General features: G+C 47.9%; 57 protein-coding genes (2 of these 57 cut by a window edge). 43 read left to right on the top strand and 14 right to left on the bottom strand.

Going from position 1 to position 57,671, the window contains the following annotated elements; all coding sequences use genetic code 11:
• Nucleotides 1-572, top strand: the 3' portion of a protein-coding gene (locus tag DW739_RS13420; RefSeq protein WP_118638464.1) for a helix-turn-helix domain-containing protein. It extends 151 nt beyond the left edge of the window; only the last 572 of its 723 coding nucleotides appear in the window; its start codon lies off the left edge, out of view; the stop codon is at nt 570-572.
• Nucleotides 573-656: 84 nt separating this feature from the next.
• On the opposite strand, the gene DW739_RS13415 is transcribed toward DW739_RS13420, so the two are convergent.
• Together DW739_RS13415 and DW739_RS13410 are read right to left on the bottom strand one after the other, a co-directional pair.
• Nucleotides 657-827, bottom strand: a complete 171-nt coding sequence (locus DW739_RS13415) for a 4Fe-4S binding protein (protein WP_107001811.1) — start codon at nt 825-827, stop codon at nt 657-659.
• A gap of 139 nt (nt 828-966) precedes the next feature.
• Nucleotides 967-1,716, bottom strand: a complete 750-nt coding sequence (locus tag DW739_RS13410) for an adaptor protein MecA (RefSeq protein ID WP_107001812.1) — start codon at nt 1,714-1,716, stop codon at nt 967-969.
• 323 nt (nt 1,717-2,039) lie between these two features.
• Here DW739_RS13410 and DW739_RS13405 point away from each other — a divergent pair, with 323 nt between their 5' ends.
• From DW739_RS13405 to DW739_RS13390, 4 genes are all read left to right on the top strand, one after another.
• The gene (locus DW739_RS13405; protein WP_118472514.1) at nt 2,040-3,461 is read left to right on the top strand and encodes a serine/threonine-protein kinase; all 1,422 of its coding nucleotides are present in this window, start codon (nt 2,040-2,042) and stop codon (nt 3,459-3,461) included.
• Nucleotides 3,462-3,533: 72 nt separating this feature from the next.
• The gene (locus DW739_RS13400; RefSeq protein ID WP_146143932.1) at nt 3,534-4,151 is read left to right on the top strand and encodes a hypothetical protein; all 618 of its coding nucleotides are present in this window, start codon (nt 3,534-3,536) and stop codon (nt 4,149-4,151) included.
• Nucleotides 4,152-4,242: 91 nt separating this feature from the next.
• On the top strand, nt 4,243-4,497 hold the full coding sequence (locus DW739_RS13395; protein ID WP_022358865.1) for a hypothetical protein: 255 nt from the start codon (nt 4,243-4,245) through the stop codon (nt 4,495-4,497).
• A gap of 261 nt (nt 4,498-4,758) precedes the next feature.
• Nucleotides 4,759-6,444, top strand: a complete 1,686-nt coding sequence (locus DW739_RS13390) for a glycosyl hydrolase family 18 protein (protein ID WP_107001815.1) — start codon at nt 4,759-4,761, stop codon at nt 6,442-6,444.
• A 321-nt stretch (nt 6,445-6,765) separates the two neighbouring features.
• On the opposite strand, the gene DW739_RS13385 is transcribed toward DW739_RS13390, so the two are convergent.
• Nucleotides 6,766-7,650, bottom strand: a complete 885-nt coding sequence (locus DW739_RS13385; RefSeq protein ID WP_181357266.1) for a gamma-glutamyl-gamma-aminobutyrate hydrolase family protein — start codon at nt 7,648-7,650, stop codon at nt 6,766-6,768.
• Nucleotides 7,651-8,059: 409 nt separating this feature from the next.
• Here DW739_RS13385 and DW739_RS13380 point away from each other — a divergent pair, with 409 nt between their 5' ends.
• Complete coding sequence (locus tag DW739_RS13380) at nt 8,060-10,021, top strand: aconitate hydratase (protein ID WP_118743205.1); 1,962 nt, start codon at nt 8,060-8,062, stop codon at nt 10,019-10,021.
• Between the two features lie 229 nt (nt 10,022-10,250).
• Here the strand turns inward: DW739_RS13380 and DW739_RS13375 are convergent, their stop codons facing one another.
• Complete coding sequence (locus DW739_RS13375; RefSeq protein WP_107001818.1) at nt 10,251-11,396, bottom strand: Fic family protein; 1,146 nt, start codon at nt 11,394-11,396, stop codon at nt 10,251-10,253.
• Nucleotides 11,397-11,753: 357 nt separating this feature from the next.
• Here DW739_RS13375 and tnpA point away from each other — a divergent pair, with 357 nt between their 5' ends.
• The gene (gene tnpA, locus DW739_RS13370) at nt 11,754-12,164 is read left to right on the top strand and encodes an IS200/IS605 family transposase (protein ID WP_118743204.1); all 411 of its coding nucleotides are present in this window, start codon (nt 11,754-11,756) and stop codon (nt 12,162-12,164) included.
• A gap of 54 nt (nt 12,165-12,218) precedes the next feature.
• Entirely contained in the window at nt 12,219-13,475 is a 1,257-nt protein-coding gene (locus tag DW739_RS13365) for a transposase (protein ID WP_243023783.1), read from the top strand.
• A gap of 420 nt (nt 13,476-13,895) precedes the next feature.
• Here DW739_RS13365 and DW739_RS13360 read toward each other — a convergent pair whose 3' ends face one another.
• On the bottom strand, nt 13,896-15,449 hold the full coding sequence (locus tag DW739_RS13360) for a helix-turn-helix domain-containing protein (protein ID WP_118743203.1): 1,554 nt from the start codon (nt 15,447-15,449) through the stop codon (nt 13,896-13,898).
• 204 nt (nt 15,450-15,653) lie between these two features.
• Here DW739_RS13360 and DW739_RS13355 point away from each other — a divergent pair, with 204 nt between their 5' ends.
• The 7 genes from DW739_RS13355 (at nt 15,654) to DW739_RS13325 (ending at nt 24,625) form a co-directional block, all read left to right on the top strand.
• On the top strand, nt 15,654-16,841 hold the full coding sequence (locus tag DW739_RS13355) for an amidohydrolase family protein (RefSeq protein WP_107001821.1): 1,188 nt from the start codon (nt 15,654-15,656) through the stop codon (nt 16,839-16,841).
• Between the two features lie 39 nt (nt 16,842-16,880).
• Entirely contained in the window at nt 16,881-18,290 is a 1,410-nt protein-coding gene (locus tag DW739_RS13350) for a sodium:solute symporter family protein (RefSeq protein WP_182427998.1), read from the top strand.
• A 427-nt stretch (nt 18,291-18,717) separates the two neighbouring features.
• Nucleotides 18,718-18,936: a hypothetical protein gene (locus tag DW739_RS13345; RefSeq protein ID WP_118472521.1), complete on the top strand. Its 219-nt coding sequence runs from the start codon at nt 18,718-18,720 to the stop codon at nt 18,934-18,936.
• A gap of 412 nt (nt 18,937-19,348) precedes the next feature.
• A complete protein-coding gene (locus tag DW739_RS13340) occupies nt 19,349-20,518 on the top strand; it encodes an alanine dehydrogenase (RefSeq protein WP_107001824.1) in 1,170 nt (389 codons plus the stop codon).
• A 152-nt stretch (nt 20,519-20,670) separates the two neighbouring features.
• The gene (locus DW739_RS13335; protein ID WP_022358860.1) at nt 20,671-22,038 is read left to right on the top strand and encodes a sodium/glutamate symporter; all 1,368 of its coding nucleotides are present in this window, start codon (nt 20,671-20,673) and stop codon (nt 22,036-22,038) included.
• A 149-nt stretch (nt 22,039-22,187) separates the two neighbouring features.
• Nucleotides 22,188-23,642 (top strand): sigma 54-interacting transcriptional regulator, encoded by a 1,455-nt coding sequence (locus tag DW739_RS13330; RefSeq protein WP_107001825.1) that lies wholly within the window; start codon nt 22,188-22,190, stop codon nt 23,640-23,642.
• 110 nt (nt 23,643-23,752) lie between these two features.
• The gene (locus DW739_RS13325; protein WP_107001826.1) at nt 23,753-24,625 is read left to right on the top strand and encodes a YitT family protein; all 873 of its coding nucleotides are present in this window, start codon (nt 23,753-23,755) and stop codon (nt 24,623-24,625) included.
• 43 nt (nt 24,626-24,668) lie between these two features.
• Here DW739_RS13325 and DW739_RS13320 read toward each other — a convergent pair whose 3' ends face one another.
• The gene (locus tag DW739_RS13320) at nt 24,669-25,025 is read right to left on the bottom strand and encodes a helix-turn-helix transcriptional regulator (RefSeq protein WP_118696170.1); all 357 of its coding nucleotides are present in this window, start codon (nt 25,023-25,025) and stop codon (nt 24,669-24,671) included.
• Between the two features lie 182 nt (nt 25,026-25,207).
• Here DW739_RS13320 and DW739_RS14985 point away from each other — a divergent pair, with 182 nt between their 5' ends.
• The 13 genes from DW739_RS14985 (at nt 25,208) to trmL (ending at nt 36,514) form a co-directional block, all read left to right on the top strand.
• A complete protein-coding gene (locus tag DW739_RS14985; RefSeq protein ID WP_182427997.1) occupies nt 25,208-25,369 on the top strand; it encodes a hypothetical protein in 162 nt (53 codons plus the stop codon).
• Between the two features lie 12 nt (nt 25,370-25,381).
• Nucleotides 25,382-26,161 carry a hypothetical protein gene (locus DW739_RS13315; protein ID WP_118743202.1) on the top strand — a complete coding sequence of 260 codons (780 nt, stop codon included), beginning with the start codon at nt 25,382-25,384 and terminating at the stop codon, nt 26,159-26,161.
• Nucleotides 26,162-26,178: 17 nt separating this feature from the next.
• Nucleotides 26,179-26,805, top strand: coding sequence for a hypothetical protein (locus tag DW739_RS13310; RefSeq protein ID WP_118696172.1), 627 nt, complete (start codon nt 26,179-26,181; stop codon nt 26,803-26,805).
• Nucleotides 26,806-26,834: 29 nt separating this feature from the next.
• Nucleotides 26,835-27,194 carry a hypothetical protein gene (locus DW739_RS13305; RefSeq protein ID WP_118696173.1) on the top strand — a complete coding sequence of 120 codons (360 nt, stop codon included), beginning with the start codon at nt 26,835-26,837 and terminating at the stop codon, nt 27,192-27,194.
• Between the two features lie 99 nt (nt 27,195-27,293).
• Nucleotides 27,294-28,031, top strand: a complete 738-nt coding sequence (locus tag DW739_RS13300; RefSeq protein WP_347560722.1) for an N-acetylmuramoyl-L-alanine amidase — start codon at nt 27,294-27,296, stop codon at nt 28,029-28,031.
• A gap of 150 nt (nt 28,032-28,181) precedes the next feature.
• Complete coding sequence (locus DW739_RS13295) at nt 28,182-29,234, top strand: L-threonylcarbamoyladenylate synthase (protein WP_182428001.1); 1,053 nt, start codon at nt 28,182-28,184, stop codon at nt 29,232-29,234.
• A gap of 4 nt (nt 29,235-29,238) precedes the next feature.
• Nucleotides 29,239-31,062 (top strand): B12-binding domain-containing radical SAM protein, encoded by a 1,824-nt coding sequence (locus DW739_RS13290; protein ID WP_118743201.1) that lies wholly within the window; start codon nt 29,239-29,241, stop codon nt 31,060-31,062.
• A gap of 191 nt (nt 31,063-31,253) precedes the next feature.
• Nucleotides 31,254-31,979: a 3'-5' exonuclease gene (locus DW739_RS13285; RefSeq protein ID WP_022358853.1), complete on the top strand. Its 726-nt coding sequence runs from the start codon at nt 31,254-31,256 to the stop codon at nt 31,977-31,979.
• A gap of 127 nt (nt 31,980-32,106) precedes the next feature.
• A complete protein-coding gene (locus DW739_RS13280; protein ID WP_243021951.1) occupies nt 32,107-33,624 on the top strand; it encodes a VanW family protein in 1,518 nt (505 codons plus the stop codon).
• Between the two features lie 115 nt (nt 33,625-33,739).
• On the top strand, nt 33,740-34,357 hold the full coding sequence (locus tag DW739_RS13275) for an AIR synthase-related protein (RefSeq protein WP_243023782.1): 618 nt from the start codon (nt 33,740-33,742) through the stop codon (nt 34,355-34,357).
• A 14-nt stretch (nt 34,358-34,371) separates the two neighbouring features.
• Entirely contained in the window at nt 34,372-34,854 is a 483-nt protein-coding gene (locus DW739_RS13270) for an Lrp/AsnC family transcriptional regulator (protein ID WP_022358850.1), read from the top strand.
• On the top strand, nt 34,851-36,026 hold the full coding sequence (locus tag DW739_RS13265) for an aminotransferase class I/II-fold pyridoxal phosphate-dependent enzyme (RefSeq protein WP_118492791.1): 1,176 nt from the start codon (nt 34,851-34,853) through the stop codon (nt 36,024-36,026). Before DW739_RS13270 ends, DW739_RS13265 begins: the two co-directional genes overlap by 4 nt.
• Nucleotides 36,020-36,514, top strand: a complete 495-nt coding sequence (gene trmL, locus DW739_RS13260) for a tRNA (uridine(34)/cytosine(34)/5-carboxymethylaminomethyluridine(34)-2'-O)-methyltransferase TrmL (protein ID WP_022358848.1) — start codon at nt 36,020-36,022, stop codon at nt 36,512-36,514. The genes DW739_RS13265 and trmL overlap by 7 nt, the downstream gene beginning before the upstream one ends.
• Nucleotides 36,515-36,565: 51 nt before the next feature.
• Here trmL and DW739_RS13255 read toward each other — a convergent pair whose 3' ends face one another.
• On the bottom strand, nt 36,566-36,997 hold the full coding sequence (locus DW739_RS13255; protein ID WP_117796726.1) for a NifB/NifX family molybdenum-iron cluster-binding protein: 432 nt from the start codon (nt 36,995-36,997) through the stop codon (nt 36,566-36,568).
• 111 nt (nt 36,998-37,108) lie between these two features.
• Here DW739_RS13255 and DW739_RS14980 point away from each other — a divergent pair, with 111 nt between their 5' ends.
• On the top strand, nt 37,109-37,249 hold the full coding sequence (locus DW739_RS14980; RefSeq protein ID WP_181986255.1) for a hypothetical protein: 141 nt from the start codon (nt 37,109-37,111) through the stop codon (nt 37,247-37,249).
• Nucleotides 37,250-37,331: 82 nt separating this feature from the next.
• Here DW739_RS14980 and DW739_RS13245 read toward each other — a convergent pair whose 3' ends face one another.
• Genes DW739_RS13245 through DW739_RS13230 form a run of 4 tightly spaced genes read right to left on the bottom strand, consistent with a single transcriptional unit; the run spans nt 37,332 to nt 41,746 of the window.
• Complete coding sequence (locus DW739_RS13245) at nt 37,332-39,260, bottom strand: extracellular solute-binding protein (RefSeq protein WP_118743200.1); 1,929 nt, start codon at nt 39,258-39,260, stop codon at nt 37,332-37,334.
• Complete coding sequence (locus DW739_RS13240; protein ID WP_118743199.1) at nt 39,260-40,081, bottom strand: ABC transporter permease; 822 nt, start codon at nt 40,079-40,081, stop codon at nt 39,260-39,262. Before DW739_RS13240 ends, DW739_RS13245 begins: the two co-directional genes overlap by 1 nt.
• Before the next feature lie 18 nt (nt 40,082-40,099).
• On the bottom strand, nt 40,100-41,176 hold the full coding sequence (gene potA, locus DW739_RS13235) for a spermidine/putrescine ABC transporter ATP-binding protein (protein ID WP_107001835.1): 1,077 nt from the start codon (nt 41,174-41,176) through the stop codon (nt 40,100-40,102).
• A gap of 36 nt (nt 41,177-41,212) precedes the next feature.
• On the bottom strand, nt 41,213-41,746 hold the full coding sequence (locus DW739_RS13230) for a helix-turn-helix domain-containing protein (protein ID WP_107001836.1): 534 nt from the start codon (nt 41,744-41,746) through the stop codon (nt 41,213-41,215).
• Between the two features lie 397 nt (nt 41,747-42,143).
• Here DW739_RS13230 and DW739_RS13225 point away from each other — a divergent pair, with 397 nt between their 5' ends.
• The 14 genes from DW739_RS13225 to DW739_RS13165 all read left to right on the top strand — a co-directional run bounded on the left by DW739_RS13225 (nt 42,144) and on the right by DW739_RS13165 (nt 54,589).
• Complete coding sequence (locus DW739_RS13225) at nt 42,144-43,220, top strand: lactonase family protein (RefSeq protein ID WP_107001837.1); 1,077 nt, start codon at nt 42,144-42,146, stop codon at nt 43,218-43,220.
• Between the two features lie 25 nt (nt 43,221-43,245).
• Nucleotides 43,246-44,349, top strand: a complete 1,104-nt coding sequence (gene aroC / locus DW739_RS13220) for a chorismate synthase (protein WP_118523642.1) — start codon at nt 43,246-43,248, stop codon at nt 44,347-44,349.
• Between the two features lie 91 nt (nt 44,350-44,440).
• Complete coding sequence (locus DW739_RS13215) at nt 44,441-45,031, top strand: TIGR01440 family protein (RefSeq protein ID WP_022358840.1); 591 nt, start codon at nt 44,441-44,443, stop codon at nt 45,029-45,031.
• Nucleotides 45,032-45,055: 24 nt separating this feature from the next.
• Nucleotides 45,056-46,462: a 23S rRNA (uracil(1939)-C(5))-methyltransferase RlmD gene (gene rlmD, locus DW739_RS13210; RefSeq protein ID WP_347474771.1), complete on the top strand. Its 1,407-nt coding sequence runs from the start codon at nt 45,056-45,058 to the stop codon at nt 46,460-46,462.
• A 45-nt stretch (nt 46,463-46,507) separates the two neighbouring features.
• Nucleotides 46,508-46,819, top strand: coding sequence for a hypothetical protein (locus DW739_RS15190; RefSeq protein ID WP_227589665.1), 312 nt, complete (start codon nt 46,508-46,510; stop codon nt 46,817-46,819).
• A gap of 207 nt (nt 46,820-47,026) precedes the next feature.
• Nucleotides 47,027-47,161 (top strand): hypothetical protein, encoded by a 135-nt coding sequence (locus DW739_RS15310; RefSeq protein ID WP_255646893.1) that lies wholly within the window; start codon nt 47,027-47,029, stop codon nt 47,159-47,161.
• 156 nt (nt 47,162-47,317) lie between these two features.
• Entirely contained in the window at nt 47,318-47,911 is a 594-nt protein-coding gene (locus DW739_RS13200; RefSeq protein WP_118469317.1) for a type IV toxin-antitoxin system AbiEi family antitoxin domain-containing protein, read from the top strand.
• A 492-nt stretch (nt 47,912-48,403) separates the two neighbouring features.
• The gene (locus tag DW739_RS13195) at nt 48,404-49,273 is read left to right on the top strand and encodes an NYN domain-containing protein (RefSeq protein ID WP_118492804.1); all 870 of its coding nucleotides are present in this window, start codon (nt 48,404-48,406) and stop codon (nt 49,271-49,273) included.
• A gap of 156 nt (nt 49,274-49,429) precedes the next feature.
• Nucleotides 49,430-50,068: an endonuclease III gene (gene nth, locus DW739_RS13190; RefSeq protein ID WP_118492805.1), complete on the top strand. Its 639-nt coding sequence runs from the start codon at nt 49,430-49,432 to the stop codon at nt 50,066-50,068.
• A gap of 61 nt (nt 50,069-50,129) precedes the next feature.
• The gene (locus tag DW739_RS13185; RefSeq protein ID WP_182427996.1) at nt 50,130-50,975 is read left to right on the top strand and encodes a CPBP family intramembrane glutamic endopeptidase; all 846 of its coding nucleotides are present in this window, start codon (nt 50,130-50,132) and stop codon (nt 50,973-50,975) included.
• A 75-nt stretch (nt 50,976-51,050) separates the two neighbouring features.
• A complete protein-coding gene (locus tag DW739_RS13180) occupies nt 51,051-52,106 on the top strand; it encodes an aminotransferase class I/II-fold pyridoxal phosphate-dependent enzyme (protein ID WP_118492809.1) in 1,056 nt (351 codons plus the stop codon).
• 2 nt (nt 52,107-52,108) lie between these two features.
• Complete coding sequence (locus DW739_RS13175; protein WP_118570138.1) at nt 52,109-52,852, top strand: YkgJ family cysteine cluster protein; 744 nt, start codon at nt 52,109-52,111, stop codon at nt 52,850-52,852.
• 95 nt (nt 52,853-52,947) lie between these two features.
• Nucleotides 52,948-53,763, top strand: a complete 816-nt coding sequence (locus DW739_RS13170) for a histidinol-phosphatase (RefSeq protein ID WP_118570137.1) — start codon at nt 52,948-52,950, stop codon at nt 53,761-53,763.
• A gap of 235 nt (nt 53,764-53,998) precedes the next feature.
• A complete protein-coding gene (locus DW739_RS13165; RefSeq protein ID WP_118492815.1) occupies nt 53,999-54,589 on the top strand; it encodes a 50S ribosomal protein L25 in 591 nt (196 codons plus the stop codon).
• A gap of 172 nt (nt 54,590-54,761) precedes the next feature.
• Here the strand turns inward: DW739_RS13165 and DW739_RS13160 are convergent, their stop codons facing one another.
• The 3 genes from DW739_RS13160 to DW739_RS13150 all read right to left on the bottom strand — a co-directional run.
• Nucleotides 54,762-55,808, bottom strand: a complete 1,047-nt coding sequence (locus tag DW739_RS13160; RefSeq protein WP_118696203.1) for a TRAP transporter substrate-binding protein — start codon at nt 55,806-55,808, stop codon at nt 54,762-54,764.
• A 132-nt stretch (nt 55,809-55,940) separates the two neighbouring features.
• Entirely contained in the window at nt 55,941-57,230 is a 1,290-nt protein-coding gene (locus tag DW739_RS13155) for a TRAP transporter large permease (RefSeq protein ID WP_118743197.1), read from the bottom strand.
• Nucleotides 57,230-57,671: the 3' portion of a TRAP transporter small permease gene (locus DW739_RS13150; protein ID WP_118492817.1), read on the bottom strand. The gene runs 179 nt beyond the window's last position; only the last 442 of its 621 coding nucleotides appear in the window; its start codon lies off the right edge, out of view; its stop codon occupies nt 57,230-57,232. Before DW739_RS13150 ends, DW739_RS13155 begins: the two co-directional genes overlap by 1 nt.

Raw genomic sequence — 57,671 nt, 5'->3', positions numbered from 1 at the left:
TGTTCCGTCAGATCAAGCAGTTGAAGGAACAGGGGTACCAGTTGAAAGCCATACGGGGAATCATCGGAAAAGTGGAAGAAAATCAGAAAACAGAACCGGAAGCGCTTTTGGAAGCGCAGGCACAGGCGGTTTTCCGGGAAACGGGAACAGGAGAGCGTAACATGAGCAGGCAGGAAAATATGGAAATGAAAAAAAATACAGAGGTAGAAAACAAGGAAACAGAACTGCCGCAGGCAGAGGTTTCCCAGCCTCTGGCGGGGGAGAAGATGCGCCAGTTTCAGGAGATCATGAACCAGGTCATCGGGCGTGCGATCGAGGAAAACAGCGAAAAACTGAGCCAGGACGTCAGCTATCTGGTGCATGATAAATTGATGAAGGAGCTGGAATACCTGATGCGGGTCTCTGATGAGCGGGAGGAAGAGCGCTTCAAGCGCCTCGACGAGGTCATCCGCGCGTATCAGCGGGAAAACCAGGGGCGAGCGGAAGCAGCGGCGGCTGCGCCAGGGCGGTTTCCATTTTTCCGGTCCCGTGTAAAGAAAAAGAAATTTGGACGGAATGGGAACAAGATGTGATAAGTTCTGCAAAAGGGCATAAAAAAAACCTGTCGGAAACGACAGGCTTTTTTATGTAGATATTTCGTTTTTGTTTGTGTTTAATTAGCCCTGCTCAATAGCGCCGGTCGGACATACGCCTGCACATGTACCGCAGTCGATGCAGCTGTTAGCGTCGATATCGTATTTGCCATCTCCCTGAGAGATTGCTCCAACTGGACATTCGCCAGCACAGGAACCACAACTTACACAAGAATCAGTAATTACAAATGCCATGATAAAATCCTCCTTTTATATTTATGCGTTTGGCTATATTCTATACTAAAAATGCGAAATATTCAAGGAGAAATTGATGGTTTTCATGTTCTAAAATAAAAGCAATGGAAAAAACCGATTTTTCTGGAAGTCAGTATTCCTACAGGGTCGAGAGCGTTGAGAGCGCGTGCTCCCGGACGATCGTCTCATAATGCTCCTCATAGTATGCCTCAAATGCATTCGGGGCAGCGGCAGTCTTTAATGGTTCGCTGTACTCGGACAGGAGATTGCACAGGCGGTTGAATGCGTCGGTGCTGTCGGCTGTCTGGCGGACAACAAGGTAGTAACGACCATCGGACGGGTGTTTATAAAGCGTGTTCGGTGTTTCGCAGACTGGAGCTGCGATGCGCGCTGCCCGGCAGACCTCGTCGAGGGAGCCGAAAGTAAAAATACGCGCTGCCGGCAGTTTGGAACCTGGCTCTGCATTTTCAGTGGAAGGCGCGTCCGAACCGGTCAGCGGGCTTGCGGCGGTATTTTTGCCATTGTCAGTAAATAGGCTTAAAAGCCCGTCCGCGCCCTCTAAAAGCTCGTTGGCAAGCGCTGTCAGAGGCTCGTCCTCGTTTCCCGGGGAAAAGCGTGAAAAGCGGGTGTCCAGCTCTTCCGGGTCCTCGATCTTGGTAATGATCAGCATGATGCTCTCACTGGAGAGCGGAATTGCTTCCACCATCAGAGGAATATCGTCCGCCTCGAAGCCGACTTCATTCGATGCCTTCTGGATCATTTCATGGAACAGTTTTTTCGCCTTTTCCGTGCCATAGGCGAGTTCGCCCAGATTTAAGTTGCGGGCGCTCAGATCGCTGCTTGTCAGGGTGCAGCGGATCTGGTTTTCGTTGATGCGTTCTATTTTCATGGATTTTCACTTCCTTGTCTTTTGGGTGGTTAAGATACCGAATGCTTCGTGCTTCGCACTTCCGCAATTTTGCAAGACATTCGTAAGCCGCTCATTTTTCTGCGGAAAAAGGCTGCTTACTCATGTTTTGGACTTTGGAACCTTGGTATTCATCATACTATATAATATAATCACTTGGCAATTTGAATATGAAAAAAAAGCATAAAATCTTTCTAAAAACGGTTGCGGGAACCGAGGGGATCGTATACAATGAATCTTGAGAGGTGGTATAGACCGAAAGGAGGCGCGGTACGGAAGCAGCCGTTCTATTTGGAAAATACCAGCTGGAACGTGTGATCGGACGCGGTCGGAGCGGAACTGTTTTTTTAGCCAGGCATCTGGGGCTTGATGAAGAGAGAGCGATTAAGCGTGTCAGGCGGACAGAGAGCGGTTTCATTCAGGAAGCAGCGCTTTTGAAGCGGCTGCGCCATCCGGGAATCCCGATCATCTACGATCTGGAAATTGACGAAAATTATTATTATCTCATCGAGGAATATCTGTGCGGTGAGTCGTTGTATGCCCGAATTGAGAGAACGGGCAGTCTGCAAACGGGAGAGCTTATCCGTCTGGGAATTGAGCTTTGCCGGATCATGAATTATCTGCATTCATTCAAACCAAATCCAATCTTATATTTAGATCTCCACCCCGGGAATCTTCTAATCTGCCGGGAACAATTAAAATTGATTGATTTTGATCAGGCGGCATTGGCGTCTTTGAGCCAGGAACGATCTGTTTGCTATGGAACAAAAGGCTTTGCAGCCCCCGAACAGTACGAGGGAGGGACTCTGGATGAGAGGACCGACATCTATGCCATTGGCGCCCTCCTGTACTATATGGGGACAGGGCATGCCCCAGAGGGGGAGATAAAAGCAGGACAGGGAAGCTGTCGGGGAGATCTGTACATTCTTATGGGGCGATGTCTCAGAATAGAGAAAAAAGAGCGCTGCCAGAGTGTCCGTGAAGTGTTAGAGGCATTGGAAAAACTGGAGGCGCGCATATTTGCAGAACGTCATATACCACTTCTCAGGATTGCCGCAGCAGGCAGCCGGAGCGGAATCGGGGTTACACATACCGCACTTGGCGCGGTCCGATATCTGCGGCAGAAAGGAGTTTCCTGCCTTTACAGGGAGCAGAATGACACGGGGGCAGTCCGCAGGCTGGCATCCTGGTATGGGCTGGCGCCGGATGAACATGGAATTTATTACATGGACGGTCTGGCGTTGAAACCCAGATACAGCGATGTGGTGCAGCTGGAACAGCCAGTGTTTGAAGTGATTTTAGATGACTGCGGAACCGAGCTCCAGACGGTTCTGGAGGGGGAGTATGATTTGATTCTTTTCGTCTGTGGATTGCAGCCGTGGGAGAAAGAAGATTCTCTGCGGGCGATCCGGTTTCTGGGAGCAGAAGAGGGACTCCAGATTTTATTAAATCACAGAAAATGCGGGCGGGATTATCTTCCGGAGGAGGTCCGGCATCTTAGGTATCTGCGGCTTCCGTTTTTAACCCCGCCGTTCGATGCAGGCGGAAGGCGGGGGCAGGAAAATGAGGCAGCGGAGGAGACAGAATTTTTTGAAAGGATTTTCCGGGAGGCAGCTCTCAAAAAAGGACGGGGGACCAGGCAGGCAGCAAAAGAAGGGGGACTCTGGCGGAACATCCGGCGAAGGTGGGAGCGCTTTATGGGTGGATTCCCGTGGCAGTGGAAATAGGAGGAAATACAGATTAAAATCGGAAAACGGGGCGAAAGCTCAAAAGTGGGGCGAAAATTCAGGCAAAAACCAGTGCCAGACACAAAGCAGGTCGGGACAGAACGCTTGGAATGTATCGGGATAGCCGGGAGCGGACCATCGGTTGGGGTGACACACTTTTCGCTTATGACGGCAGCATATCTGTCCGGGGTTCTGTGCCGGCGAACGGCGGTTCTGGAACAAAATGAGAGCGGCTCATTTGCACAGCTTGAAAAGATATTCCGGACGGGAAAAAGAAGGGAAAAACCGGTTATAGACGGGGCAGGACAGCCGTTTGAAATTAGGGGAATTTTTTTCTATCAAAAGGCTGAACGTGCAGAATGGTACGATTGTTCGGAAAGGGGGATGGAGGCGATGGTGATCGACTTCGGAGCCTTGACACAGAAGAATCAGGATGCCTTTTTTCGATGCAGCCGCTGTTTTCTGGTCGGTTCGGTCAGCGGATGGCAGCTGGCAGATTTTGCGGCATTGGCAGCAGAAAAGCAAAAATGGAAAAAATGGTGTGAGTATTTCGTCTCATTTGGAGAAGAGGAAGCTGTAAAAATGGCAGAGCAATATCTGGATATCCGGATCCGGCGAATCCCACTGCAGAAGAACGCATTGATGGTTACGGGAGAGTCCATGACTTTTTTTGGAAAATTCCTACGATAAGCGAGGCAGACCTGGGGTTATAAATTACCGATTATCTCCGAAAGGTCAAAAGTTAGAAGGGGCTGTTTTCGCGGAATGGAGAAGGTGTGGAATGGTAGTGAGAAAAAGTAAAAAAGAAGAGGCAGAGAGGAGGCGTAGGGAACAGCAGAGAATATTTGTCGAGGGATTACAGCGATATAAAAGCAAAGGAATCCAGATTTTAATTGATGGGAGGGAGTGCAGGCCAGAAGAATACAGGAAGCTGTGTGAGTTCCGGGAGGACGGCTCGTTTTATATGGCTGATTACGTCGGAGCGGAGACAGGAGTGCTGACAGAGATACATTTTGACCGGGTTTACAACCGGTGATAAGAGAGGTGCCGTTTTGTCCGTATCTGGACAGTCCGCCGGATTTTTCTTTCGGAGAAAATGGTGAGAACTGTTTAGATGGTGCTATTACAGTTACTGGGCACGTATGCGTAAACAGTAACCTATTACAGGGAAAATGAAAGAGGAGTTAAGAAAAAAGTCAACATTCCATGGAGCTGGTGTGATATAATAAGGGCACTTAGCGAGGTATTTTCGAGCTTAGTGCTTATGGTATTACCTTAACATACACCGGAGGAAAACATGGAAAGAGGAAGATCAAGGAAAGCACGTTCGGGCTGTCTGGGACGGATTTTCGGGTTTGTGCTGTTTTTAATCGTGGCAGCCGTTGGTGTGATTGCAGCGGTCAAATATATGCCAAGCCGGGAGAGGGCGGATCTGGATGCTCTGTACGCGGCGGGCGGCAGCGACCGGGTGGCGCTGTATCTGAACTATGAACGTCAGGAGGAGAGCGGGGTCTACGTGGACGGGCAGACGTATCTGCCGGCTACGTGGGTAGATGCGAACTTAAATGAACGTTTTTACTGGGATGCCAATGAGGAAATACTGGTGTACGCCCTGCCGGAGGAGATCGTGAAAAGCGACGAGACGACAGTGGATGAGGACGGAAAAAAGATCCTTTACCGGGATGGCGATGCAGTTTATCTTTCACTGGCTCTGATTCAGAAATACACCGATGTGCGTCTGCAGGCGTATGATGGTGAGGCACAGAAGCGGGTTTTCGTGGAAAATAACTGGGATCCGGTCACGGTGGCAGATGCGGCGTGGAGCGCCAAGATCCGCTTAAGAGGCGGCTTGAAAAGCCCGATTGTGACTGAGATAAAGCGCGGCGGGACAGTGACGGTGCTGGAACAGTATGACAACTGGGCGAGAGTCATGACACCGGACGGTCATATCGGATATATGCACAAGTGGAAGATGAAAAATCTGCATGAGGAGACGTTAAAGAGTGATTTTACTGCTCCGGTCTACCAGAATATTTCACTGGATCAGAAGATTGTGATGGTCTGGCATCAGGTAACGATCGCGGCGGCAAACCAGGCGATGGATTCTCTGATTGCAAAGACGAAAGGTGTCAATGTCATCGCGCCGACGTGGTTTACGCTTAGCAGCAACAGCGGCGCGTATGAATCTCTGGCAGATAAGTCCTATGTGGATCGGGCGCATGAAAAAGGTCTGCAGGTCTGGGCGGTACTCGACAATTTCAGCCGCGAATGCAGCAAGAACGTGCAGGCGGAGGTGCTTCTTTCCAGGACGTCTGTGCGCGAAAAACTGATTGAAAATATGATGACAGAGGCGGACCGTTATGGATTTGACGGTATCAATCTGGATTTTGAGAGTTTGAAGACGGCGGCGGGTGTCCATTACATTGAGTTTATCCGCGAGCTGTCGGTTTCCTGCCGTAAGAAAGGGCTGGTGCTGTCGGTCGATAACTATGTTCCGGCGGTATATAACCGTTTCTACAACCAGAAAGAGCAGGGCAACGTCGCAGATTATGTGATTATCATGGGTTATGATGAGCACTATGCAGGCGGCGAAGCCGGTTCTGTTTCTTCGATCGGATATGTCGAAAACGGCATCAAAGATATGCTTTCCCTGGTTCCGAAGGAAAAGGTAATCAACGCAGTCCCGTTCTACACAAGGCTCTGGACGGGAAGCGGCGACAATGCGTCCTCCCGTGCGATGGGAATCTCCGAGGCGACAAAATGGGTGTCGGAGAGCGGCATGGATCTGACCTGGGATGATTCGGCTGGTCAGTATTACGGCAGGCTGGACAGCCAGAACGGCGAACAGCAGCTCTGGATGGAGGAGACAAGGTCTCTGGGACTCAAGATGGATTTAATCAAGAAATACGACCTGGCAGGCGTAGCCGGATGGCGGCTGGGGCTGGAAACCAGCGACGTCTGGGATGTGATTGGCTGGGAGTAGAGACAATTTAATTAAGATTCAATGATTCAAAGTAGGGTGGAAGTCTCATGCGGGAGCGTGGGGCTTCTGCTTTTTTATGTAATAGGAAATTCCTTGGGATCCCCTATTACACAAAAAGGCACTAACGTGCCAATGATGCGCACTCGCGCGAAGATGTAGGTTGTCGCAAGCGACCGCGCTCGGCGCGAGAATGTGCCAAGGCACATTCTTCTTTATAAAAAAGAGCGTCTTGGACAAAAAACCTCCGGGCGGAAAGATTGATTCATCCGCCTGGAGGTTATTAAAACATCAAAAATATTGTTTTGTCTGGGAGAAATGTGATTATTCTGCCTCTTTTGCCTGATCGATCAGGTTGGTGTAGAAAGCAAGAAAACTGTCATCACCTTCAGCGATCATAGCTTCCGGATGGAACTGTAAGCCCATCACGTAGTCTTTATCTTCTCTGACGATTGCTTCGATGATTCCATCTGGAGCAGTAGCAACGACTTTCAGGTTGTCACCTAACTGATCGACTGCCTGATGATGCCAGGAGTTTACAGTGTAGGTGCCTTCTCCGCCAAATGCGGCAGCAACGATGTTATCTTTGTCTACGGTAATCTCATGTTTTGCGAATACCTTACGGTCCGGATCGCGATGTTCGATATCGGACGGATTCTGAGTCGGAAGATCCTGATATAAGGTACCGCCGCTTAATACGTTTAAGAACTGCATGCCACGGCAGGTGCAGAGCATCGGGATATCCTCATCGAGAGCTGCCTTGATTAAAAGAGAATCAGAAGTATCTCTGACTTCGTTTACAGTCTCTAATTTTTCGTTTGGCTCTTCGCCGTAGTAGCTCGGATCAATATCTTCGCCGCCGGTCATAACCAGAGCATCGATTTCTGCCAGAGCATTTTTCGCGTCATCCTCGGTTTTGATCTGAGGAAGATAAATTGCTTCGCCGCCAGCTTTGGTAACGGCATCTATATATAACTGTGCATCTTCGTCGATTTCGTCTGCATTCCATGAAACGCCGACTTTGACTTTCTCTTCTTCGTCATTCGCCGCTTCTTCGGCAGTCTCTGCTTCGCCTTCTGTCTCGGTTACTTCGGCTTCAGCCGCTGTTGTATCGGCTGCCGGTTCAGACTTTGTTCCACAAGCTGTTAAAGAAAAAGCCAGGGATAAAGAAAGAAGCACTGCACTGGTCATCATTTTAATTTTTCTCATTCGAATTTCCTCCCTAATACAAATTGTCCTCCCAAACATGGCTGGATCCTAACATAAAACAGTCAGAAAAATACAAAAAGATACATAAAATTACAAAATAAAATAAAATAACTTTTAATACTACCTAAAAGATATAATATAATTTTGTAGACATACGAAAAATGAGCGAAAATAAGAAGGGTAAATGGAAGCGAAGAATTGAGTAGGGAGGAGTAAGGGGAAAAGCCCTGATAACAGAAAGTTATACCTTCATTCCCTTTCTTAATTGGATTTTCCCCGCAGGCAGGCGTTACAATAAGGACGGAAAAAACAGACGGGCAGCCGGGTCAAGGCTGCGGGGCTGATAGAGATGGCGGAGTGCAGGAAAGACTCCGAGAGAACATGGCAAACAAATGGAGGAAATCAAAACATGGGGAAATCACTTACCAGAAAGATTATTGAGTCACACTTCGTATCGGGCGATATGACGCCGGGCGAAGAAATTTTTATCAAGGTGGATCAGACATTGACACACGATATCAATGCCGTTATGACTTATCTGGCATTCGAGGCGATTGGGCTGGACCGTGTCCGCACGGAGTGCAGCGTCAGCTATCTCGATCACAATTTATTATATGTAGATAATAAGACGCCGGACGACCACATTTATTTGCAGTCCGCAGCAAAGAAATTCGGCGTGTATGTGTCCAGACCGGGCAACGGCATCTGCCATACCGTTCATGTATCCCGTTTTGGTGTGCCAGGCAAGGTATCGATGGGCGGAGACAGTCACACACCGCATGGCGGCGCGATCGGTATGCTGTGTATCGGTGTCGGCGGCATGGATGTAGCAACGGCGATGACGGGTGTTCCGATGCGTCTGACGATGCCGAGAGTCGTCCGTGTCAACCTGACCGGTAAATTAAGACCGGGCTGCAACTCGAAGGAAGTTATCCTGGAAATGCTTCGCCGCGTGACCATCAAGGGCGGTCTGGGAAATGTATATGAGTACGTGGGACCGGCAGTTGCCGAGATGGAGATTCCGGCACGTGCGACTATCGCAAACATGGGTGCGGAAATGGGCGCGACCACTTCCATTTTCCCGGCAGATGCACAGGTAAAGAGATTTCTGGCTGCACAGGGACGTCCGGAAGCATACACAGAGCTTCTTCCGGATGAGGACGCCGAGTACGACGAGACGATCGATATCAATTTAAGCGAGTTAGAGCCGTTGATCGCATGTCCGCACCAGCCGGACAATGTTATGCCGCTGCATCAGGCGGAAAAGAAGAGAGTACAGCAGGTATTTATCGGAAGCTGTACCAATGCAAGCTATGCCGATATTGCAAAAGCAGCACTTGTATTTAAGGGACATCATGTGAATGAGGATGTAAGCTGTACCTGTGCGGTTTCTTCCAAGCAGGTGTACCGTCAGCTGATGCGCGATGGATATGTGGAGATGCTTCTGGATGCAGGTGTCCGTCTTCTGGAGATTGCCTGTGGTCCGTGCTGCGCAATCGGTCAGACTCCGGCGACCGACGGTGTGGCAGTCCGCACCTCCAACCGTAATTTCAAGGGACGTGCCGGGAATCCGACTGCCAAGATCTATCTGGTAAGCCCGGAGAGTGCTGCAGCGACAGCGATTATGGGGACCTTCGCAACGGCAGAAGATATTATGGGTGAAAATGTGAAGATCCTGGATTCAATTCACGAGCCGGATCAGTACGATATTGATGATTCGATGATTCTTCCGCCGCTGTCTCCGGAGGAAGCTGCGAAGGTGGAGATTGTCCGCGGACCGAACATCAAGTTTCTTCCGGTTCCGGAGCCGCCGCAGGAGACACTGGATGCTCCTATCAGCTTAAAAGCCCGTGATAATGTATCCACCGATGATATTACACCGGCAAGTGCTGAGTTCAGCAGTATGCGTTCCAATATTCCGCTGATGTCCCAGTATTGCTATCATCGATATGATCCGGAATTTGCAGCTCGCGCAAAAGAAATGGGACAGAGCGTTATCATCGGCGGTGAAAACTATGGACAGGGTTCCTCCCGTGAGCATGCGGCTATTAATCCCATGTATCTGGGTGTAAAAGCGGTCATTGCCAAGAGTATTGCCCGTATCCATAAGGGAAACCTGGTAAATCATGGCGTAATTCCAATGTTGTTTGAGGATGGAGCTGATTATGACCTCCTGGAGCAGACAGATGAGCTTCATATCGATAACCTGCGGGAGCAGATTGCAGCACGCCGTGTACAGATTACCGATAAGACAAAAGGATTCTCCTTCTGGGCTAAATTAGAATTGACGGATAAAGAAATCGAAGTTGTCTTAAATGGCGGACAGCTGAGGACACTGAAAAAACAGCTGGAAGCAGAGAAAGAAGCGTAGTCATTTATTAATTATGCCTCCATTATATTTTTATATACAATAACTACTTATTCACCAACTTATTTATTTTGGGAAAAGGCGCCTGTGCGGATGTGCAGGCGCTTTTTCGTGCGACTTGACGGAAGAAAGACATTTGTAGTAATCTTGTGGTAGAATAAGAGTGAAGATTGTGAAAGAAATTGAGAAAAAGACATTGTTTGGAGCGCTTTTTGCGGTGATAGTCAAGGCGTTAAGTGTCCTTACGGAGAATATCGAGGTATTCGGTATAAGAATATATCTTCGCCTTTCCAGATTTGTCTGTTTGCTTCAAGATTCCATCATTGACCAAAATGGAGACTACCTTTGACACAGTATTATAGGACATGTCAAGAGCTGTAGAGGTTTTCTGAATATCAATAATAGGATTTGATTCCAAATAGGCAAACACTTTAAGAACGCTGGTACGCTGTCTCTTTGTGAGAGCATCAAATAATTTTGTGCTTTTATCGTGTAATGCAGTAAGATAATCAATTGTATGAATCGCATCTTCTGCGGAATCTGCAAAAGCCTGAAGGAAAAAAGAAATCCATTGCTCATAATCACCAGTACGTCGCACCTGAGTCATACGGTCATAGTACTCAATACGGTTCATCTTGAGGTAATAAGAAATATAGAGTGCGGGAGTAGACAGAATGCCTTTTTCCATTAGGAAGAGCGTAATGAGAAGTCGTCCAACACGTCCATTACCATCAAGGAAAGGGTGAGTGGTTTCAAATTGATAGTGGATTAATGCGGCTTGAATCAAAGGGTCAAGAGTATCATCACTATTGATATATTTTTCAAGGTCGGACATGGCTGTTAGCATATCTTCAGGATTTGGCGGAATATATCGAGCGTTTTTGAGAGTACTTCCCTGACCGCCAATCCAGTTTTGTGAATACCGGAATTCGCCAGGATTCTTTTCCTGTCCTCGCGCGCTTTCCAGAAGAACTGCATGAGTTTCTTTAATTAGACGATTGCACAGAGGTAGTGTTTTCAGCCGCTCAAGCGCAAACTCAGTCGCACGGATATAGTTAACAACATCGGAAACATCTCGATTGGTGTTGTCTTCAATCAGAGGATTCAAGATATCCTCAAGGGTGCACTGTGTACCTTCAATCTGTGAGGAAAGAAGGGCTTCTTTACGGACATACATGGAAACAAAAAGTCCCATGTTTGGTATACGGGAGGAAAGCCCTTCAAGTGTTGCTATTTTCTTGTTTGCATCAATAAGTTTCGTGAGAAGCTCACCAGATACCTCAATAGGAGGATTTGGTGGAAGCGGAGCTGGCCGAAAGGATTCATACGCCATTTCGCCTGACAGATTACTCACGAGTGTTCCTGCTCGGTTTGTCATAATTGTTTTTTTCCTCCGAAAAATGGAAATTGAAATTTTTGAGGCTATTTTAGCATAGAAATTTCAAGAAATCAACTTATTGTGAAAATAAAGAACGGAAGAAATTTCAGAAAAACGGCTTTTTGTGAAATTACTCAAGCAAAATTACCTTGGAAATTTCAAGTTTAGGACAATAAGCGGGAATCCTCGGCAATTCAATTACTGAGATGAAAGCGCAGGAGTGTGCATATCTGCACAATGCAAATAGTATAATAATTCTCATCCTTTGATAGTAATGCCGTAACCGGCATACAATAAAATCGAAAATATGTTCGAATAATAATTGCGTATTACACTTCAATATGATATACTATATGTATGAAAGGAAATCTGATACATTATAGAACTTGCGTGTGTAATATTAACTACCATATGGTATGGTCGGTGAAATACAGACGGAAGATATTAACCCCAGAAGTTGAGAAATACTTACAGGAACTCGTGCAGCAGATAGCTGACGATAAAGGTTTTACCGTTCATTTATTTGAATGTAGTGAAGGTGATCATGTTCACTGTTTTGTATCAGCTCCACCAAAGCTGTCAATAACAGCCATTATCAAGTATCTGAAGGGGATCACAGGCAGGAAATTATTCGAACGTTTTCCGGAAATAAGAAACCAGTTGTGGAAGGGAGAACTGTGGAACCATTCCTATTATGTGGAAACGATCGGATCCGTATCTGAGGAAAATATTCGTCGTTATATTGAACATCAGAGCGAGTCGTATTAATTCAATGTGAATTGTAAATATTCATATGCGTGGCTGTTTGAAGGGGGAAGGGGAATGCTGTTGTCGCACAGAACATCGGTTAATATCCGGCCGGAATATTCTAATATGATAGGGCATATGTGTTACGCTGCTTCCAAGCTCTGGAATGTCTGCAACTATGAACGCCGTCGATATAAAGAATTGGGGATGGAGAAGTATCCTGACTGGTATTATCAGAAGAAAGCGCATAAAGGAGATCTGTGGTATAGACAGCTTCCATCCCAGACAGCGCAGGAGACCTGCAAGCAGCTGGATAAAGCCTGGAAATCATTTTATGCTCTTAAAAAGACCGGCGGGATCAAAGCGCCAAATCCTCCGCAATTTAAACAGGACAATATACCGATCACTTACATGCAGATGGGAATTCGGCATGAGAAGGGTTCCGGCCAATTACGGCTGTCTCTGTCAAAGGATCTGAAAAGCTACATGGAAGAAACTTACGGGATTCATGAAAAATTTCTATATCTTGAAAATAAGATTTTCAGGAACATGGCTCACATAAAGCAGCTGCGGATCTATCCACCGGAAGATGGAAAATGTGACCTTATCGTTATCTATGAGGTCAAAGAACCAGAACCGCTTTCCCTGAATGGCCATTATTTATCAATGGATCTTGGAATTCATAATCTGATGACCTGTTATGATTCCGGAAATGGAAGGAGTTTTATTCTAGGAAGAAAATATCTTTCGCTGGAAAGATACTTTCACAAAGAAATCAGCAGGGTTCAATCAATATGGTATGCACAGCAGGTGGAAAACGGCATAAAATATCCTCGATCATCGAAACATATCAAGAGGCTTTATCGGAAAAAACAGAACGCAGTAAAGGATTACCTTCATAAGGTGACCAGATGGCTTGCAGAATACTGTAAAAAAGAAAGGATAAGCTGTGTAATCATAGGAGATATCCGAAATATCCGTAAAGGAAAAGATATAGGGCACAAGACAAACCAGAAGTTTCACGGACTGCCGTATAATAAACTTTATATCATGTTGGAATATAAACTAAAACTGTATGGAATATCACTGACAAAACGGGAAGAAAGCTATACCAGCCAGTGCAGCCCGTTTTCACCAGAAATATCAAAAAGATATGCAGAAGCATCAAACAGAAAAGAGCGGGGCATGTATATAACGGATGGAGTAAGATATAATGCGGATGCAGTAGGAGCATTTAATATCCTGCGTAAATATCTTTCCGTATCCGGAAAACAGAAAGAACTGTCCGTAACCGGACTAAAGAATCCAGAAATAATAAAAGTAGCTGTATAGCCGAAAGGTAAGCAGTAGTGGTGTCATGGACGCACCCTGAAAAAAGGCGGTATCCCGCCAGATTTCAGATGCTCTGGTAACTTAGTTACCGAGTAGTTCACAATTTTATATTTTGATTTTGCCTTGACCCGGACGGATTGCCGCTGGAGCTGCACGAATAATTATGGGAGAGAAAAGAGCATATAAAGTCAGAAAGCCCGGTGGAGACCGGAAGAAGCTGAAGCAGGAGCAGGAAGGTCTGAAAGTTGGGATACGGCTTATGGTGGAAGTGTATAGTTTATGACGGAAATAAAATGAACTCCTGGAGTGCAAAAAAAGCCCTCGCTGTGTGTGATACACAGTGGGGGCGTTGGTCAGATTCTTTGCATGGTATTTCATTCTTTAAGAAACGCTGCATGGTAAAGAAAAAGTGATTCAAAGTTAATGGGGGCAGAACCCATTAACACCAAGAATGAGGCAGCTAAGCCATATTTTATACAAATCCTCGCCTTCGGTAAGCTTTAACCCCGTAATTTCAATGATTTTTTGGATTCTGTAATTCATAGTGTTCCTGTGAATGTGAAGATGATTTGCTGCAGTTATTACATTGCGGAAGAAGAGGTAGGTTTGTAATGTATCTAAATAATCGGTTCCGAATTCTTGATCATAGGCCTGTAATCTGAGTATTTCTGGAAGGCAGAAATAGTTCGGCTGACTATATTTTTTCAAAGTGGAAACCAGGTAAGGCATATTGTATTCCTGAAATCGATAGATATTCTGCCTTGGATTCTGTTTCATTCCAATTCGTAGAATCTCTAAGGATTGTTCTACAGATGCACTAAATTCAATGATATTTGAAAAATGGTGACTGCAACCAGCGGCCAGATGATAAGTTTGAAAGAAGTTATCCAAGTTATTGGCAACTGATTCCAGATCTTTGGTTTCAAGAAGCAGATATAAGATATTGCCGATACAGACTGCTTTATAGGTTGGATAAATCATACCAAGATGATTTTTGTAAGCAGTGATGGAACGTTCTTGATTGTCCGATTGGTACGCATCCCGGAAGCCAATAGCCATGGTATAGAAGTGTTCTCCCGGAATCCAGCCAAATCCTTTTGCCCGTAAATTAAATTCTTCCTGATTGCGGATGCGTCCGGAAATAAGTTCAAATAGAAGATTTTCACGATAACTGAGTGCAAAGCCTATTTTATTTCGCTCTAATTCTAACGATAGGACGTTTGCCAAAATATCTAGTATTTGACAATCGCCGTCTTCAAAGGGACGTTTCTGTGGAATCACTACGATCCAGCCAAAATATCGGTGTTCAATAACAATTTTTACAATCAGACGTTCTTTTTTCTTCTGGTAATTAGAATGTTCAATAAAGGCATGTTCGGTTTGTTCGATATTGGGGAGAAGTGTTTTATAGTCATATTTTTCGAATAGATCGGAGGTTACAAAATTGTGTTTGATGATGCATTGAATTAGTTCGTCATCAACTTTCTTTAGTTCGTTCAGATCAGACCAGTGAAGAACACGGGTGGATGTATCCGATAAAAATAAGGGGTTTTCGAGAAGTTCTGCACCTGTAGATAGGATGGTATTCACATCTTTACGGTTTATCAGGCATTGGCTGAGTTTGTAATGAGCTTCTTCGATTCGTCGCTCTACTTTTAGTATATGCTGCAGCTGGAATGTAAGCTCAGTTTGAATGGTAGGTTCAGCCAGCATAACATAGTTTTCGATCCAATCAGGGATTTCTGTGTCATCTGTGCCGTTCGGCAAAATGATCCAAAGTATATTTTGGTTGTCTTTGGGGATTTGAAGGCAATCATCAGAATGAATAATATATGCGGTAGCTTCTGTAAATGTTTCTCTTACAGGGAGGTTGTTTTGAACGTGAAAAATTGGGGAATCCGGGTAGCGGATGCTTTCTTTTTTTAAAGCGTGATAAGCAGAAAGCTTTTGCATGAATGATAGGAATGATAGCATAAGGGACTCCTTTCTACTTGTGCATTCTGCACAAGATGTTTTTTTGATATTGTATCAGATATACGAAGTAATCAGTTTATATTTTTTTTATAATCTGTTCATCAAAATAATTATTCTTAATCCTCATTTTATTACATTATTTTGATTTTGGCTACGGATATTTATATTCAACATTGATTGAAAAATCAGGAAGGAGTTGGAAGTATGGAAGAATTCTATTTGGTTAATGGTAAAATTCTGGATGTAAGAACAGGAAAATTTATCAAGGCAGATTTAAAAATTACTGGTAAGCAAATTGCATCAGTTCAGGAAAAGGCGCCGACTGAAGCAAAGAAGGTGGACTGCAGTGGAAAATATCTGATTCCAGGTATTATGGACGCTCATGTGCATCTTGTATGGGAAGGAACAGCCAAGGACCCCATGTATGAGACTGTACGGGATGGAAACTATTTAAATTTTGCCAAAGGTGTTTCTTCGGCGGAAAAATCCTTAAAGAACGGGGTAACGACTGTACGCGATTTGGGCTGTAATGATGATTGCTCGATTCCTCTGGCAAGAGCTGTGAATATTGGACTGATTAAAGGAAGTCATATTGTTCCGGCGGGAAGTGCAATTCAAGGTTCCTATGGACATTGTCCGATGATTGGCTATATTGCGAATACAAAGGAGCAGTTGATTGATAAAATTAAACGTTTGAAAGGTTATAATATCGAGATGAGCATTCCACCACTTCATTGGATTAAGATCATGGCGAGTGGAGGCGCAGCTGGATTGGAAGATGTAGGTCCATGTATGTATTCACCGGATGAGTTGAAGGCGATTACATATGAAGCACACCGTCTAAATATGAAGGTCGCAGCACATGCGCTTTCACGAGATGCTATTTCAAAATGTATTGATGCCGGAATTGATACAATTGAGCACGGAGGTGCATTAGATGAAGAACTTCTTCATAAGATGAAAGAAAATGGGCAGGTGTGGGTTCCGACTCTGCAGGTATATAAAGAACTGGCTCGAGGAAAAGGAATGATCGCAGATGTTATCGTAGAGAAGGCATCAGCTGTTGAGGAAAATCAAAAAAAGGCTTTTTCAGCAGCCATGAAAATCGGTACGAAGATTGTTGCGGGAAGTGATGCAGGTTCTCCGAATTTCGGCCCGCACCCATCCATATTTAAAGAATTAGTTGCAATGCAGGAAAATGGAATGTCAGCTGCTCAGGTGATTCGCTGTGCAACTTTGGCTGCAGCGGAGGAACTAGGGGTGAAAGACAGAGGTGTTTTAGAAGAAGGAAAAATTGCAGACATTGTAGTTCTGGATGCCAATCCATTGGTAGATTTACATGCGTTTACAGAACATTTATCGGCGGTATATAAAGAAGGTCTTTTAGTATAGAATATGGAAAATGATATTGACATTAAAGGAGGATACATTATGCATGAATTAATTGCTCAGCCTAAAATGCTTCTGGTTGTTATTGTTTATTTACTTGCTCTGGTTGGAACGGGAGCTTATTTCGCAAAGAAAGCAGCTGTAAAAAAAGAAGGAAAAGAAGATTTTTTCTTAGCAGGAAGAGGCCTTGGAAAGATTGTAGCAGTTGGTACGATTTTGGCTACATATACAGGTGGTGGTACAGTAACCGGTGGTGGAAATAGCCTAGCTTTTAATTATGGATTGTGGAGTGGTTTGTTTTTTACGATTTGTCCGGTTATCAGTATGAGTGTTTTATGTTATCTGACCCCTAAAATCCGGGAAAGCAACTGCTACACGGTATCACAGCTTCTTGAAACGAAATATGGTTCTAAAGCTAGAACAATATCAGCGGTTATCATAGCACTTGCGATGGTTTCTATCGTTTCTTATCAGTATCGAGGTCTTGGATTTATTTTAAACGCTACAACTGGTATTCCAACTACTTATTGTACAATAATCTGTTGTGCACTTGTTATTGTACTAGCCCTTTCTGGTGGATTGAAGACAGTTGCTACGACAGATGCAATGTCCGCATTTTTGATGGTAGGTGGCCTTGCAATTGGCTTGCCTGTTTTAATTAGTACAGTAGGTGGCTGGGATTGGGTTATTTCTTCTGCACAGGCCAACGATCCGGAAAGCCTTACGTTCTTCGGCGGTCAGACGCTTCTTAAATGGGTTGGCGGATATCTTCCGCTGATTCTTCTGACTTGTTCCGATCAGAACTATTATCAGAGAATTGTTGCAGCGAAGGATGTAAAAACAGCTCGTGTTGGTCTGATGGGCACTATGCTTGCTTGTTTTGTTATTATGCCGGTTGTTGCATGCTATGCATTCATTTCACGTCAGTATTTTGGAACCAGTATTGCAGCAGGACAGGCATTGATCGGTGCGGCAACACTTCTTCCTACGATTGTGGGCGGCATCGTACTTTCCGCAGCAGCAGCATTTACCATTACAACAGGTGATTCATATCTGTTATCTGCAGCAGCTAACTTCTGCATCGATTTATATAGTAAAATCAATCCGAATGCAACAGAGAAAGAAGAGCTTAAAGTCAGCCGTGCGTTCATTTTGATTGCAGGTGTTGTCGCTTATATTATTCTGACTTTCTTCCCATCGATTCTTGCAATTCAGTATTGGTCCTATACTATTTATGGAGCAGGAATTACACCGGCAGTTGTTGGAGCACTTGTATGGAAAAAAGCTACAAAAGCGGGAGGCATTTCATCTATGATTATTGGATGTGGATTAAGTATTATCTGGGAGGCAACCGGTTCTCCATTTGGATTACAGACAATTTTTGTTGCATTCCCGATTGCTTTGATTACATTAGTTGCGGTATCCTTAGCTACACAGCCAAAAAGTGAATGAAGTTAATGGGGTCAGACCCCATTAAGCGTTCAAGATTTCTTGGGAGAAATACTTCAAAGACAACATCAAGGTATAAGAAAAGCAGGTGAGGGGATCTTAAATGGTTTGCTCACCTGCTTCCTTTTTTGCGGATGCAATGACCGAATCCGGCAAATCCATCTTTTGAACGGATGGACAATTTAGGACCATATACCTTGCATCATGGGTTCGGATATGTTACATTTATCATATCAAGCATATATTTTTCTTTGTAAACATTTCAAGTATATCTTACATTCCAATCTAATTATGAATCTGAGAAAATCTTATGCATATCCAATTAAGTAACAATTGAAAAGCAGGAGATTTTCGATGGATTTTGCTCTGACTGTGAGGTGACGGGAGTGTTACAAAGCAGAAGAAATTCTCCTGACAGAAAGGAGAATTTATGAAAAAAGGAACTTACGCAAGAGCAAGGCGGGATCACAAGGACACGTTATTTCGGATGATATTCAGTACGAGGGAAAGTCTGCGGAGTTTGTACAATGCAGTGAACCATTCGAATTATGCAGATCCGGCGGAACTGGAGCGCGTGGCGGTTCATCTGCGCGAGGGAAAGACGCTGACGGAGTCGCGAAAGCTGGCAGCGGCGGAAGTCGGGCAGTAGGAATTAAACTGGGTGCGAAAAAATAAAAAGTTTATCAGCGAAAGCGTAGAAATGAAAATGAGCACCCTGGAAATGAAAGACTCAAAAATCGGCATGTGACTCAAACTTAAAATTTGAATGACTCATTTATGAGCGCATAAAAGCTCATAAATGAGTCATTTTTTGCACTCTGAAAAGAAATGAGACAAGAACGGGTCATTTCTGGAAGATCATCAAAAAAATAAATAAAAATTTTAAGTCGACAAAAACCTTGTATTTACAAGGAGAATCTCGATTTTTTTGGAAAATAAAAAATAAAAATATTAAATAAAATCGAAAAACGTAAAAGTTGGCACGGAACTTGCTGTATATATGAGTATCAAGCAAAAGTATCAAGCAAAAAGAAAAATATATTACATGGAGGGAACACATTATGAAAGTTGGCGTATTGAAAGACATCAAAGTAGGCGAGTACCGTGTCATCGCAACCCCGGCAGAGGTAAGCATGCTGGTAGGTGACGGCAATGAGGTTTACGTTCAGAAGGGCGCGGGCGAAGGTTCTGGATTCCCGGATGAGGCATATGTGAAAGAGGGCGCGAAGCTGGTTGATACAAAGGAAGAAATTTATGCAACCTGCGATTTCGTCGCAAAGGTAAAAGAGTTTGAACCGTGCGAGTACAAACTGCTCCGTGAAAACCAGATCGTATTTACCTGCATCCATCCAGCAGCACATCCGGAAGAGGTACAGGCACTTCTCGACAGCAAGTGTATTGCATTTACCGCAGAAGATTCCCACCGTTACGGTTCACCGAACTGTGAGGCAGCTGGTAAGGCGGGTGCACTCTTTGGCCTGGAATCCCTGCTTTCCATCAACGGCGGCAAGGGCAAATTCGTCAACGGTCTCGGCGGTGCTCCGGGCGTTAAGGCGCTGGTCATTGGAGGCGGCGTGGTAGGACGCGCAGCAATCTCTGTTCTTCATGCGCTGGGCGCGTGGGTAACGGTTATGGATATTAATATCGGAACCCTGCGTGATATCGGAAAACAGTTCAATGAGGAAGTCAACACCCAGATTTCCAACCGTTATAATCTGAAAAAGATTTTACCAGAGATAGATGTCGTATATAATTGTGTTAGATGGCCGAAGGATGCCAAAGAATACATGATCGACCGCGAGATGGTCCGCTCGATGGAGAAAGGTTCCGTTATCGTAGATATTAGCAACGATTATGGTGCAATCGAGACATTCCATGAGACCACCCATGAAAATCCGCGCTACATCGAAGAAGGTGTCGTACATTATTGCGTAAGCAACATTCCGGGCGCAATTTCCCAGTCTACCTCGATCGCATACGCAGCATCCGTACTGCCGCACTTCAGAAGCATCATCAACAATGGCGTGGCGCAGGCGTGTGCAAAGGATGGTTTCCTGCGCCGCAGCTTAACCACCTACAAGGGATACTTAACCCATGAGGAGACAAGTGCTATCCAGGGCAGACCGTGGGTTCGTCCGGAAGACATCTTAGAGATCGCAGATCAGAAACTGGATCTGGCTCCGTCGGCAACCAAGAGCCATTCGGATAACTTTATCAAATTAGAGAAGTGATTTTCAGATAAAGGATATCGGCAGAACGCTTTTCGTGAAACGTATGGGGATACGGATGAAAAGCGCTCTGCCATTTGAGGGGAGAATAGAAGCGCTTCCAGATGGGAAATAGCTGGAGGCGCATTTGATACAGAAGAATAGGAGGGGTATCTGTGAGTGTTACAGACATTTTAGTGGACTTTGCGATCGCATCGTTTTTTATCGCGGTTGGTCAGCTTTTACGTGCAAAAGTGCCGTTGGTACAGAAATTTTTCATTCCGCCAAGCATGATTGCCGGATTTATCGCGCTGGCACTCGGGGCGCAGGGACTGGGAATCCTGCCGTTTTCTGAAAATATTGGTTCTTATGCAAGTGTTCTGATTATCCTGATTTTCGCAGGTGTCGGAATTAATGGATTTTCTTTCAATAAGAAAGATTTTAAAGCGGAAATTGACCGGATTGGTTCTTATTTTTCCTATAAAGTGCTGGCACAGGCGATTCAGTTTTCACTGGCACCGTTGTTTAGTATTTTAGTAATTTCGAAATTATTCCCGAACATTAACTATGGCTTCGGTCTGCTGCTGGCAGCTGGTTTCTCCGGCGGACACGGAACGGCAGCGGCTGTTGGTACCGCGTTTGAGAGACTGGGTGATCTGGATGCAATGGATATCGCGATGACCTGTGCAACTGTTGGTATTTTATCGGGTATCTTTGGCGGTCTGTTCTTCATCAAGCTGGGAACGAAAAAGGGCTGGACCAAATATATGAAAGGCTTCAATCAGATCTCCGATGATCTGCGCTGTGGTCTGGTGCCCAAAAATGAGCGCAAGTCGATGGGCGAGGAAACTATTTCATCCAACGTCCTGGATCCGCTGGCATGGCATCTGGCAGTGATGCTGATCGCATCCGGTATCGGTGTGGGACTCAGCAAGGGAATCTATGCAGCGATCGGTCTGGATCTGCCGAATTACCTGATGGCATTTTTGACCGCGATCGTGATGTTCCTCGTTTTCCGAAAAGTCGGCGTCGGTGATTATATTGATGAAAATGTAGTGGGACGTATCTCCGGTACTGCGACGGATTATCTGGTGTTTTTCGGAATCGCTTCCATCAAACTGGCAGTTATCGTTAAATATGCAGCTCCGCTGGCACTTCTTCTGCTCTGCGGTATTGTAATCGTAGTGGCAACCCTGATGTTCTTTGGTCCGGCGATGAACCGCGGCAGCTGGTTTGAGCGCGCGATCTTCGTATTTGGCTATTCAACGGGCGTTTTTGCGATCGGCTTCATCCTTCTTCGAATCGTTGATCCGGAAAACCGCTCCAAGACGCTGAACGATACTGCATTTGCAGCGCCGTTTACAACTCCGGCAGAGATGTTTGCGTGGTCGATGGGACCGATGATGCTCTTAAATGGCAGCCATTGGAAGTTTATCGGCATCTATTTGGTAATCATGGCAGCATGCATCATCGCAAATATCGTATTTAAATGGTGGTGGCTGAAACTTCCGCTGGATCGCCCAGGTGTGGAGGAGATCGGATAAACTTGTCTTTGCCTGTTTCCTCTGATACACTTGGAACAGGTGTAAACATAACACCGTTGTCAGGCCGGATGAACGCAGATTCAAGTCGAACGTCCGTGAGACTTAGCGCGTGATTCCGGTCAGCGGTGTTTCAGACAGGGGAGAAATGCATGGAGTTTTTAAGACAGTTATTTCATGGAAAAGGATATATTGACGGAATCACGATCATCAACCTGGATGGCGAGATTCTGTTTTCAGCAAAGTTAAATAGTAAATTTTCAAACCGGAAAGAGAGAGAAGCTTACCAGGCGCTGGTGGGACAAAATTTTTTCGATGTATTTGAAAACCTGAACGCTAAGAACAGCAGCATGATCCGGGCGATGGAGGTCGGACTGCCGGTTTACGTGGAAAACCAGCTGCTTCAGACCAAGGGGCAGGAGGGCATCCATATCAGCTCTCTTTCGATTCCGATCAAGAGCGGGCGCGCCGTGGTGGGCGCGATCGATCTGTCGATGGAGGAGATGACAGACGGCGAGGAAGAGCCGGAGAGTGTGGAACTGACTTCGGAACAGATCCCGGTCGGCGGCGCTGGAAAGCTGAAAAAACACAGCGGCGCATCTTTTACGATGGAAGATATCATCGCAGTGGATGAAAAAATGAAAAATGCCAGAGACTATATACCGGTGGTGGCGGCGTGCGATCTGCCGGTTATGATCTATGGGGAAACGGGAACCGGAAAAGAGGTGTTTGCACAGTCGATCCACAATGCCAGTGAACGGAGGGATAAACCGTTTATCGCGCAGAACTGTGCGGCGCTGCCGGATACCTTGCTCGAAAGTATCTTATTTGGAACGTCCAAGGGCGCGTTTACCGGGGCAATGGAAAATAAGGGACTCTTTGAGCTGGCGGACGGCGGAACACTGTTTCTCGACGAGATCAATTCGATGCCTCTGTTTTTGCAGTCAAAGCTTCTGCGGGTTCTGCAGGACGGCAGTTTCCGCAGCCTGGGCGGCAGTGAGACGAAACGCACGAATGTGAAGATCATTGCGGCGACCAATGTGGAACCGCTTGAGGCGATCGAGAAAGGACAGCTTCGGCGCGATATTTATTATCGTCTGAGCATGATGTCGATCCGGATTCCGCCGCTGCGGGAACGGAAGGCGGATATTGGACATTTTGTCAAGTTTTATGTAAACAAACACAATGGCACGTTCCACAAGCAGGTTCAGTATGTGTCAAAGGATCTGCTAAAAAAACTGGAAGAATATGACTGGCCAGGCAATGTCCGGGAGCTGGAACACGTGATCGTTTACGGCATGAGCATGGTGGATGAGACGAGCGCCCTGCTCCAGTATAAAGACATCAAGGGAAAGCTTCTGCTGGAAAAGCAGGCGGACAGGAAAAAGGCGCCGGAAAGCCTGGAAGAAGTTCCAAAACTCTGCTCGTCGCTTCGTGAGGCGGTGGCTGCCTATGAGGAAAAACTGATTTGGCAGGCGTTGGAGGCGGCGCACGGAAATATATCTGAGGCAGCGCGGATTCTGGATGTGCCGAGGCAGACGCTGCAGAGAAAGGCGAGCCAGCTGCGGGGCGAAAAGGCGAAGGAAAAACAGGAAAAAGAAATCTGAGCGATGGAGGATAGATACGGAAAATTGAGGACGATGCGGGAAGCAGAACCAGCAGAATCAGCCCGGAAAGGATGGAACGCTCAGACAGAATAACAGGAGGAAATGCAGAAATGGAGAAATACATTGGAAAATATTCTGTAAAAGATTTTTTATATCTGATTCTGGGCGCATTTATCTACAGTATCGGCACGCACAGCTTTATTGAGACGGCGAATATTGCGCCGGGCGGTGCGGTCGGCGTGGCACTGATGTTAAACCATGTGACGAACCTGCCGGTCGGACGGCTGACACTGATGGTCAATGTGCCGCTTTTAATATTGGCGTGGTTTCATTTGAGCCGTGCCTTTGCGCTGCGGACGGCGTTTGCGTGCGGAATCTGTTCGGTGGTGCTTGACTACGTGATCGCCCCGGTCTTTCCGGTTTATATGGGCGACCAGCTTATGGGAAGTCTCTACGGCGGCATTCTGGTCGGCGTCGGCATGGCGTTCATCTTTCTGTCCGGTTCGACGACGGGCGGCAGCGATGTGGTCGGCTACCTGCTCCAGAAGAAATATCCGCATGTCTCGATCGGGCGCGCCCTGATGATGATCGATGGAATCATCCTCTCCACCTCGATCTTCGTCTTTGGAAATGTCGATGCGGCACTGTTCGGACTGATTTCCCTGTACGCGCAGACGAAGGTCATCGACATGATCATCTACGGAAATGATGCCGGAAGCGAGGCGTCGATCGTGACGAAATACCCGCAGAAAATCGCAGAACGTGTCATTAAGGAAATTGACCGTACGGTAACGCTGCTTCCGGGCAAGGGCGGCTACAGCGGCGAGGACACAACGGTGGTTTTATGTACCGTCCGCAAAACGGAGTTCAATCGTTTAAAACGCATTATTGCGGAGACGGATGAGAATGCGTTTGTGATTGTGAAGGAAACCTCGGGCATTTTTGGACTTGGGTTTAAGGATGTAGCGGAGGCACAGCAGTAAATAAATATACAAATGAAAGAAAAGGTATGAGCAGGAAAATGGCTCATACCTTTTTTTCGGATGTAGAAGATGTAGTTTGCATTTTTAAGAGTTCGTTGATTTGATTTTCCACAAATTTCTTATAGTCATCATCTAATTGATTGTATTTATCCGTAATGAGGGAAAGAACATTTGCATTTCCGTTTAAGCGGCTTAGATCATCGTCGGTATCATCCAGAAGCCAGTTTTTATCGACATGGTACATCAGGGAAACACAGTTGATGAAGATCTGGGTCGGCTTTACAATTCCGCGTTCAATATTAGCGAGATTTCCTCTTGAAATACCAATCGATTCGGCAAATTCAGCTTGTGTCATTTTGTTTGTTTTACGAATCAGTTTTAGTTTGTCTGTGAATTTCACGATGTTATACCTCCGCAAGATTATAGTATCAAATAAGAATGTTTGTGTCAATGCAAAAAGTAATCATACAAACATTAATCAAGTTATAAAGCATTGACATAAGCTATTTTCAATGCTAATATGTAATTAAACAAGCAAAAACACAAAAGAAAATGTAACCAGATAAGCAAGGGGGAGCACGGTTGTATCAAAGCAATGAAGGCAGAGTAAAGACTGCAGATGAGATAGAAATGCTGGTAAAGCAGTTAACCCCGGCCAACCGGCTGAGAATCTTAAGTTCCATGGATGCGCTGTTATACAGCCAGCAGGTGCAGCGGGAAAAAACTCTGAAAAAGAATGCATAAGGAGGGCAATTTATGAGACGGAAAAAATATATTTGGGCGGTAGCGGGAGCATTATCACTGATGCAGTGTATTTCTGCGTATGCGGGAACCTGGACACAGGAGACCTTGGGAGAGACCAAAAGATGGATCTATACGAATGATGATGGAAGTACGGCAGATTACGAGTGGGTGAAAGATAATGGAGATTGGTATTACTGCGGGCGCTGGGGTGTCATGGAGACAAATACATCCGTAGACGGATATTATATAGGTGCAGATGGCAAGATGATTTCAGAGGGCGACACGCTGAACCCATTATACGGAGAACGGGTTTGCGGAACCTGCTATATGAAGGTCAACAGCGCGGAGGACTGTGGCTCGTATTATAAAGCGAATGTGACGCTGTCTGACAGTTCCTATTATACGAATGATGAATTAAATCAGGTGGGAGATGTAGGAAGTAAAATATGGATTGAAGCCAGAGGAGATTATGGAAAGATTTCATGTGTAGATATAAGTACCTCTGGAGATATGGGAATCGAAGTGAAATATGGAAATGATACATATTATTTCACAAAGGAAGATGCTGTATACACACCTTATAAAGGGGAAGAGGAGACGCTGATGCGGAAAATAAAAGATACGGAAGTTCTGATCCCGAAAAATGTTGAGATTATTCCTGCAAATGGATTTGAAGTATATAAAGCGACGCTTGATACCTTTGTAAATGAAAAAATGGCACGTCTTGTACCAGTATTTGACGGAAATACGGTTTGTGCCCTTTATGACGATATTATCAACCATGCAGACTAAATGAGGAGTATAGAAATATGAATCAGGAAATGGCTGGAAATTTGCAGGATCTGAGAGATATTCGGCGGCAGATGGACTCTTACTATGGAATTGGACAGGAATATTTCCGGCAAAAGCAGTTATATCAGAGATATGAAAAATCGAAAGAGAAATGGGCACCGAAAAATAAGTTAAAATATATTCTTATAAGTATTATTGCGGGATGCTTTTTTGGAGCGATTGGACGACCAATTGGTATCGCAGTTGCGATTGGGCTCTTTTTCTTCTATGGTCCAATCTCTAATTCAAAGAAGAAATTATGCGACCAGAAACAGGAGGAATTAAATGCAATCCTGGAACGGTATCGGGAGGCGTATGGACCGGTGGCAGAAAAATGTGAACGCCTGCTTCTGAACAAAGACGAATATAACACGCCTATGTCGGTGGACTATCTGATTCATATGATAGAAACCGGGCGGGTTGATTCGATGAAAGAACTCTATGACAAGCTGGATGAACAGCTTCATCGCTGGACGATGGAGAAGTTGCAAAAAGATCAGCTGGATGTACAGATAGAGCAGAGCAGACAGCTCAGAGAAATTTCAAAGTGGCAGAAAGTTCATGTGGCAGTGGATGCCGCTCACTTTATAAGTAGTTTTAGATAACAGATTAGGTAGAAAAGGGAAAATCAGAAATGGATATAATTGGTTATATAAAAGAATACTTTTCCAGAGCATCCGATTTTGTTGGGGAAGAGTATGGTGAGAGTTATCGCAGGTATTGCCTTATTGAAGTGATTGGTTTCGTTGCATTCATGTTTGCTATGAAGGTGATGTCGGTGGTGCTTCAACCAATAGTACAAATTGGTATTTTTAATATTCCTCTTGCAATTTTACTTTTTGCATTTCCTATTATATGGGTAGAACCACTTGTTGCGGCTACGGTAAGGAGAACATGGACATTAGGGCGTTCAAGATTATGGGTCATTGTTGTAATGATGCCAATTTGGCCTTTGGCAGCATGGCTTTTCCTTGGAGCAGATCCGGAAAAGTAGGTGTAATAAATGAGAGCAAAAAATTTATAAGAACCTGCCGGGATATACAGGCAACAAGGCGAATATAGATAACATAAGAATGCATCAGGAGCGGTGCACTTGAACGAATGGTTTGAAACACACCCGTTTTTAAAACAAATGCGAAGGCGGCTGTCAGTGGAATTGGCAGTCTGCCTTCTTTTATTTTGCGGCGTCTTTCTGGCGGCACGGTATGCGGGGCTGGCATCAGCGGGGGCGGACGCTGTGCTTGGAAAGGAAAAGCCGATTGTTTTTCTGGACGCCGGGCACGGGGATTTTGATCCGGGAAAGGTGAGTGTGGACGGAAGCCTGGAAAAGGACATCAATCTGGCAATCGCGAAGCGCCTTAGATGGTATCTGGAGCAGTCGGATGTGGAGGTTGTGATGAGCCGGGAGGATGACCGGGGACTTTACGATACGTCAGCCGGAAGCCGGAAAATGTCCGACATGAAAAACCGCTGCGCCCGCGTCGAGGAATCTGGCGCGGATCTAGTCGTCAGCATCCACCAGAACAGCTACCATCAGGAGGACGTATCCGGTGCGCAGGTATTTTATTACCGGAAGTCAGAGAAGGGGAAACGGCTGGCGGAAATACTGCAAAAGCGCTTCGACTATGCGCTGGGAGACCAGAACCGCAGAAAAGCCAAACCGAATGACAGCTATTACCTCCTGCTCCACGTCAAATGTCCGATTGTCATCGTCGAGTGCGGATTTTTGTCTAACTGGAAAGAGGCGGCACTGCTGAAAACAGAAGAATACCAGGACCGCGTGGCGTATACGCTGCATATGGGGATTATGGAGTATCTGAATGGGCGCTGAAACCTTGAACTGGCGAGGAATCTTGTGTATACTAGGAGTACTTAGCGAGGTGTTTTCGAGCTTAGTACGGAAGATAGATTTATTCATTGTGAGATAGTAGAAAGAAGAGTCAATATGCAAAACGAAACGAAAAAAGAACTTCACACCCAGATGTGGAAGATAGAAAATCCAAAGGACTTTACGGCGCATGACCGGGAGGTGCTTGAGAAGGCGGCAGCGATCATCCGCGCGGGCGGTCTGGTGGCATTTCCGACGGAAACGGTGTACGGATTGGGGGCGAATGCGCTGGATGAGGCGGCAGCGAAGAAGATTTATGCGGCGAAGGGACGCCCTTCTGACAACCCGCTGATCGCGCATGTGTCCTGTCTGGAGGAGATCGCGCCGCTGGTATCGAATATGCCGGAAAATGGCAAAAAGCTTGCAAAGGCATACTGGCCGGGACCGATGACGATGGTATTTCCTAAGAGCGCGATCGTGCCGTATGGAACGACCGGCGGGCTTGATACGGTGGCGATCCGGATGCCGTCCGATCCGATCGCGGCAGAGTTAATCCGTCTGTCCGGCGTGCCGATCGCGGCTCCGAGTGCAAATACATCGGGACGCCCAAGCCCGACGCGCGCCGATCATGTGCTTCAGGATATGGACGGAAAGATCGATGCGATCATCGACGGCGGTCCGGTTGGAATCGGTCTGGAATCGACGATTGTGGATGTCACGGAGGAAATGCCGATGGTTTTAAGACCGGGTGCGATCACCGTGGAGATGCTGCGTGAAACGGTCGGGGAAGTCGGCATTGATCCGGCGATTTTAGGACCGGTCAGCGCGGATGTGCGCCCGAAAGCACCGGGAATGAAATACCGCCATTATGCACCGAAAGCCGATCTGACACTGGTCGAGGGCGAGACGGAGGCAGTTGTGGAGACGATCAACCGCCTGGCAGGCGAAAAGCTGGCAGAAGGGCGCAAGGTTGGAATTATCTGCACGGACGAGACGAAAGACCGTTACCCGGCGGGGATGCTGGAAAGCATCGGTGCGCGGGCGCATCAGGAGACTGTTGCACACAACCTGTATGCAGTTCTGCGCGATTTCGACGATCGCGGCGCGGAATATATCTTTTCGGAAGGATTTTCGGAAGACAATTTAGGACGGGCGATTATGAACCGGCTCAATAAGGCGGCTGGCTATCATATTTTGAAGGTGTGAGACGATGCGGTACTTATTGGCGGCGATTAATGCCAAATATATACATTCAAATCTGGGAATTTACAGCCTGAGACGGTATGCGATGGAGCGGCTGGGGCTGGGACAGAAGGATGAGCAGGGGGCGGCTGTTGGAATGGAAATGGTTTCGGAGGCAGCAGAAGGCGCGAATCGAACGAAAACCGTGTCGGAAATCCAGATCGATCTCGGCGAGTACACCATCAACCACCAGATGGATCAGATTCTGCAGGATATTTACCGGAGAAAACCGGATGTGGTGGGATTTTCCTGTTATATCTGGAATATCGTTTACGTGAAGGAACTGATCCACGATTTGAAAAAGGTTCTTCCGCAGGTCCGCATCTGGATGGGAGGTCCGGAGGCTTCCTATGACGCGGTTCACCTGATGGATGAGCTGCCGGAGGTCGAGCTGATCATGCAGGGCGAAGGCGAGGAGACCTTTACGCGGTTGGTGGAGGCGTGTGAGTGCGGGACGGAGGTTTGTTTTTCAGAGCTCCCAGGCATTGTCCTACGCCGTTCGGATGGCACCATCGAGGTCCATCGTCCGGCGCCGCTCATGAATCTGGACGACATTCCATTTTCCTACGGAGATTTAAGCGGGCTGGAACACCGCATTATCTACTATGAGAGCAGCCGTGGATGTCCATTTTCCTGTAGTTACTGTCTGTCCTCGATTGATAAAAAAGTGCGGTTCCGCAGCCTTTCGCTGGTGACGAAGGAACTGCAGTTTTTTCTTGACCGGAGGGTGCCGCAGGTAAAGTTCGTAGACCGGACGTTTAACTGCAAAAAGAGCCATTCGATGGCGATCTGGCAGTATTTGCTGGAACACGATAATGGAATTACTAACTTCCATTTTGAAATTTCATCGGATCTTCTGGATGATGACGAGCTGGCGCTGATGAAACAGATGCGTCCGGGGCTGATTCAGCTGGAAATCGGTGTGCAGACGACGAACCTGGTGGTTGTGAAGGAGATCCGGAGGACGATGGATCTAGACAAGGTGGCGCGCCGTGTGGCGCAGGTCAACACCTTTGGCAACATCCATCAGCATCTCGACCTGATTGCGGGGCTTCCGTATGAGGATATCGAGAGCTTTCATCGTTCCTTCAACGATGTATACAAAATGGAGCCGGAACAGCTTCAGCTTGGCTTTCTGAAGGTGCTGAAAGGTTCCTATATGGAAGAAAGGAAGCAGAAATACGGTCTGCTCAGTCAGAGCAAGCCGCCGTATGAGGTGCTTAGAACCAACTGGCTTTCCTATGAAGAGGTGATCCGTCTCAAGGGTGTGGAAGAGATGGTCGAGGTCTATTACAACAGCGGGCAGTTCCGCTGCACGATGAAATGCCTGTCGCAGGAATGGGGCGATGCGTTTGATTTGTATGACCGCCTGGCGGCATTTTATGAGGAAGAGGGACTGAATGGAGTGAGCCATAACCGGCTGGCGCGGTATGAGATTTTATACAGGTTCATTCAGAAATGGAGGAAGCAGGCAGAAATTTTTTCTATCGATGAGACATCCTATCAGGATCTTTTAATGTATGACCTCTACCTCCGCGAAAACGTCAAGAGCCGCCCATCCTTTGCCCCGGATCCGTCGGAGTGGAAGAACGAGACGAAGCAGTTTTTCATGCGCGAGGCGAAGGAACGCCGTTATTTGAAGGGCTACGAGGCATACGATTCCAGGCAGATGGCGAAAATGGCGCATTTAGAGCGGATGGAAGACGGAAGCTTTGTGCTGTTTGATTACAAAAACCGGGATGCTCTGTTTGGCAATGCGGCGGCATTTTCCATTTCCCAGGATGAAATATAGTGAGAAATGGGATTTTCTAGAGAGAGACAGGAAAAAGAAATTGCGTATGGCGGCAGTCTGAACACCTGAGAATGGGAAGAAATGTAAGACAGCCATATTTTAAATTAGATGGATAGTAAACTGTTCAGTAGGTCTGTGCATTTACTGCGCGTGACTGTGAAGGTACTGAACAGTTACGATGGATAAATAAAATGGAAAAAACAGACAATTCTTATATAGCGATTGACCTGGAGACAACAGGGTTAAATCCCAAAACCGAGCGGATCATCGAGATTGGCGCGGCGCGGGTGGAAGATGGAACCGTGGTGCAGACGTATTCGACGTTTGTCAACCCGGAGCGGGAACTGGATGCGCGCATCCGGGAGCTGACGGGAATCTGTGACGATGATTTGAAGGATGCGCCGGTGCTGGATACAGTTTTGCCGGAACTTCTGGCATTCTGCGGGGAGCTGCCGCTTCTGGGGCATCATGTTATCTTTGATTTCAGCTTTCTCAAGCGGGCGGCGGTCAACCGGAAGTATACATTTGAGCATGCGGGGCTTGATACCTTGAAAATCTGCCGCCATTTTATGCCAGAGGAGGAAAAAAAGAATCTGGCAGCCGCGTGTCGGTATTTTGCGGTGGATCCGGGCGAGAGCCATCGGGCGCTTTCGGATGCGCTGGCGGCGCACCATCTGTATCAGGAGCTTAAAAACAGGTATTTTCTGGAAGTGCCGGAGGTGTTTGCACCGCAGCCTTTGATTTACAAGGTAAAACGCGAACAGCCCGCGTCAAAAAAGCAAAAAGAAGTCTTGCGGGAATTACTAAAATATCATAGAATAAATTTATCTGCGCAGATTGATTCGCTTTCGAAAAATGAGATTTCGAGACTTACGGATCAGATTATCGCGCAGCATGGCAGAATGCAGAAGAGGTGAGAGATATGTTTAAATTTTCAAATCAGAAAACACGCCAGATCGTATCAGCGGTTGTTATTATAATCGTAGTAGTAGCGATGGTAGCGGGAACCATTTTGGCAGGTCTTATGATGTAAAGGTTCGGTAGATGATGAAAAAAAGAAATTGGATGGCAGGCGTATGCGGTGCGGCAGTGATGGGACTGCTTATAGCCGGTACGGGCACCGCGTCAGCGGGGACGATTCCCACGGGTTTTCAGGTCGGTGGGTTTGATCTTTCCGGGATGACGCGGGAAGAGGCGGATCAGACGATTGAAAAATCCATCGGGGAGATGGAAAATCAGACCATTTCGATCCGGGTAGAAGGTCATGAGGTTCAGACGAAGGCGGCGGAGCTGGGATTTTCCTGGGTCAACCAGAACGAGATTGATGAGGAAGTGGAGAAACTTTCCGGCGGAAATCTTCTGCGCCGGTATCTGAATCAGAAGGAATTAGAGCAGTCCGGTGTGGATCTGCAGATTGAGACAGCGGTCGATGAAGCGAAGGTTGCCGAGTTTGTGCAGACCCGGTGCGCGGAATTTACGACAGCGCCGCAGGACGCCGTGATCACGCATGAAAATGGAGTCTTTCAGGTCAGCCAGTCTTCGGCGGGACAGGAAGTGGACATAGATGCGACGACAAAAGCACTGAATGAGGCGCTCGCGGGCGGTCTTTCGGAACCGGTTTCGGTGGATGCAACAGTCAAAAATGCAGAGCCGACCCGCACGACAGAGGCATTATCTACGATTCAGGATGCACTTGGAACATTCAGTACCGGATTCAACCCGGGAAATGTGTCGCGTTCCAAGAATCTGCGGAACGGTGCGGCGAAGATCAACGGCACGGTTCTGATGCCGGGAGAAGAATTTTCGGCTTATACATGGCTGACCCCATTTACGGTGGAAAATGGCTATGCATCGGCAGGTTCCTATGCGAACGGTCAGGTAGTCGATACGGTCGGCGGTGGCGCCTGCCAGATCTGCACGACGCTCTACAATGCAGCGCTTCTGGCGGAGATGGATATCACCCAGCGCCAGAATCATTCGATGATTGTTACTTACGTTCCGGCATCGCAGGATTCGGCGATCGCGGGTACTTATAAGGATCTGAAATTTAAAAATCCATACGATACCCCGATCTATATGGAAGGGGCAGTGAACGGCGGGACTATTTCATTTACGATATATGGAAAAGAGACACGACCGGCAAACCGGACGATCAAATACGTTTCGGAGACACTGTCGAAGAAGGATCCGGGCGAGCCGATCACAAAGGTGGACGCATCTTTGAAGCCGGGTGCGAGGGTGAAGGAACAGTCGGCGCACTATGGGCTGCAGTCACGGCTCTGGAAATACGTCTACGTGGACGGCGTGGAGATGGAGAAAACCTTGCTGCAGACGGATACCTATATGGCATCGAAGGCAATCTACCGTGTAGGTCCGGCCGTTGCAGCTGCGGCACCGGCGGTTCCGGCTGGACCGCAGCCTGAGACACCGCAGCCTGAGACGCCACAGCCGGAAAATCCGGTTCCGGCACCGACGGAAGCACCGGCAGCACAGGAGCCGACCCCGGCACAGCCGCAGGGACCAGCCGGTCCGGCGCAGGAAGCAGCGCCGCCGATGGAGTGATAGCTTATATCGGATCATATATAGTGATGGTATGAGAGCAGAGATTTGTGGTAACATGGCGTGGTAAACGCAGAAAATTACTGTACTTGAATGTGAAGCTGGGAAAGGAATCAGAATGAACATAAAAGATGAAATTTTCGAGGCATACGGGGAGATGAAAGCCGAGCAGGATCTTCTGGCGGTCGGTTACACCGCGCTTCTTGGTACCTCGATGGCGGCAAAAAGCGGCGAGGCGGCGCTTTTGAACCGATTTTCTGCACGGTATGTGAGAGAATGCCAGAATCTCTATGAGAAATGGAATCCGTCTCCGCTTCTGGAGGCATTTGCTGCACATAAAGAGCGGAAAGTGCTGACCCGTCTCGGCGCATCTGCGTGGTATCCGGCGGGCGGGGGCGGCGTCATGGCAGCGCTGTGGCATTTTTTTGATGGATTCGGACTCGGATTTGAGATGGATCTTAGGAAACTTCCGATCCGCCAGGAGACGGTGGAGGTCTGCGAGGTATTTGACCTCAATCCATACCGTTTACAGTCCCAGGGCTGCATTCTGCTGACGGCGTCTAGCGGTCCGAAACTGCTCCAGAATCTGGAGAGAGAGGGCATTCCGGCGGCGCTCATCGGTCGGACGCGCACAGCGATCGGACGCGAGATTTACAGCGGCGAAGTACATAGCTTTCTTGACCGGCCAAAACCGGATGAGATAGATAAAATGAAAGACTTACCAAAATCCCATTAACAGGAGGTAGTAAAGTGAGAGAGAGAATTTTAGCGGTCATTGAAAAAAACAGCCGCATCAGCGTCAAAGAGCTGGCGGATTTACTCGGGGAAAATGAAGCTGCGGTCGCGGCGGAGATCGCCGAAATGGAAAATGAACATATCATCTGCGGTTACCATACCCTGATTAACTGGGATAATACAGATGAGGAGAAGGTCATTGCACTGATCGAAGTAAAGGTAACGCCGCAGCGCGAGATGGGCTTTGACAAGATTGCCGAGAGAATCTATCAGTACAGCGAGGTGACCTCGGTATACCTGATGTCCGGCGGCTATGATTTTACCGTTATGATCGAGGCGAAAACCATGCGTGCAGTTGCACAGTTTGTGGCAGAAAAGCTTTCCACGATCGATTCTGTGCTGAGTACCGCGACCCATTTTATTCTTAAAAAATACAAAGACCATGGTACCGTTCTCTGCGACGGTCCTCAGGATGAAAGGATGTTGATTGTTCCGTGAGAAACCCATTATCAGATACGATTGTAAATATTCCGCCGTCCGGAATCCGGAAGTTTTTTGACGTTGTCAGCGAGATGAAGGGCGCGATCTCCCTGGGCGTGGGCGAACCGGATTTTGATACACCGTGGCATATCCGCGAGGAGGGCATTTATTCGCTGGAAAAAGGACGTACCTTCTATACGTCGAACTCTGGTTTAAAGGAACTGCGCCAGGAGATCTGCCATTATCTGAAACGTCGTCAGCGTCTTGAGTATGATCCGAATACAGAAGTGATGGTAACAGTCGGCGGCAGCGAGGCGATTGATATCGCCCTGCGCGCGATGCTCAATCCGGGCGATGAGGTTCTGATTCCGCAGCCGAGTTACGTTTCCTATGTGCCGTGTACGGTGCTGGCGGGCGGTACGCCGGTCATTATCGAGCTGGAGGAGAAGGATGAGTTCCGTCTGACGCCGGAGAAGCTGCTGGAGAAAATCACACCGAAAACAAAGGTGCTGATTCTTCCATTCCCGAACAATCCAACGGGCGCGATCATGAACCGCACCGATCTGGAGGCGATCGCGAAGGTGATTGAGGAGAAGGATCTGTTTGTGCTGAGTGATGAAATTTATTCCGAGCTGACCTACAGTGGCAAGCACGTTTCCATCGCGGAGATTTCCGGGATGCGTGACCGCACGGTGTTGATCAACGGATTTTCCAAGGCATATGCGATGACCGGGTGGCGTCTCGGCTATGCGGCGGCTCCAGCGCTTATCTTAAAACAGATGCTGAAAATCCATCAGTTTGCGATTATGTGTGCGCCGACCACCAGCCAGTATGCAGCGGTTGACGCCCTGCGGAATGGCGATGAGGACATTGCCCGCATGAAGAAAGCCTACGATGAGCGCCGCCGCTATCTTTTGAGAGAGTTCCGGGGGCTCGGCATGGACTGTTTCGAGCCGTATGGAGCATTTTATATGTTCCCGTGCATCAAACGGTTTGGCATGACCTCGGATGAATTCGCAAACCGCCTGTTACAGGAAGAGAAGCTGGCGCTTGTGCCGGGCACCGCGTTTGGAGACTGCGGCGAGGGCTATCTGCGTGTTTCCTATGCGTATTCGCTGGAGGATCTGCAGAAGGCGATCGAGCGCATCAAGCGGTTTGTGGCACGGCTGGATGGAGAGAAGAAATGTTAAATATTGTACTCTATGAACCGGAGATGCCGATGAATACAGGAAATATAGGACGAAGCTGCGTGGCAACGAACACGCGGCTTCATCTGATCGAGCCTCTCGGTTTTAAATTGAATGATAAAATGGTAAAAAGAGCGGGTCTTGATTACTGGCCACATCTGGACGTGACAGTTTACAGCGATTTTAAAGATTTTCTGGAGAAGAATCCGGGCGCGCGCCCGTATATGGCGACCACGAAGACGACGCAGGTGTATACGGACGTTCACTACGATCCGGACTGCTATATCATGTTCGGACCGGAAAGCCGCGGCATCCCTGAAGAACTCCTGATCGAAGACCCGGAGCGCTGCGTCCGCATCCCGATGTGGGGTGAGACGCGTTCTCTGAATCTGTCAAACTCGGTGGCGATCATTCTGTATGAGGCGCTGCGGCAGAATGGGTTTGAGAAGATGAATACGGAGGGGCATCTGCATCACCTCCAGTGGAAATAAGGTGGATTCTGTCCCACACGTGCGTCATCAACGTCTCAGATGAAACAGGAATTAGTGGCACCAAGTCCCACAGGCACTGATATTTCCGTCGCATTCGGCGTCGGAGTCAGTGCCATTTTTATTGTTGTCCGGCAGGTGGACGCCGCAGGATGGTCCGTTATTTCCGCTCCGGTCAAAGTGAAGCATTCCGTTTAAGAAGTCTTCGATGCGGTCTTTAGGAGCGCCTTTGGCGCCGCCGAGAACCTGAATGCTGGTTTCGCGCAGGGCGATCATCATCGGGATCGGAAGGGCGTCGCAGAGGAGAACGGCAGTATTTTCTTTTTTCAGAAACTCGACCAGCGCGCCGGGATCGTTTGCATAGGTCTGTTTCACGGTTTTGGTGGAAATAATCTCATCGTCAACTACATCAAAAATTAAAAATTCTTTCACCTGAGCCAGGTGGGAGCAGATTTCTCCGTTTTCATAAGGGACTGCAATTTTCATGAGTGACCTCCTTTTTTAGAGATAGTATAGCGCTTAGAATTGAAAAATCAATATAAATGTATATGTTATTTATGAAAAAATATATAATAGACATATATGTAGGTGGCTTGTATGGATGAAGTAAATATTGAGAAGAATGAAAAGAAGGATGCGTTACTGATAGCAATCGAAGAAGGAAGAACGATTGTAAAAGATCCAAATGCACCGAGATATTCCAGTATGGAAGACTTAAAAGCGGCATTGGAAGTATAATATCTTTGATAGAAAAAGAGAGCCAGCAGAATGCACTTCTGTTGACTCTTTTTTACAATTATGATTTGAAGCAGCAAGCCCCTTAATCCGACTTAACTTCTTTCCACAAACTATTATAAAGTTCGTCCGCCTCATCCCCAAGATACCGGTAAACCTCGCAGTTTTTCAGCTGCTTCGCATCTGGGAAGACGGCTTTGTTGTTCTGGATTTCTTTGTCCAGCATTTCCTTGGCTGCCTTGTTTGGCGTCGCGTAGGTAATGTACTCAAAGTTTTTGACTGCGACATCCGGGCGGCAGAGAAAATTGATCCATTTTTCTGCGTTTTCCTTATTTTTCGCATTTTTCGGAACTACCCAGGAATCGAGCCAGACGTTGGTTCCCTCTTCCGGGATCACATATTCCAGGGAGAATGGGAGGTTCTGTGCGGCTACCTCATCCTGGATGTACATGATCTCGCCGGAGTAGATGACGCCGATGGCTGCCTCGCCGCCGATCATCTTGTCACGCACCTGATCGATGACGTAAGCCTGTATGAGCGGTTTCTGGTCAATCAGATCCTGCTTTGCCTGCTGGAGTTCGGTTTCGTCGGTCGAGTTGGCAGAGAAGCCGTCTTTTTTGAGCGCTACCATGAAGGCATCGCGGACGCTGTCCTGCATCAGGATCTCGCCTTTATAAGCCGGATTCCAGAGATCGGACCATTTGGCCGGAACTGGAAGTCCTTTTTCTTCGATGAGCTTCGTATTATAAAGAATACCGACGGTTCCCCAGGTGTATGGCACGGAATATTTGTTTTCCGGGTCGAACTGCTTGGACATTTCCATGTACTGCGGGTCAATGTTTTTGACATTTGGAATGTTGTCAAAGTTGAGTTCGGCAAGCAGGTCATTTTCCTTCATTTTCTGAATCATGTAGTCGGATGGGCAGACTACATCGTAGTTGACGCCGCCGGCTTCGATGACCGGATACATTTCTTCCAGTGTCTCAAATACGTCGTAGGTAACCTTGATTCCGGTTTCCTGTTCAAATTCCTCAATCAGGTTCGGATCAATATATTCGCCTGCATTGTAGACGTACAGTTCGTTTGAATGAGTCGTGGTGTAGCGGCTGTAGGTGCTGACACCAACGACAAGCAGAATCAGCGTGCAGGCAAGTCCCAGAACGCCGTTCTTGATCTGGTTGTTGCGTTTGCGGCGCTTGATGGTCTCTGTGTCAATCACAGTCGCATTGCCGGTGGATTTTTTCTCCGGGGCAAAGTTGGTGATCACCAGGAGCACCAGGACTGCCACGAAAATCAGCGTGGACAGGGCGTACATCGTCGGCTGGATGCCTCGGCGCACCTGGCTGTAGATCAGGGTGGATAAGGTATCCATACCGGCACCTCTTGTAAAGTGCGTAATGATAAAATCATCGAGGGACATCGTAAATGCCATCAAAAAGCCGGAGAGGATACCCGGGACGGTGTCCGGAAATACGACCTTGAAGAAAGCATACAGCGGGCTGGCGCCGAGATCCAGAGCGGCTTCGTAGGTGTACCGGTTCGTCTGCTTGAGTTTCGGCATGACACTTAATATCACATATGGAATGTTAAATGTGATATGCGCGATCAGCACGGTTTTAAATCCGAGAGAGATACCGAACGCGATAAATGCCAGCATCAGGGAGATACCGGTTACGATATCGGAGTTCAGCATCGGGATGTTGTTGATTCCCATGACGATGGTGCGCGGAATTCGTTTCATGCTGTTGATGCCGATGGCGGCGATCGTGCCGATGACGGTCGCGATCAGAGCCGACGCAAACGCGATGAGCAGCGTATTGTTTAAGGCATTCATGATGGCGGAATCCTGGAACATCTGCGTATACCAGCGGGTGGTAAAACCGCCCCAGACGGTTCTCGATTTTGTGTTGTTAAAGGACAAAACGATCATGGTCACGATCGGGATGTATAAAAAGAGCAGGATGAGCGCCAGGTAAAAGTCCTGGAAAAACTGTTTTAAGCGGTTATGTTTCATCAGAACGCATTGCCCTCCCCTTCTTTATCGTATTTGGCGATGAGCGCCATACTCAGTAAAATGAAAATCATCAGAACCAGCGAGAGACCGGAACCTAAGTGCCAGTTGCTTCCCTTGGTGAACTCCTGCTCGATGACATTTCCGATGAGCAGGATCTTGCTGCCGCCTAAGAGACTGGAAATAACGAAGGTTGTCAGCGCCGGGACAAATACCATGGTAATGCCGCTGATGATGCCCGGGATGCTGAGCGGAATCCAGATGTGAATAAGTGTCTGGAAATTGTTTGCACCCAGGTCTTTGGCGGCGTTGATGGTATTGTCGTCGATCTTTGCCAGCACATTATAAATCGGGAGAATCATGAAAGGCAGGAAGTTGTATACCATACCCAGAATGATCGCCCACGGGGTATTGATGATGGCAATATTTGGCAGATGGAGAAAGGAAAGAATGCCGTTGATAACGCCATTTTTCTCCAGGAGCGTCTGCCACGCGAGGGTGCGGAGCAGGAAATTCATCCACATCGGAAGGATGAAGACGAATACCATGAAGCTGCCTGTCCCAATGCCGCGGCGGCGCAGCACCAAAGCCAGCGGATAGGACAAAAGCAGGCAGATGGCGGTCGCAGCCAGAGACAGACCCAGGGATAAGAGCAGTGCCTTCATATGCTCCGGTGTCGTGATGGAACAGACATTTGCCAGTGTAAATGCCCCGCTTTTGGTTGTCAGACCGTAGTATACGATCAGCAGGAGCGGGATGATGGTAAAACCAATCATCCAGAGAATATAAGGACCGGCGAAGAGCCGTTTCACGTTTGATTTCATGCTAAGTCCGACTCCTTTCTATTCATTGACGCCCACAGCTTCCTCGTCCTCTGACGCCGGCTTGTTCATGATCTGGATGTCAAACGGGTCTACATGGATGCCGACCTTCTCGCCGACCGGGAACATATCCGTGCTGTGAACCAGCCATTCATAGCCGTCCGGTGTGGTGACTTCCATCTCATAGTGGACGCCCTTGAAAATCAGGTGGGTGACAATGCCCTGCAGCGTGCCTTCCTCCGGTTTTACGAGGTCGATGTCCTCCGGGCGGATGACAACGTCTACCGGTTGGTTTGTTCCGAATCCCTTATCGACGCAGGCAAATTTCGCACCGAAGATTTCAACCAGCTCGTCGTGGATCATCAGACCGTCCACAATGTTGCTCTCGCCGATGAAGTCGGCAACGAATGCGTTTTCCGGCTCGTTGTAGATCTGTTCCGGGGAACCCATCTGCTGGATATAACCCTGGTTCATGACAACGATGGTATCGGACATCGTCAATGCCTCTTCCTGATCGTGGGTAACATAGATAAAAGTGATGCCTAACTCATTTTTCAGACGGATCAGCTCATACTGCATGTCCTGTCGCAGTTTTAAATCTAGGGCACCGAGCGGCTCATCGAGAAGCAGGACCTTTGGCTCGTTGACAATCGCACGCGCAATGGCGATACGCTGCTGCTGACCACCGCTCAAAGAGTCAATGCTGCGATGCTCAAAGCCGTTTAGGTTTACAAGCTTTAAAGCGTACTTAATTTTGTCATCAATATATGCTTTTGATTTATTCTTAATTTTTAGCCCAAATGCGATATTATCTGCGATGCTCATATGCGGAAACAGTGCGTATTTCTGGAATACGGTGTTTAGCTGGCGCTTGTTTGGCGGAAGTTTGGTGATGTCTTCGCCGCCGAAAATTACTTTTCCTGTATTTGGGGATTCAAATCCGCCGATGATGCGGAGCGTGGTCGTCTTGCCGCAGCCGCTGGGACCTAAGAGCGTTACAAAGGAATTTTCCTTTACTGAAAGGCTCAAGTCATCCAGGACCAGGGTGTCGTCAAAGCGTTTCGAGATATGCTGTAAATCGATTAATGGCTGGCTCATGCGTTTCCTCCGTAAATAGTAAAATAATGTGTAGTATTAGAAACTTGGCGGCGAGCTGACCCAGAGGATCGTCGCGCCGGAGCGGCTTTCAAGGTAATGCGTCTTGTCGCTCGTATAGTAAAAAGATTCGCCCTTTTTGGCTTTGTACGTCCGGTTCCCCAGATGAATCAGGATGCTGCCGGAAAGAACGTAGCCAAATTCCTCACCCTCATGCGGGCTGTCCGGATAGGTGGAGCCGCCGACACCGAGTGTCAGGCGGATCGGTTCCATCGTGTTCTTCTGGGCGTTCGGGATGATCCACTGAATCTCATTTTTCAGTTCCGGATCTTCCTTGATAAAATAGTCGTTTTTTTCAAATACAATCTGCTCTTCCGGAGCCTCGTTGAAAAACTCCCCTATGGTTGTGCCGAGACACTGGAGAATATCCATCAAAGTAGCGATGGACGGGGAGGTCAGATCGCGCTCTACCTGGGAGATAAATCCCTTCGAAAGCTCTGCGCGGTCAGCCAGCTCTTCCTGCGTCAGACCCTTTAAAATTCGCAGTTCCTTTAATTTTCCTCCTATACTCAACAGAGGGAACCTCCTTTCCTGGTTTCATAGGAAATTGCGTCCTATAAAACAAAAAACGCTCCGCGAGGATGCGCCAGGGCACATTCTTTTTTATAAAAACCGGGTGGGAAAACCATCCGTCCGGCGTTTTTTAGAAACATGCAAAAGTAAGATGAAAGTTTAGAAATTCTAAAATGAATGTAAAATTAATCTTTTTGTTTAGAAATAATAAACTTGCTTCCGAGTATCTATTATACAGAATGTGGGGAAGGTGTCAAGGAAAAAAACGGGAAAATCCGGGGGTTCTCAAATTGTGTGAAAAAAGGGTGCAAAAATGGCGGTATGATGATAAAATAGGGGCAGATAATTTGATAGAAACCGTTATAACGGTTCTGGGGGCTCAAAGGAGGAACATTTCATGCAGGATAAGTATATGGCGTATGTGGGTTCTTACTCATACAACGGTCAGGCAAAGGGAATTACCGTGTATGATGTGGATGTAAAAAAGGGAAAGTTTATCTACCGGTGCGAGGTGGAGGTGGACAACTCTTCCTATTTAACTGTTTCACATGACGGGCGGATGCTCTATTCCATCGCGGACGAGGGCGTTGTGGCGTTCCGGATTCTGGAAAATGGCGCACTCAGCCGTGTGAACAGCGCAAATATCAAGGCGATGCGCGGCTGTCATATTGCGACCGATGCGGAGGACAAGTTTATCTTCGTATCCGGCTATCATGACGGCAAGGAGACGGTGGTCCGCCTGAAACCGGACGGTTCTATCGGGGAAGTGACCGACGGCGTTTACCACAAGGGACTTGGAAGCGTGGCAGAGCGCACGTTCCGTCCGCATGTGAGCTGTGCGGAGCGCACACCGGATGGCAGATTCCTGCTGGTAGCCGATCTGGGAATTGACCAGGTCAAGATTTACAGGTTTGATGGCGAGAAGGGAACCCTTTCATTGGTGGACGCGATCCGCTGTGATTTGGAATCTGGTCCGAGACATTTCATGTTCAGCAAGGATGGAAAATTCTTGTATTTGATGTATGAAATCAAAAATGTGATTGATGTATACACGTATGAAACGGGCGATCGTGTGCCGAAGATCGAGAAGATCCAGACGATCCCATCGACCGCACCGGAGCGCACCAGCCAGCTGACTGCAGCGTGCACGATCCGGATGTCCGAGGACGAGACACATCTGTTCTGCAGCAATGCGGGCGATAATTCAGTCAGTGTCTACGAGCGCGATGCACAGACGGGGCTTTTGAAGCTGCTCTGCTGTCTTCCGATCAGTGGAGATTACCCGAAAGATATCGCGATTTTCCCGGATGGAAACCATCTGGCGTCGATCAACCACGGTAGTAACAGCATTTCTTTCTTCCAGGTGGAATATAAGGAGAAACTGCTGGTGATGAGCGGTCGCAGTATTTCGGTGAATGAGCCAAACTGCTGTGTGATTACAAAGGTACCTACGAGAGGAAAGAAAGCAGACTAAATGGCAGAAGGAGTTAATAGCGAGAATGGCAGGATCAACATACGGAAAAATACTGACAATGACAACGTGGGGCGAATCCCACGGCGCAGGCGTGGGCGTGGTCGTAGATGGCTGTCCGGCGGGGCTTGCGCTTTGTGAGGAAGATGTTCAGCGTTATCTGGACCGCCGCAAACCGGGGCAGAGCCGTTTTACGACGAAGCGCAGCGAGAGCGATACGGTGGAGATCCTGTCAGGCGTTTTTGAAGGGCGGACGACGGGCACGCCGATCTCGATGCTGGTGCGGAACCAGGATCAGCATTCGAAGGATTACAGTGAGATCGCCAGTTATTACCGTCCCGGACATGCGGATTATACCTTCGATGAAAAATACGGTTTCCGGGATTACCGGGGCGGCGGACGTTCTTCGGGACGCGAGACGATCGGACGCGTGGCAGCAGGCGCTATCGCGGCAAAGTTGCTGGAATCCTTGAACATTCAGGTAAAAGCATACACGAAAGCGATCGGACCGGTGGAAGTGGCGCCGGATCGGTTTGATCTGGCGGAATGTGAAAAGAATAAGCTGTATATGCCGGATGCTGCCGCAGCCGCAGAGGCAGAGCAGTATCTGGAAAGGAAGATGGCGGAGAAAGATTCTGCTGGCGGTATCGTGGAATGCGTGATTGCCGGTCTTCCGGCAGGGCTTGGTGAACCGGTTTTTGATAAATTTAATGCGAACCTGGCAAAGGCAATCTGCTCGATCGGTGCTGTTAAAGGCTTCGAGATCGGAGAGGGTTTCCATGCGGCGCAGATGGCAGGAAGCGAGAACAACGACGCATTTGTCATGGATTCGGATGGAAGCATCGGCAAGGCGACGAACCATGCAGGTGGCATTTTAGGCGGTATGACGGATGGAAGCGAAGTTGTGTTCCGTGCGGCATTTAAACCGACCCCGTCGATTGCCGCAGAGCAGAGAACCGTCAATAAGAGCGGCGAGGAGATCGGCATCAGCATCAAGGGACGCCATGATCCGATCATTGTGCCGAGAGCGGTTGTCGTGGTTGAGACGATGGCGGCATTTGCGGCGGCGGATATGCTGCTGGGCGGCATGACGGCGAGGCTGGATCGGATTCAGGAGTTTTACCGGAAGTAAGGGAATGTAAATAAAAATTTTGGAAAAGCTGCGGCGGGCTCAGCCTGTTTGGTCCGCGGCTTTTTCTGGCATTAAATCAGGAGGCAGCAGGATGAGTGCAACAGGAATTTCAAAAGAAATAGAGACAGCAGGACAGTTAGAGGAGCTGCGCCAGGAGGTACGGATTGCCGCAGAGGAACTTCTCAGTGCGGCAAACATGAAGCCGGGACAGATTTTGGTGGTCGGATGCTCGTCCAGCGAGATTGCATCGCATAAGATCGGTTCCTATTCCAGCGCCGAGATCGGAAAAGCGGTGTTTGAGGAGCTGTATGCAGTCACCAAGTCGCAGGGGCTTTATCTGGCGGCACAGTGCTGTGAACATCTGAACCGGGCGCTGATTGTGGAAGAAGAAGCGGCGGAAAAATATGGTCTGGAGATGGTAAACGTCGTGCCGCAGCTAAAAGCAGGCGGTTCCTTTGCAACGGCAGCCTATGCGGGATTTGAACATCCGACAGCCGTAGAGCGGATTCAGGCACACGCGGGCATCGATATCGGAGACACTTTCATCGGTATGCACCTGCGCCCGGTTGCAGTTCCGGTGCGGACCTCGATCCGTGCGATCGGCGGCGCCCATGTGACGTGTGCGAGAACGAGGCTGAAATATATTGGCGGAGAGCGGGCGCATTATCTGGATGCGAAATAAAGAAAATGAGGAGTAAAAAAAAACGTGGAAATCAGGAAAAATGATGAATTTGAACTGACAATCGAAGATATGAGCGAGGACGGAGCCGGGATCGGAAAGCAGGACGGCTATATCTGGTTTGTAAAAGATGCCGTGATCGGGGATCGGATCCGGGCGCGGGCGATGAAAATGAAGAAAAATTACGGCTTTGCCCGTCTGATGGAGGTGCTGGAAGCATCCAAAGACCGCGTGATGCCGGAATGCCCGGTCGCAAGACAGTGCGGCGGCTGCCAGCTTCAGATGATGAGTTATGAGGCGCAGCTTCATTTTAAGGAGCGCAAGGTCTACAATAACCTGCGCCGGATCGGCGGGATGGAGAACCTGCGGCTGCCGGAGCGGGCGGATAGTGTGATTGTGGATAAAACCATCGTGATGGAGCCGATCCTGGGGATGGAGCACCCGTGGCGCTACCGCAACAAGGCACAGTTTCCGTTTGGACGCGATAAGGATGGAAGAATCATTGCCGGATTTTACGCGGGACGCACCCACCATATTGTGGAAGCGGAAGACTGCCTGCTGGGTGTCGAAGAAAATGCGGTAATTCTGGATATTATCAAGAAAATCATGGAAGAATACCAGATTGCGCCATATGACGAGGAGACGCACAAGGGTCTGATTCGCCATGCATTGATTCGGAAGGGATTTTCAAACGGCGAGCTGATGGTCTGTCTCGTCATCAATGGAAAGAAGCTGCCGCATGCGGATATTTTTGTGGAACGCTTAAAAGAAGTCCCTGGCATGACCAGTATTTCCTACAACATCAATCAGGAAAAAACAAACGTGATTCTTGGTGCGGAGCTTGTAAACTTATACGGACCAGGCTATATCACAGATAAAATCGGAAATGTATCGTACCAGATTTCGCCGCTTTCTTTCTATCAGGTCAATCCGGTGCAGACGGAAAAACTCTATGGAACGGCGCTGGAATACGCGGGGCTGACCGGTGGGGAGACTGTATGGGATCTGTACTGCGGAATCGGAACCATTTCCCTGTTTCTGGCGCAGAAAGCGAAGAAAGTGTACGGTGTAGAGATCGTCCCTCCGGCGATCGAGGATGCCCGCCGGAACGCGGCATTAAATGGCATGGAAAATGTCGAGTTTTTCGTCGGAAAAGCTGAAGAGGTACTTCCAAGGGAGTATGAAAAAAATCAGGTCTATGCCGATGTCATCGTCGTCGATCCGCCGCGCAAAGGCTGTGACAGCGTCTGCCTCGACACGATCGTCCGGATGCAGCCAAAGCGGGTAGTCTATGTCAGCTGCGATTCCGCCACATTGGCGCGCGATGTGAAGTATCTGAATGAAAGAGGATACGCGGTGGAGCGCGTGAGATGCTGTGATATGTTCGGGATGAGCGGGCATGTGGAGACGGTAGCTCTTTTGTCCCAACATTGAGACAAGAGTACTTGTCTCGATGAACGCGGCAGTCGGCAAATCGAGATGCAAGCATCTCGGCTTGCCTCGTTGCTCGCGCAAAAACCAGATGACACGATAGAGATCGATTTAGACCTGAACGAGCTGGATGCAACCAGTGCAGAGCCGAAAGCGACCTATCAGGAAATCAAAGATTATGTGCTGAAAGAATTTGGCTTGAAGGTTTCAAATTTATATATTTCTCAAATCAAAAGGAAATGTGGAATCGAAGTAGGAGAGAACTATAATCTGCCAAGTAGGACGAAAAATCCTGTTTGTTCAGCTTTTGTGTTTATAAGGGGTCAAAGAAGAAGCAAATTACAATTCTATAGCAAGTGATCTTTTCTAAGTTTTGGAAGGCTGGTTTTTCCGTCATAGCTAGTTAAGATTGAGTATATCTATCATAACACGAACATATATTTGATTAAAGAAAATGCGGATATTTTTAAAGTGATTGTGTCAATTTACAATCAATTTCTATTCAATGTGGTTTTCCGGTAGGTTCTGTAAAATAAGCTCAGATCAAAACAATGACGGGAGGAGCTTATGCAACAGAATATTGAATTTGAACGGTGCATTGATTTTCTGGTACGGATGATTGATAAGTACGGCGATGAAGTCCTCCGAGAGTTGGAGGAAGAAAAACAGAATAAGGAAGAAAAAGAAGCGGCAGTTTCCTGAAATACAAAATGTAAATCAGACTGTCGCTTTTTTGTGAAATTATTCGGCTGCGTTATCTTTTACTTCTGCAAGCATATAAGGATTGAATTTACTTTTACGCTTAAATATAATATAATTTAAGCACAAAAGCAAATATCAAGGATAAGGAGGACAACTATGTCAATATCAGATATTTTGGAATCGCTAATTGAAAAAGACAATGGATATTTGATTACATCGAAGGCCGTTGAATCAGGTGTATCAAAGCCATCTGTCTCAAAATACGTCAGAGAGCATGATATGGAAAAAGTGGCACATGGCATTTATATTTTAGATAATGTGTGGCCAGATGAGTTGTTTGTACTCCAGCAACGAAATAAGAATATTATTTATTCGGGCGAGACCGCCCTTTATTTGCATGGTCTTATCGACAGAGAATACAGTCATATTTGTTTCACTGTTCCTACCGGATATAATGCAACACATATCAAAAAGAAAAACAAAAAAGTTCGTTACGCAAACCCAGAGATTCTTGATATGGGGACCTGTGAAATCCCGTCAAGCAGCGGTAATTTGGTTAAAGTGTATGACAAGGAAAGATGTATTTGTGATTTGATTAAAGATCGAAAGAAATATGAAATTCAGTTATATCAGACAGCAATCAAGGAATATATGTCCTCGAAGGAAAAGAATCTTTCAAGATTGATTGAGTATGCGGTTAAACTTGGAGTAAGGGATGAAGTGATGATGTATGTGGAGGTAATGATATGATTCATACAGCGGAACAAGTTTTGAAGAAATATCCTCTAAGAGATAGTGAAATATCTATTGTCTTAGAGGATTTTTGTTGAAGAATTTTAATATTCAAGAGTTTGTTTTTTCCTCTTTGACATTAAGCTATGGTTTAAGCCGTAGCTGGCTTTATGTTAGTAATTTTGGAGTAGGATTCGTGAGAGTTCTACCCTGTTGTTGATTTTGACAGTGATGTAAGAGAACGACGGATATGCAGTGAAACCATAATACAATAAAAAGAATATTTGCTGATTTCTCATGAACGTGATACACTTATAGATAAGCTGTATCGGCTGTCGATCACGACCGTTTCGGCGGTGTGAAAATGAGAAATTCCGGCACCGGAGGCTTTCAGAGTCACGATCATGCGACCGTGCGAAAGTTCCGATGCCTTTTTATTTCAAAGGAAAGTGCGCCCTGATGAAAGCGGCAGAGAATATTTTGAGCGGTATTTGAGAAAGGAAACAGGAGATGGATGACAAAAAAATAGCCGTACTGATCGATGCGGAAAATGTGTCCGGCAAGTATATCAAGCTGATTTTAGATGAGGTCAGCAATTATGGAAGTGCGACATACAAGCGCCTTTACGGCGATTTTCAGACGCCGAGCGTGCGGGCGTGGATGAAGAACCTGCGCGACTATGCGATCACGCCGGTTTTCCAGTACAATTATACGCAGGGGAAAAATGCCTCCGATTCGGCGCTGATCATCGATGCGATGGATATTTTATATTCGGGCAATGTGGATGGCTTCTGTATCGTCACCTCGGACAGTGATTTTACGAAGCTGGTGCTGCGCCTGCGTGAGTCAGGCATGACGGTGATCGGCATGGGAGAGCGCAAGACGCCGAATGCATTTGTTTCGGCGTGTGAGACATTTAAATTCCTGGATATTTTATTAAACGATGAAAATCCGTCGCAGAATCCGTCCCTGCCGCAGACGCGCAAGGAGAGTGATGTGGATGGTTCCAGAAAAGAAGCAGAGAAAGAAAGCGATCCGAATGCAGTCAGCAATATTCCGAACATGCAGGAGATGGAGAAAGAGATCATCTCAATCATCAACACGCATGCGGACGACGATGGCTGGGTGGATTTATCGGAGCTGGGAGACAATCTTCCAAAGCGTGTGCCGGGATTTGACCCGCGAAATTATAAATGCACGAAGTTAAAGCAGTTTATCGAGCGGTTTGATTCCGTTGAGGTTCGGTCAGCGCGCAATCCGCACAATAAGATTCTGTCGATCATCTATGTGCGCGTGAAGCAGAAAGAAGAAAAGCCGGTACTTTCCAAGGTACGGCGCGGCGGAAAACGGAAGAAGGATGCGGACGCGGAAGAAGAGTAAGCATATACGGTTCGTATGAGAATAAAAAGTTGCAGAAGCGGCGGTGATTCGTATGAGGCTGGAAGAATGCAGCAGTGGTTGTAGTGTTGTGTCAGCTGTTACAAAGACAGACTGTAAATTGAAAAGTGAAGGATAGCAGATAGGAGAGACAGGAATATGACAAAGGAAGAGCTTGCATTAGAGGTAATTGACCGCCTGAAAAAAGAATATCCGGATGCGGGTTGTACGCTGGACTACAATCAGGCGTGGAAGCTGCTGGTCAGTGTCCGTCTGGCGGCGCAGTGTACCGATGCGCGTGTCAATGTGGTAGTTAAGGGATTGTTTGAGAAATATCCAAATGTGGCGGCATTGGCGGATGCCCCGGTGGAAGACATCGAGGCGATTGTGAAGCCGTGCGGTCTGGGACACAGCAAGGCGCGGGACATCAGCGCCTGTATGAAGATGCTGCGCGACGAGTACGGCGGGCATGTGCCGGATGATTTTAACGCTCTGTTAAAGCTTCCGGGAGTCGGCAGAAAGAGCGCCAACCTCATTATGGGGGATGTGTTTGGAAAACCGGCGATTGTCACGGATACGCACTGCATCCGCCTGGTAAACCGGATAGGGCTGGTGGAAGGAATCAAGGACCCGAAGCGCGTGGAAATGGCACTCTGGAAGCTGATTCCACCGGAGGAAGGCAGCGATTTCTGCCACCGCCTGGTGTATCACGGGCGTGAAGTCTGTACGGCGCGGACGAAGCCGTACTGTGACAAGTGCTGTCTGCAGGATATCTGCGCGAAGGCAGACGTGGAGTAGAAAGTCTGAAAAAGTCATGGAAACAGATGCAGATAGGAAAAGGATGACAGGAGGCAGAAAAATGGACGAAGAACGGCAGGAGACAGCGGATTGGCGTATCGTCTGGCAGATGTTTTTTCCGTGCGTCATCAGCGATTTAATCGGCGGATGTGTGGAGGTGCTGGGACATCTGGAGGGAAATGTGGGAAGAACCGTGTCGTCGTTTCTTACATTTGCCGTGATTTATCCATTTTACTGGCGGAGGATCCAGAAAAAGAAAGAAAACAGGCGCATAGCAGAGGCAGACGGGATGAAAGAGCAGGTCTCTCCACAGATAAAGACGACAAAGGAAGAGAAATGTGGATATTTCTGGGAAAAAGTGTCGGATGTGTGGAAAATCCTGCTGGGGGCAGCTGCGTTCAGTGCTGTGTTTAACATGATTTTCTGGGCATTAGAAAAAAAGGAGATTTTCCTGGGAGTGCTGCATATTGCAGTGCAAAAGGTTCGGATGACTGGGCAGGCAGCTGAAGCGGTGTCTCTGTGTTTGAAAATGCCTCAGGGGGATATGCTTGCGGCAGCTCTGGGAAAAGGTGCGTCGGAGGGCACCGCCGCTTTATTTTCCGGCGCCCTGTGGCAGCAGTTCTTTCTCATGGGCATTGCCGCCCCACTTTCCGAAGAACTGCTGTTTCGCGGCATTATATTTGAGCGCCTGCGTATGGCGCTCCCATTTTTCTGGGCGGCACTTGGGTCGGCGGCATTTTTCGGGTTGGTGCATGGAAACTGGGCGCAGGGGATTTATGCGGCGCTCATGGGACTTATACTGGCGTGGTTGTATGAAAAAAAGAACCGTCTGTGGGAACCTGTGTTATTTCACAGTGCAGCAAATTTGACGGCGATGCTGATGCGGGGGCTTCTCTGGCACTGGTGAGGACATAAAAATACAAACAATTTCGAGAACGCAGGATTGTGTTTGCTCGAAGAAAGAACAGGAGGAGATACTACGATGCTTTCATTTGCAAGCGATTATACAGAGGGCGCCTGCGAGGAGATACTTCAGAAGCTGGCGGAGACGAACCGGGAGAGTCTGCCGGGATATGGCATGGACCGCTACTGCCAGAGTGCCGCCAGAAAAATACAGGAGGCGACCGGATGCCCGGAGGCGGAGGTTTATTTTCTGGTGGGCGGTACCCAGACGAATGCGGCCGTGATCAGTAGCATGCTTGCACCGTATGAGGGCGTAGTGGCAGCGCAGACAGGGCACGTGAGTATTCATGAAGCCGGGGCGATCGAGTACACCGGGCATAAGGTGTTGCAGCTTCCGGAAAAAGATGGGAAGATTGATCCGGCGGATCTGCAGGAATATCTGCAAAATTTCGAGGCGGACGCAAACCATGATCATATGGTATTTCCGGGAATGGTGTATCTTTCCCATCCGACGGAATACGGAACCTTATACAGCCGGAAGGAGCTGCAGGCGATCTCGGAGATCTGCCGTTCGTATGAAATCCCGCTCTATCTGGACGGGGCGCGTCTTGGATATGGTCTGGCGGGAGAGGAAAATGACCTGAGTCTTTCGGAGATCGCGCATCTGTGTGATGTATTTTATATCGGCGGCACGAAGGTTGGCGCATTCTGCGGAGAGGCAGTTGTATTTGGTGAGAAGAAGAATGTTCCGGCGCATTTTATTACCCGGATCAAGCAGCAGGGCGCGCTGCTGGCAAAGGGACGCCTGCTGGGAATCCAGTTTGATGTGCTGTTTACAGACGGGCTGTACGAGCGCCTGGGACGCCATGCGGTAGAGATGGCGGCAGCTTTAAAGAAAGGGTTAAAACAGCGCGGTTATACGTTTTTCCGTGAGTCCCCGACCAACCAGCAGTTTGTGATCTTGGAAAATGATCGGATGGAGCAGATTGAAAAAGAGGTTTCCGTGAGCTTCTGGGAGCGGTATGACGAGGATCACACCGTTGTCCGTTTTGCGACGAGCTGGGCGACCAGAGAGGCGGATCTGGAACATTTGTGGGAGATTTTAGATCGGATTGAGGCAGAAAGAGAGAAGTAGAGATGGAACGTAATGTAACGATGGCGGAGATTTCAGATGGAAAGCTGTACAGCCGGGACGATATGGTAAAAGTCGGATGCGATGATTGCCGGGGCTGTTCGGCGTGCTGCCACGGAATGGGTAATTCGATCGTGCTGGATCCATATGATGTGTACCGTCTGACCACCTTGCGCGGGGACACGCTGGAACATCTGCTGGAGGAGAAAAAGGTGGAGTGGAACGTCGTGGACGGACAGATTCTGCCGAATCTGGCGCTCCGGAGCGGGGCGGATGAAGCCTGTGGGTTTCTTGATGAAGCAGGGCGCTGCCGGATCCATGCATACCGGCCGGGCATCTGCCGCCTGTTTCCACTGGGGCGCTTTTATGAAAATGGAAGTTTCCAGTATTTTCTCCAGATTCATGAGTGTAAAAAGGAAAACCGGACGAAAGTCAAAGTGAAAAAATGGATCGATACGCCAGATTTAAAGCGGTATGAGGCGTATATCAGCCGGTGGCATTATTTCTTAAAAGATATAAGAATGGCGGAAACGGAGGCGGCGCAGAACCTTTTGGCAGAATCATGCATCGGAACGCCGGAGGAACAGGAGATACAGAAGAAAAACCGTGCCGCTGCGGCAGCCGAGCGCGAAAAACGGCGCAATCTGTTGATTATGAAACTGTTCTATCTGCTTCCGTATGATGGAGAGAAGGACTTTTACGAGCAGTTTGAAAAGCGGATGCAGATGGCGGAGCGGAGTTTGCGATAAATCCTTTGTTGAAGACAAATCCGCAAGGATGTTTGCCCGCAGCTGTGAAGAGGCTGAACCGTTTTGACAGAGTGAAATAAGAAAGGAGATTACCGATGCTTCATACGGATTTTCACACCCACACCACGTTCTGCGACGGAAAGAGTACGCCGCGGGAGATGGTGGAGGCGGCATACCGGATGGGAATGACCGATTTGGGCGTTTCAGGACATGCTGATTTTTCGATGTTTGAGCCGGGATTCGGGATGGACGACGAGAAGCTTCGCCAGTATACCGAAGAACTTCAAGAACTCCGGGAGGAATACCGGGGAAAGATGAATCTCTATATCGGGATCGAGCTGGATGGACTGGGACCGGTGCAGAAAGCAGAGTACGCGATCGGCTCGACCCATGCGCTCATCAAGGATGGCGGGTATGTTTGTGTGGATGATACGGAAGAGAAACTGGTAAAAGCAGTCGAGACGCTGTGGCATGGTGACTGGTACGCGTTTGCACGGGAGTATTTCGAGGCAGAGGCTCAGATTTATGACCGGACAAAATGCGATTTCATCGGACATTTTGACCTGTTGACAAAATTTAATGAGGGATATAAACATTTTGATGAGACGAAAGACGCCTATCTGGAACCGGCGATCACGGCGATGCACAAACTGGCGGCTCTGGGGATTCCGTTTGAGATCAACACAGGCGCCATGTCCCGCGGCTACCGGAGTGCGCCGTACCCGTCCGCAGCCCTGTTAAAAGAGCTGTGTGCTTGCGGCGGACGTATCCTCATCAACTCCGACAGCCACAGTGCCGACACGATCGGATATGGGTTTAAGCAGGCGCAGGAGCTGGCGGTGGCGTGTGGATTTAAAAGTGTGTGTGCCCTGAACCCGGGGGGCGGATTTAGGGAGATACTTCTTGTATAAAAAAGACAGAAAGAAAAATATACAAATTCTAAATTTCAACCTTAAAAATGCTGAAAATAAAGCCGAAATATTTTTATTTTTAGTGAATCGTTTTCAGAGAACCCTGCTATAATATGAGCCGTAACAAGGAGATAGATACTTAACAAAACCCCATGGCTGAGGGCTGCTAAGCACAATGTGTTTTCCACACAGGGTGTGCGGAAGGCGCAGATCAGATTTTTGGAGGAAAAGACAAATGACTACTTTAAAAGCTGAAAAAAGAAGCATGGATGTTAAGGCAAAGAGACTCAGAAGAGAAGGCTATGTAACAGGCAACGTATTTGGCAAGAAGATTCAGGGCTCCATTCCTGTTAAGATGGAAAAGAAAGACGTGGATCGTCTGCTGAAGACCGAGACCAAGGGCGGACAGATTATGCTGGATGTAGAAGGTGAAGTCTACGATGTCCTGATCAAGGAAGTTGACTATGATGCAATGGCAAATCAGGTTGTAGAGATAGATTTCCAGGCGCTGGTAAGCAATGAGAAGGTTCATTCCGTTGCTGAGATTATCTTTGAGAACCACGACAAGGTAGAAACTGGCGTTCTGCAGGAGGTACTGAAAGAAGTATCGTACCGCGCATTACCGGCTGCACTGGTTGAGAAAGTCAAAGTTGATGTTGGTGAGATGGAGATTGGTGATACAATTCGTGTCAAAGACCTTTCGATCGCAAAAGATAAAGACGTTGATATTCTGACCGATCTGGAGGCAGTAGTTGCTACCGTCACAGCGGTTCACAACAATGTACCGGAGACCGATGAAGAGGCTGACGCAGAAGAAGCTAAATAATTGAAGCGCAGTGCCAGGATGAAGCGAAACGGGATGCTGTCCGCAAGGCAGATAAAAAGTTTCGCGGAATGATTGAAACATGAGAAAAGGCGGATGTACTGACCAGATGGTCGGTATATCCGCTTTTGAATTTTGTATGAACTTTTTTTGCAGACGGTAAAAGAGGATGAGGTTATGGCTCCATATATGCGTCATAAATTTCCGGATCAATATTCTCGCGGATATTCTCATATACGCTTCCAGCCACCTCCCGGATGGCATCGCGCGTTTCATCCGAGAGAGTTAAAATCGCGGTGCCGCTCGCTTCGATCGTAGCGATACGGTCAAAGATGCGCGCGTCGGACTGTTCTCTGGCATACTCGGTCGCGGTTTTGGCTGCCTGCGTCATGATTTCCTGTTCTTCTGGAGTCAGGTTCTGGAAGAAATCGTCATTGACAATCAAGGAGATCAGATGCGGCAGGTGGTTCGTCTCGACCACATAATCCTGCTGTTCGTAGAGACGGTTGGAGACGATGACCTCATACGGGTTCTCCTGCGCGTCGATCGTGTGCTGCTGGAGACCGATATACACCTCGCTGAAGGTCATTGGCGTCGGATTGGCGCCGATTGCTTTCCAGAATGCGAGATGATAGCTGTTTTCCATGGTACGGATTTTCTGCCCTTTGAAATCTGCCAGGGAGTAAACTGGTTTATTTGTGCTCATGATGCGGAATCCTTGATCTGCCATGCCGAGCAGGTGGTAACCGCCGTCGGTGTACACCTGGCTGATGAGATTGTAAAAATCCGGATCATCCAGCTTTTTGCGGCAGTCATCCAGCGAATCAAAGACGCATGGAAGGTCAAAAACGGCGAGATCCTTCATGAAAGAAACCTGAGGGGCGGTGTTTTGCACGACAAATGGGATATCTCCGTCCGCGCACGTTTCGAGCAGGTCGCGGTCACCGCCGAGTGTGGAGTTGGCGTAAACCTGAATCCGCATTGCGCCGTTGCTTAAGTCATGTACTTCCTCCGCAAATTTTTCGGCAAACAGCTGCGTTACCGTGTCCTCCGGACTGGCGGTCGCCAGTGGCCAGGAATAGCGCTGTTCTTCCTTGCTGGAGGCGCAGCCGCTCAGCGCGAGCGAGGCACCGAATAAAAGAACCGAGGAAGAAATGAGCGCCGCAGCGAATCGGGAAGAAGTCCGGCATCGGCGGGACACTAGGTTTGAAATATAAATCATAATGGGAGATCCTTTCAAATTTAAAAACATCCATTTCATATGTGAAATATTCCATTCACAGCCTGAAAGCGTGAAGCAAGTCGTTATATGAAATCTTTCAGAACTTCAACATTTCCAAGCGTCCATTCAGCATTATAACAATCCCAGCGACAAAGCCGGTATAAACGTAATCAGCAGCAGCGCCACCAGGAACAATCCAATCATCGGCATCGCTTTTTTTGCGATCGCCATGATCGGGACGTCGGTCAGGGAGCTGGCGACAAAGAGGTTGACGCCGATCGGCGGGGTTACGAAGCCGATTGCCAGATTGACAACCATGATCACACCGAACTGGACCGGATCCATGTTGATCGCTGTCACGATCGGGAGCAGGATCGGGGTCAGAATCAGGATCGCCGGGGTTGTATCCATGACCATTCCCACGATAAGCAGGAACAGGTTGATGACAAGCAGGATCATGACCGGGCTGTTGAAATGTTCCAGGATAAAGCTGCTGACCGCCTGCGGCACCTGCATCAGGGTCAGAACTCTGGAAAATGCCGTGGAAGCTGCCAGAATAAAGAGGATCGGTGTGAATGTGCGGATCGCTTCCACAAAAATCGGCGGGATATCCCGAAAGTTCATGGTCCGGTAGAGGAACAGGCTGACAAACAAGGCATAGAAAACGGAGATAACTGCTGCTTCCGTGGGGGAGGCGATGCCGCTGTAGATACAGCCAAGGATGATGACCGGGCTTAAGAGAGCGAAAAAGCTTTCGCGCAGCACCCGGAACAGTCCTTTTTCGTGCAGCAGATGGATTTCAGCGTGGATTTTTTCTCTATCTTCACCGTAACGTCGGCAGTGATAGATGGCATACAGCATCAGGAGCAGACCAATCATCAGACCCGGAATGACGCCGGCTAAGAACAGGCTGCTGACAGAGGCACCGGACGCCATGCCGTACATGATAAACGGGATACTCGGCGGAATGATAACGCCCAGACCGCCTGCGACTGCCACGATCGCGGTAGAGAAAGTCCGGTCATAGCCGAGGGCGCTTAAAATCGGGATCGTCATGCTTCCGACAGCTGCGACGGTTGCCGGGGCAGAGCCGGAGATAGCACCGTAGAAGAGGCAGGTCACGATGACCGCGCACGGCATACCGGCGGTAAAATTGCCAAGAAAGAAGGCGAATACGTCGAACAGCTTCTTGGAAATACCGCCCTTTGCCATGATGATGCCGGATAAGACGAACATCGGCACGGCGAGCAGGGGGAAAGAATCCAGTCCGCCGAACATGGCGCGGATCAGATACTTAGCGCCGACCGTGAAGGACGGGTCAAAAACGGAAGGGAGAACCGAGGCGATACCGAGCGTGATCGATACCGGGATTGCGATGACAAGCAGCACGACAAAGATAACAAATAAGAGAGCAGCAGGCATCAGTGTTCCTCCTTTCCAGATGGTGTGTTTGCCTCGATGAGCGATTCGATTTCATTGGATTCCGTTTCCGGTATATCTGCATTTGCATGGATAAAGGATTCCGGTGTATTGCGCTCTGGGTGGGCCGGATCGTAGACATCTTCGCCGCGGGCAACCTTAAATTCGATGATCCAGCGCTGCAGAATGCGGAATGTTACCAGAAGAAAGGAAACAAACGGCGCTGCCTGAATATAGTACATCGGAATCCCGCAGGCGGGGGATAACTGTCCGCTGTGAATGGCGGACATCATGTAAGAGTATGCAAATGGGATCATATAGAGGAAAAAAATCAGCTCAAAGGTGTGGTTGACAACCTTAAAAAGAGCCTTACCTCTGCGTGGAAAGGCAGCGACGAACTGTTCGATCTTGATAGACAGGCACTTTTTGCTGCAATAGCTGACG

It is taken from the genome of Clostridium sp. AM28-20LB, from assembly GCF_003480665.1.
In the GTDB taxonomy this organism is placed as follows: Bacteria; Bacillota; Clostridia; order Lachnospirales; family Lachnospiraceae; genus Otoolea; species Otoolea fessa.
Note: the sequence above shows the minus strand (reverse complement) of the source record. Positions and strands in the feature narration are given on the sequence as shown.

What these genes read in the sequence shown, in the direction of transcription:
- DW739_RS13225 (WP_107001837.1), top strand. Translation starts at nt 42,144, where the DNA reads ATGCAGGATAAGTATATGGCGTATGTGGGTTCTTACTCATACAACGGT.
- DW739_RS13245 (WP_118743200.1), bottom strand. Translation starts at nt 39,260, where the DNA reads ATGAAACATAACCGCTTAAAACAGTTTTTCCAGGACTTTTACCTGGCG.
- DW739_RS13345 (WP_118472521.1), top strand. Translation starts at nt 18,718, where the DNA reads ATGAAAAAAGGAACTTACGCAAGAGCAAGGCGGGATCACAAGGACACG.
- DW739_RS15190 (WP_227589665.1), top strand. Translation starts at nt 46,508, where the DNA reads ATGCAAGCATCTCGGCTTGCCTCGTTGCTCGCGCAAAAACCAGATGAC.
- DW739_RS13160 (WP_118696203.1), bottom strand. Translation starts at nt 55,808, where the DNA reads ATGATTTATATTTCAAACCTAGTGTCCCGCCGATGCCGGACTTCTTCC.
- DW739_RS13275 (WP_243023782.1), top strand. Translation starts at nt 33,740, where the DNA reads ATGAACATAAAAGATGAAATTTTCGAGGCATACGGGGAGATGAAAGCC.
- DW739_RS13165 (WP_118492815.1), top strand. Translation starts at nt 53,999, where the DNA reads ATGACTACTTTAAAAGCTGAAAAAAGAAGCATGGATGTTAAGGCAAAG.
- DW739_RS13340 (WP_107001824.1), top strand. Translation starts at nt 19,349, where the DNA reads ATGAAAGTTGGCGTATTGAAAGACATCAAAGTAGGCGAGTACCGTGTC.
- DW739_RS13380 (WP_118743205.1), top strand. Translation starts at nt 8,060, where the DNA reads ATGGGGAAATCACTTACCAGAAAGATTATTGAGTCACACTTCGTATCG.
- DW739_RS13155 (WP_118743197.1), bottom strand. Translation starts at nt 57,230, where the DNA reads ATGCCTGCTGCTCTCTTATTTGTTATCTTTGTCGTGCTGCTTGTCATC.
- DW739_RS13360 (WP_118743203.1), bottom strand. Translation starts at nt 15,449, where the DNA reads ATGCTATCATTCCTATCATTCATGCAAAAGCTTTCTGCTTATCACGCT.
- potA (WP_107001835.1), bottom strand. Translation starts at nt 41,176, where the DNA reads ATGAGCCAGCCATTAATCGATTTACAGCATATCTCGAAACGCTTTGAC.
- DW739_RS13255 (WP_117796726.1), bottom strand. Translation starts at nt 36,997, where the DNA reads ATGAAAATTGCAGTCCCTTATGAAAACGGAGAAATCTGCTCCCACCTG.
- DW739_RS13285 (WP_022358853.1), top strand. Translation starts at nt 31,254, where the DNA reads ATGGAAAAAACAGACAATTCTTATATAGCGATTGACCTGGAGACAACA.
- DW739_RS13355 (WP_107001821.1), top strand. Translation starts at nt 15,654, where the DNA reads ATGGAAGAATTCTATTTGGTTAATGGTAAAATTCTGGATGTAAGAACA.
- DW739_RS13280 (WP_243021951.1), top strand. Translation starts at nt 32,107, where the DNA reads ATGATGAAAAAAAGAAATTGGATGGCAGGCGTATGCGGTGCGGCAGTG.
- DW739_RS14980 (WP_181986255.1), top strand. Translation starts at nt 37,109, where the DNA reads ATGGATGAAGTAAATATTGAGAAGAATGAAAAGAAGGATGCGTTACTG.
- DW739_RS13395 (WP_022358865.1), top strand. Translation starts at nt 4,243, where the DNA reads ATGGTAGTGAGAAAAAGTAAAAAAGAAGAGGCAGAGAGGAGGCGTAGG.
- trmL (WP_022358848.1), top strand. Translation starts at nt 36,020, where the DNA reads ATGTTAAATATTGTACTCTATGAACCGGAGATGCCGATGAATACAGGA.
- DW739_RS13200 (WP_118469317.1), top strand. Translation starts at nt 47,318, where the DNA reads ATGTCAATATCAGATATTTTGGAATCGCTAATTGAAAAAGACAATGGA.
- DW739_RS13240 (WP_118743199.1), bottom strand. Translation starts at nt 40,081, where the DNA reads ATGAAATCAAACGTGAAACGGCTCTTCGCCGGTCCTTATATTCTCTGG.
- DW739_RS15310 (WP_255646893.1), top strand. Translation starts at nt 47,027, where the DNA reads ATGCAACAGAATATTGAATTTGAACGGTGCATTGATTTTCTGGTACGG.
- DW739_RS13330 (WP_107001825.1), top strand. Translation starts at nt 22,188, where the DNA reads ATGGAGTTTTTAAGACAGTTATTTCATGGAAAAGGATATATTGACGGA.
- DW739_RS13385 (WP_181357266.1), bottom strand. Translation starts at nt 7,650, where the DNA reads ATGAGAAAAATTAAAATGATGACCAGTGCAGTGCTTCTTTCTTTATCC.
- DW739_RS13180 (WP_118492809.1), top strand. Translation starts at nt 51,051, where the DNA reads ATGCTTTCATTTGCAAGCGATTATACAGAGGGCGCCTGCGAGGAGATA.
- DW739_RS13170 (WP_118570137.1), top strand. Translation starts at nt 52,948, where the DNA reads ATGCTTCATACGGATTTTCACACCCACACCACGTTCTGCGACGGAAAG.
- DW739_RS13390 (WP_107001815.1), top strand. Translation starts at nt 4,759, where the DNA reads ATGGAAAGAGGAAGATCAAGGAAAGCACGTTCGGGCTGTCTGGGACGG.
- DW739_RS13415 (WP_107001811.1), bottom strand. Translation starts at nt 827, where the DNA reads ATGGCATTTGTAATTACTGATTCTTGTGTAAGTTGTGGTTCCTGTGCT.
- aroC (WP_118523642.1), top strand. Translation starts at nt 43,246, where the DNA reads ATGGCAGGATCAACATACGGAAAAATACTGACAATGACAACGTGGGGC.
- DW739_RS13290 (WP_118743201.1), top strand. Translation starts at nt 29,239, where the DNA reads ATGCGGTACTTATTGGCGGCGATTAATGCCAAATATATACATTCAAAT.
- tnpA (WP_118743204.1), top strand. Translation starts at nt 11,754, where the DNA reads ATGAAAGGAAATCTGATACATTATAGAACTTGCGTGTGTAATATTAAC.
- DW739_RS13305 (WP_118696173.1), top strand. Translation starts at nt 26,835, where the DNA reads ATGGATATAATTGGTTATATAAAAGAATACTTTTCCAGAGCATCCGAT.
- DW739_RS13375 (WP_107001818.1), bottom strand. Translation starts at nt 11,396, where the DNA reads ATGACAAACCGAGCAGGAACACTCGTGAGTAATCTGTCAGGCGAAATG.
- DW739_RS13350 (WP_182427998.1), top strand. Translation starts at nt 16,881, where the DNA reads ATGCATGAATTAATTGCTCAGCCTAAAATGCTTCTGGTTGTTATTGTT.
- DW739_RS13315 (WP_118743202.1), top strand. Translation starts at nt 25,382, where the DNA reads ATGAGACGGAAAAAATATATTTGGGCGGTAGCGGGAGCATTATCACTG.
- DW739_RS13195 (WP_118492804.1), top strand. Translation starts at nt 48,404, where the DNA reads ATGGATGACAAAAAAATAGCCGTACTGATCGATGCGGAAAATGTGTCC.
- DW739_RS13365 (WP_243023783.1), top strand. Translation starts at nt 12,219, where the DNA reads ATGCTGTTGTCGCACAGAACATCGGTTAATATCCGGCCGGAATATTCT.
- DW739_RS13310 (WP_118696172.1), top strand. Translation starts at nt 26,179, where the DNA reads ATGAATCAGGAAATGGCTGGAAATTTGCAGGATCTGAGAGATATTCGG.
- DW739_RS13185 (WP_182427996.1), top strand. Translation starts at nt 50,130, where the DNA reads ATGGACGAAGAACGGCAGGAGACAGCGGATTGGCGTATCGTCTGGCAG.
- DW739_RS13175 (WP_118570138.1), top strand. Translation starts at nt 52,109, where the DNA reads ATGGAACGTAATGTAACGATGGCGGAGATTTCAGATGGAAAGCTGTAC.
- nth (WP_118492805.1), top strand. Translation starts at nt 49,430, where the DNA reads ATGACAAAGGAAGAGCTTGCATTAGAGGTAATTGACCGCCTGAAAAAA.
- DW739_RS13325 (WP_107001826.1), top strand. Translation starts at nt 23,753, where the DNA reads ATGGAGAAATACATTGGAAAATATTCTGTAAAAGATTTTTTATATCTG.
- DW739_RS13410 (WP_107001812.1), bottom strand. Translation starts at nt 1,716, where the DNA reads ATGAAAATAGAACGCATCAACGAAAACCAGATCCGCTGCACCCTGACA.
- DW739_RS13295 (WP_182428001.1), top strand. Translation starts at nt 28,182, where the DNA reads ATGTGGAAGATAGAAAATCCAAAGGACTTTACGGCGCATGACCGGGAG.
- DW739_RS13215 (WP_022358840.1), top strand. Translation starts at nt 44,441, where the DNA reads ATGAGTGCAACAGGAATTTCAAAAGAAATAGAGACAGCAGGACAGTTA.